Genomic DNA, 57,671 nt, shown 5'->3' with positions numbered 1-57,671 from the left:
GCGAGGTGAACCAGATCGGCGGCCTGATGGAAGAGCAGAAGCTCGCCGGCCGGCTGCGTGCGATGGACATCCAGGAGGTCGGCGGCACGCGCAAGACGGTGGAGGCGGGCATCGCCTTCGTGCGCGAGGCGCTCGCCGATGCCAACAAGGTCAGGCGCGAATCCGTGCCGGCCAGCGAACTCACCGTGGCCCTGCAATGCGGCGGCTCGGACGGCTATTCCGGTGTATCAGCCAATCCCGCGCTCGGTGCTGCCAGCGACCTCGTCGTCCGTCACGGCGGCACCGTGATCCTGTCGGAAACGCCGGAGACCTATGGCGCCGAGCATCTCTTGACGCGCCGCGCGGTCAGCCGTGAGGTCGGCGAGAAGCTGGTCGACCTCATGCGCTGGTGGGACGAATACACCGCGCGCGAAGGCGCTGAGATGAACGCCAATCCAAGCCCCGGCAACAAGGCCGGTGGCCTCACCACCATCCTGGAAAAATCGCTCGGCGCAATGGCGAAGGCCGGCACCACCAATCTCGTCGAGGTGCTGCGCTACGCCGAGCCCGTCACCAAGAAGGGTTTTGTCTTTATGGACACGCCCGGCTACGACCCGGTCGCAGCGACCGGCCAGGTCGCAGGCGGCGCCAATCTCGTCTGCTTCACGACCGGGCGCGGCAGTGTGTTCGGCTGCAAGCCGGCGCCGTCGATCAAGCTCGCCACCAACACGCCCATGTACAAGCGCATGGAAGAGGACATGGACGTCAATTGCGGCACCATCCTCGAAGGCGAGGAGAGCGTCGAGCAGTGCGGCCAGCGCATCTTCGATCTCATCCTCAAGACGGCGTCGGGACAGCCGACCAAGAGCGAGAGTTTTGACTTCGGCGGCGCCGAGTTCGCCCCCTGGGTGCTGGGCGCGACGATGTAGGGGGCGAATGGCGAATAGGGAGTGGCGAATACACGCACGCTTCCTCCATTCACTATTCGCTACTCACCACTCGCCCGTGCCGTAGGCACGCACTGCCCGTTGTTAGTGCTTGATCGCGCTCACATCAGGTGTTCTGCTCAAAAAAGCTGCTGGAGCACCGCACCCCGTGTCGATCTACGTCGCACTACACCACGTCACGCACTACAAATACGACCGCCCGATCGATCTCGGCCCGCAGACCATCCGGTTGCGGCCGGCGCCGCATACTCGCACGCCGATCCTGAGCTATTCGCTCAAGGTCACGCCATCCAATCATTTCGTGAACTGGCAACAGGACCCCCAGGGCAATTGGCTCGCGCGCTACGTCTTCCCGGAGAAGACGACCGAGCTGAAGCTCGAGGTCGATTTCACGGCGCAGATGACCGTGGTCAATCCGTTCGACTTCTTCGTCGAGCCTTATGCCGACAGTTTTCCGTTCGACTATCCGAAGGACCTGAAGACGGAGCTTGCGCCCTATCTCGAGACCATCAAGCCTGATCGCTTGTTTGCGCAATATCTCGATGCGATCCCACAGGAAGCGCCGAACACCGTCAACTTCCTGGTCGATCTCAATCGCGAGCTCCAGAAGAAGATCCGGTACATCATCCGCATGGAGCCGGGCGTGCAGTCTCCGGAGGAGACGCTCACGTCCGGCGCCGGCTCGTGCCGCGATTCCGCCTGGCTCTTGATCCAGACCTTCCGCCATCTCGGGCTCGCCGCCCGTTTCGTCTCCGGCTATCTCGTCCAGATCCGTCCCGACATCGATCCGATCGAGGGGCCGCCGGAGGTTGAGAACGATTTCACCGATCTGCACGCCTGGGCCGAGGTCTACCTTCCGGGCGCGGGCTGGATCGGGTTCGACGCGACCTCCGGTATGCTCGCCGGCGAGGGGCACATCCCGGTTGCCGCAACACCGCATTATCGCTCTGCCGCGCCGATCTCCGGTGGCGCCGGCTTTGCCGAGGTCGAGTTCGCATTCGACATGAGCGTGAAGCGCATTCGCGAGGCGCCGCGCATCACAAAACCGTTCTCTGACGAAGCCTGGGCGCGGCTCAACGATCTCGGCGAGCAGGTGGACGGCGATCTTGCCGCCCACGACGTGCGGCTCACCATGGGCGGCGAGCCGACCTTCGTCTCGGTCGACGATCTCGAGGCGGCGGAATGGAATATCGACGCCGTCGGTCCGACCAAGCGTGCCGTTGCCGACGATCTGATCCGCCGCCTGCGCGTGCGGTTCGCGCCCGGCGGCCTGCTGCACTTCGGCCAGGGCAAATGGTATCCTGGCGAGACCCTGCCGCGCTGGGCGTTTGGCCTGTATTGGCGCAAGGACGGCGTGCCGATCTGGAAGAATGCGGATCTCATCGCCAGGATCGAGAATCCGCGGCGCGCTAACGTCAAGGACGCCGAGGCCTTCATGGAGGGAACGGTCGCACGGCTCGGCCTCGATCCCGGCTACATCATGCCGGCCTATGAAGACCCCGCCTATTGGTCGCAGAAGGAGGGGGAGCTTCCCATCAACGTCGATCCCTCGGATTCCAAGCTGTCCGATCCGGAAGCGCGCGCCCGCATGGCGCGGGTGTTCGACGAGGGGCTGAATACGCCAAAGGGCTTCGTGCTGCCGGTGCAGCGCTGGAACGCCGAAGCGCCGCGCTGGCGCAGCGAGCGCTGGAAGCTGCGTCGCAAGCATCTGTTCTTGATGCCCGGCGATTCCCCGCTCGGCCTGCGATTGCCGCTCAGTGCGCTCGAATATGTTCCGCCCGATCGCTATCCCTATGTCGTCGAGCAGGATCCGATGGAGCCGCGCACCAAGCTGCCGGTGTTCGAGCGCATGCCACGCCTGCAATCGCCGCCGCCGCGGCCGGCGCCGGAAAGTCCCGACGCAGCGGAGCCGGTACGCACCGCGATGTCGATCGAAGTCCGCGACGGCGTGCTCTGCGCCTTCTTGCCGCCGGTCGAGCGCATCGAGGATTATCTGGAGCTGGTCGCGGCCCTCGAAGCCGCGGCCGAGGAGATGCAGCTCCAGGTTCATGTCGAGGGTTATCCGCCGCCGTTCGATCCGCGCATCGACGTCATCAAGGTGACGCCTGACCCTGGCGTGATCGAGGTCAACGTCCAGCCGGCAAAGAATTGGCGTCAGGCTGTCGACATCACCGTCGGGCTCTATGAGGATGCCGCCAAGATCCGTCTCGGCGCCAACCGTTTCCTGGTCGACGGCCGCCATACCGGCACCGGCGGCGGCAATCACGTCGTGGTCGGTGGCTCGTCACCGCAGGACTCACCGTTCCTGCGGCGGCCCGATCTCTTGAAGAGCCTCGTGCTGTACTGGCAGCGGCATCCGTCGCTGTCCTATTTCTTCTCCGGCCTGTTCATCGGCCCGACCAGCCAGGCGCCGCGTATCGACGAGGCGCGCCACGACAGCATCTACGAGCTCGAGGTCGCGCTGTCGCATGTGCCGCCGCCGGGGACCCAGACGCCGCTGTGGCTGGTGGATCGCCTGTTCCGGCATCTGCTGGTCGACATCACCGGCAACACCCACCGTGCCGAGATCTGCATCGACAAGCTCTATTCGCCGGAAGGCTCGACCGGCCGCCTCGGCCTGGTCGAATTCCGCGCGCTCGAGATGCCGCCTGATCCGCGCATGTCGCTGGCTCAGCAGCTCCTGATCCGCGCGCTGATCGCAAGGTTCTGGCGCGAGCCGCTGGCAGGTAAGTTCGTGCGCTGGGGCACCGCGTTGCATGATCGCTACATGCTGCCGCATTTCATCTGGGAGGATTTTCAGGACGTGCTCACCGAGCTGAAGCAGTTCCGTTATTCCTTCGAGCCGGAATGGTATCTGGCCCAGCTCGAATTCCGCTTCCCCGCCTTCGGCCGGGTCCATCATGGCGGCGTGACGCTGGAGCTGCGGCAGGCGCTGGAGCCCTGGCACGTGCTCGGCGAGGAGGGTTCGGCCGGCGGCACGGTGCGCTATGTGGACTCATCGGTCGAGCGGCTTCAGGTCAAGGCCGAGGGCTTCGTCGAGGGTCGCCACATCGTCACCTGCAACGGCCGCCGCCTGCCGATGACCTCGACCGGGCGCTCCGGCGAAGCGGTGGCCGGCGTCCGCTTCAAGGCCTGGCAGCCGGCCTCCGGCCTGCACCCGACCATTCCGGTCCATGCGCCGCTGACCTTCGACCTGATCGACACCTGGAACGGCCGCTCGCTGGGCGGCTGTGTCTACCACGTCGCCCATCCCGGCGGACGCAACTACGATACCAAGCCCGTCAACACCTATGAAGCCGAGGCGCGGCGGCTGGCGCGCTTCCAGGACCATGGCCATACCCCTGGGCCAATACAGCCGCCGCCCGAGGAACGCACAAATGAGTTTCCGCTGACCCTCGACTTGCGGACCCCGCTCCTGCAATGAGTATGATGGTGGGGCAGGGAGAGGCGCATGGCCGAGGGCGCAGCCGAGCAGGACGACCAGGCGGGCAGGGCGCAAGGACTGCGTGAAGGCCAGCGCCGCCTTGCGCAATGGGTCCGCGATTATAGCCGCCTGCCTGGCATCCCCGACGAGTTCCTGGGACCCGACGGCGCCCCGCGGGCGGTCTGGAGCCGCTTCTTCGATGCCTTCGGCGCGCTCGCGCCCGACGAGGTCGAGCGTCGCTTTGGCATGGCCGACCGCCATCTCCGCGAGGCCGGCGTCACCTATCGCGCCCCAGGCGACAGCGCCGACCGGCCGTGGTCGATCAGCCATCTGCCGCTCCTGATCGACGAGGCCGACTGGAAGCAGCTCTCCGCCGGCATTACCCAGCGCGCCGAATTGCTCGAGCTCGTGCTGCGCGACATCTATGGCGAGGGCCGCCTCATCGCCGAGGGCGCACTGCCCGCGGCTGCGATCGCCGGCAGTCCCGAATATCTCCGTCCCGTCTGCGGCGTGCCGCCGCCCGGCGGGCGCTATCTCTCGATCTATGCCGCCGATGTCGGCCGCGGTCCTGACGGCCGCTGGTGGGTACTTGGCGACCGCACGCAGGCGCCGTCGGGGGCGGGCTATGCGCTGGAGAACCGCCTGGTGCTCTCGCGCGCCTTCTCCGATCTCTACAAGTCGATGAATGTGCCGCGCGTCGCGCCGTTCTTCGAGGCGTTCCGCGATAGCCTGCGCGCGCGTGCCGACCGCGACGAGCCGCGGATTGGCGTGCTCACGCCGGGCAGCTTCAGCGAGACCTATTTCGAACATGCGACGCTGGCGCGCTATCTCGGCTTCCTCCTGGTTGAGGGCGATGATCTCGCGGTCAGCGACAACCGCGTTCACATCCGCACCGTCGCCGGCCTGAAGCGGCTCGACGTACTCTTGCGCCGCGTCGATTCCAACTCGCTCGACCCGCTCGAGCTCGATGCGTCCTCGCATCTCGGCGTACCCGGCCTGATCGACGTGCTGCGCAAGGACGGCGTCGTCATCGCCAACATGCCCGGCTCGGGCGTGCCGGAAGCACGGGCGCTGCTCGGCTTCCTGCCGGCGCTGAGCCGCCGCCTGCTTGGCGAGGAGCTGAAAATGCCGCACATCGCGACCTGGTGGTGCGGCCAGCGCGCGGCGCGCGACGAGGTGCTGGCGCGGCTCGACCAGGTCGCGATCGAGGGCGCCTACCGGCGCGGCGTTCCCGGCTTCGACAGCACGGGGCCGGTGCTCGCGAGCGAGTTGGATGCGAGCGAGCGCCAGCGCCTGGTCGACGCCATCATCGCGCGCGGCATGGACTATGTCGGTCAGGAGGTGGTGCGGCTCTCGACCATGCCGGTGTGGGAGCAGGGCCAGCTCACGCCGCGGCCGTTCGTGCTGCGCGTGTTCGCAGCCGCCACGCCCGATGGCTGGGCCATCATGCCCGGCGGCTTCTGCCGGATCGCCGAGCAGGCCGATGCGCGCGCGGTGTCGATGGGCGACGGTGCCCGCGCCGCCGACGTCTGGGTCGTCTCGGACAAGCAGGTCTCGACCGCGACGCTGCTGCCGGCGACCGACAAGGTGCGCATCCGCCGCATCGCCGGCGTGCTGCCGAGCCGCGCCGCCGACAATCTGTTCTGGCTCGGGCGCTATCTGGAACGCGCCGAGGCGACGCTGCGCCTGGTGCGCGCGTTGGGATCGCCGAGCGGGCCCAACAAGGGCAGCTCGGCTACGATGCAGTCGATTGAACGGATCCAGCGCCTGCTGGTGGCATGGGGCGCGGTCACGCAAACCTCGCGCGCGGCGCCTGGACCTATCGTCGCCGAAGCGCTGCAGAGCCCGGATCGTTTCGGCTCGGCGCTGTCGCTGGTCCGCGCGGCGCAGCGCACGGCGACCTCGTTGCGCGAGCGCCTTTCGCCTGATGCCTGGCAGGTCATCACCGAGATGGCCGAGCGCCTCGCCCACGAGGTCGAGGACGATGACAGCGTCTTGAGCGCGGCCGAGCTCACCTTGCAGGAGCTCGCGAGCTTTGCAGGCCTCGCGCAGGAGAACATGAACCGCGCCGCCGGCTGGCGCTTTCTCGATATCGGCCGCCGCGTCGAGCGCGCCGTCAACACCACGCGCTTCACGCGTCAATTCGCCTATGACGAGGCCGGCGACGAGGATCTCGACATCCTGCTGACGCTGGTGGATTGCCAGATCACCTACCGCTCGCGCTATCTGCTGGCGCCGGTCCTGGCGCCGGTACGCGACCTCGCCGTGCTCGATCCCTACAATCCGCGTTCGGTGGCGTTCCAAGTGACGACGCTCAACGAGCACATCGCCGCGCTGCCGAGCCTGAAGGAGCACGGCCTGATCGAGAAGCCGCAGCGGCTTGCGGTGGCGATGCAGGCGATGCTCGCGACCGCGGAGGCCGAGAAGCTCGAGGTCAAGACGCTGTTCGCGCTGGAGCAGGATCTGCTCCGCCTCGCGGAGGCGATCGGGCAGCACTATTTCCCGCATGGCCCCAATGCCAGCCGGCCGGAAAAGCTGACGGGGCTGGCGTGATCTACGACATCCGTCACGTCACGACTTACGGATATGAGAGTCCGGTCAGCTTCGCCCGCTGCACGCTGCGGCTGGAGCCGAACAGCGGCAATGGCCAGGAACTGATCTCACACCACGTCGAGATCCGTCCGCGTCCGGCCGAGCGCAACGTCCGCCGCGATTTCTTCGGCACGCTCACCGAGAGCGTGGTGATCGAGGCTGCGCACGGCAACTTGCGGATCGATTCTCGATCACGTGTGTCGGTCTCGCGACAGCCGCCGGCGCGTGATGCAGAAAGCCCGGCCTGGGAAAGCATTCGCGACATTGCCTTCGAGGCGACGAGCCTCGGGCCGTCCTCGCCGGTCGGCTATGTCTTTGCGAGCCCGCTGGTGCCGGTGCTGCAGCCGGTCAGCGCCTACGCGGCGATGAGCTTTGCGCCCGGCGCCGGCGTCCTCAAAGGTGCAGCCAATCTCATGCACCGCATCCGCAGCGATTTTCGCTACGACCCGAAGGCGACGGTGATCTCGACGCCGCTCGGCGAGGTCTTCGACAAGCGTCACGGCGTCTGCCAGGATTTTGCTCATGTGATGATCGCAGGGTTGCGCGGGCTCGGCCTGCCTGCGGCCTATGTCAGCGGTTATCTGCGTACCGTTCCGCCGGCGGGCCAGCCGCGTCTGCAAGGTGCCGACGCCACCCACGCCTGGGTGTCGCTGTGGTGCGGGGCGGAGCTCGGCTGGGTCGATTTCGATCCCACCAACGATCTCCTGGTCGCAAATGACCATATCGTGCTCGCGGTCGGGCGCGATTTTTCAGACGTGTCGCCGGTCGACGGCATCATCGTCGGCTCGCCGAAGCAGAAACTCGGCGTCGCCGTGGACGTGCTGCTGGTGGAATGACCGCAATCTTGCGGTCTGGACGAAAGCCACCCTAAGCGGTATCGCGCCGTAACTGCAACCGCGCTCTATGACGCAGCGCAACTGCAACATATTTTCGTGTTTTCGTCCTGGGATTTGGTCAGTCGGCCCAAGATGGGCTATGCTCGCTCGTGCGTCGAGGACAAGAATGAGGCGTCGGGAGTTGGCATGGAACACCAGCGACAGACGGGGCTGCATCCATGATGACGTTACCGAGACTGGCGGCCGAGACCCTGGAAAAGTTGCTCGGTAGGTTCATGCGCCGCCGGTACGATGAGACTTCTGCAAGCATCGTCGAGAGCGCCACCCGCACCGCGATGGAATGCATCGGCAACAGCGATGCGCTATATCACAATATCGAGCACACGATGCTGGTGACGCTGGCTGCCCAGGCGATCCTCAGCGGCCGAAGTCTTCACATCCATCTGCAAGCTGAAGATTACGTCCATGTCCTGATCGCCTGCCTCGCGCACGACATCGGCTATGTGCGAGGCCTGTTCGAGGAGGATGACGGCGACGGATTCGTGATCGATGCGGCCGACACCAAGATCGCCCTGCCGCGCGGTGCATCTGACGCCAGTTTGATGATGTATCACGTCGATCGCTCGAAACTTTATGTGACGCGGCGGCTGCGACATATTCCTGGAGTCGACCCGGACCGCATCGCGCGCGCCATCGAGGGCACGCGGTTTCCGGCCCGCGAGGGCCAGGACTATGACGAGGAAGCCTCGATCCTGCGCGCCGCCGATTTCATCGGCCAGCTCGGCGATCCCAACTATCTGCGCAAGGCCAACGCGCTCTATTACGAGTTCGAGGAGGTCGGAATCAACCGCCAACTCGGCTACGACTCGCCCGCCGACATCGTCAACCGCTACCCACAGTTCTACTGGAACAGCGTCGCACCGCATATCCAGACCGAGATCGGCTATCTCAACAAGACCGAGATCGGCCGGCAGTGGATCGCCAATCTTTACAGCAACGTGTTCCGCGCCGAACGCGACATCTCGCTGTCCGGTCCGCAGAAATGAGATCGAGCTCGAAGCTCGGATGAGCGCAGCGATATCCGGGTTCAGCATGGCCTCATCCCGGATGTCGCTTCGCTGGTCCGGACTATGATAGCGAACAGCTTGGCGAACAAGTCATGCAACACAAAACGGTCGCCACCGACATCCTCGACATCGCCTATCTCGAGTACGGCGCGCCCGACGGCTGGCCTTGCATCATGGGCCACGGCTTTCCCTACGATGTGAACGCCTACGCCGAGACCGCACCGATGATTGCACGGGCCGGCGCGTGGGTGCTGGTGCCCTGGCTGCGCGGCTACGGGCCGACGCGGTTTCGTGCTGCCGGGACGCTGCGCTCCGGCGAGCAGGCGGCGCTTGGCGCGGATCTCCTGGCCTTCATGGACGCACTCGGAATCAAGCGCGCGGTCGTCGGCGGCTATGACTGGGGCGGACGCGCCGCCTGCGTGGTTTCGGCGCTCTATCCGGAGCGCGTGATCGCCCTCGTCTCCGGCAATTCTTACAACATCCAGAACATCGCCTGCGCGATGGAGCCGGCCTCGCCGGCCGAAGAGGCCGCGCTCTGGTATCAATATCTCTTCCACAACGAGCGCGGCCGCCGCGCGCTGGAGCGCAACCGGCGCGGCTTTGCGCGTCAGCTCTGGTCGATGTGGTCGCCGAAATGGACGTTCGACGAGGCGACGTTCGAGAAAAGCGCAGTATCCTTCGACAATCCTGATTTCGTCGATGTCGTGATCCATTCCTACCGCCACCGCTATGGGCTGGTTGACGGCGACCCCGCCTATGCCGCGATCGAGGCCAAGCTCGCCGCGCAACCGCCGATCCGCGTCCCGACCATCGCAATCGACGGCGACAGCGACGGCGTCAATCCCGGCACCGCCCATCACGCGCGCAAGTTCGAGGGGTTGTTCGAGCGGCGCGTTTTCACGAATGCGGGTCATAATTTGCCGCAGGAGCGGCCGGTCGAATGGGCGAGGGCCGTGCTCGACGTCCGGAAAGCGGCCTCATAGAGCCCGTTTCTAGTCTCGCGGCTGGCTTGTCTGTCGTGCTTCCGATTTTTCCTGATTCTGGGAACCTTTTCCGATTGCAGCCGTCCAAGCTGTGGGGCCGCCTCTGTGTTGCGGCTCGTCGCAGGGAGGATCTAGATGAAGTCACAAGTGCGCAAGCTGGAACGTGTCGCGGTTGCGCAGAGGCCAACCGAACGGCCCGATCGGGCGGAGGTCGAGCAAGCGGTCCGGACCATGATCCGCTGGGCGGGCGATGATCCCGCGCGCGACGGTCTGCGCGACACACCGGATCGGGTTGCGCGAGCCTTCGAGGAATATTTTTCCGGCTATGCGCTGGATCCAACCGAAATTCTGCAAAAGACCTTCGAGGAAATCGAAGGCTATGACGAGATGATCGTCCTGCGCGGCGTCCGCTTCGAAAGCCATTGCGAGCACCACATGGCGCCGATCGTCGGCCGCGCCTGGGTCGCCTATATCCCGCAAGGGCGCGTGGTCGGCATCTCAAAGCTGGCGCGCGTGGTGGACATCTATGCGAAACGCCTCCAGATCCAGGAGAAGATGACCGCGCAGATCGCCAATACCATCAACGACGTGCTGAAGCCCGAAGGCGTCGGCGTCATCATCAAGGCGACGCATCACTGCATGACCACGCGCGGCGCGCACAAGCCCGGGACCGATCTCGTCACCAGCCGCATGCTGGGCGTGTTCCGCGACAATGCGCTGACACGTCAGGAGCTGCTGGGGCTGGCCAATTCGGACGATTGATCCGCGCTTGCTCAAGGAGATGACGCCATGACCGAGCACAAGCCGAGCGGATCCGACCTGGCCAAGGGCGTATCACTGACCGCGTTCGAGGACGGCAAATTGCTCGGTCACGTGGGCGAGGAAGACGTCCTGCTGGTGCAGGCCGGCAGCGAGATTTTCGCGATCGAGCCGGCCTGCAGCCACTACCACGGCCCGCTCGCCGAGGGCTTGGTGGTCGGCGACACCATCCGCTGTCCCTGGCATCACGCCTGCTTCTCCCTGCGCACAGGCGAAGCCACCCGCCCGCCGGCGCTGAACGCGCTGGCGGTGTGGGAGGTCACGCGCGATCGGGACAACATCGTCGTCCAGCGCAAGCGCGACGCACCGAAGCCGTCGGCAGCGCATCGCAGCGCGTCGACGCCGGAGAAATTCGTGATCGTCGGCGGCGGCGCGGCGGGCTTCGCCGCGGCCGACACGCTCCGGCGCGAGGGCTTTGCCGGTGCCATCACCATGCTCAGCAATGACGGCGCGATGCCGGTCGACCGGCCCAACCTCTCAAAGGATTACCTCGCCGGCAACGCGCCGGAGGATTGGCTGCCGCTGCGGGGCGAGGACTATTATCAGGACGCGGGCATCGATCTCAGGCTCAACACGAACGTCTCCGCCATTGATCCGCAGGCGCGCAACGTCACGCTGGGCAATGGCGACAGACTGCCGTTCGAGAAGCTGCTGCTGGCGACCGGGGCCGAGCCGGTCAAGTTGCAGATCCCGGGCGCGGACCAGCCGCAGGTCCACACCTTGCGCTCGGTTGCCGATAGCCGCGCCATCATCAAGGCCGCAGGGATCGCCAAGCGCGCCCTGGTGATCGGCGCCAGTTTTATCGGGCTCGAAGTCGCAGCCTCCTTGCGGGCGCGGAAGATCGAGGTGCATGTGGTCGCGCCCGAGGAACGGCCGATGCAGCGCGTGCTCGGCTCGGAGATGGGCGACTTCGTTCGCGCACTGCACGAAGAAAGCGGTGTGATCTTCCACCTCGAGGACACCGTGGAGAAGCTCGAGGGCGCACGCGCCACGCTGAAGAGCGGCGGGGTGATCGAGGCCGATCTCGTCGTGGTCGGCATCGGCGTCAAGCCGCGTCTGGCGCTCGCCGAGCAGGCGGGTCTTGCCGCCGATCGCGGCGTGAGCGTGAACGAATATCTGGAGACCAGCGCATCCGGCATCTTCGCCGTCGGCGACATCGCGCGCTGGCCCGATCCGCACTCGGGCCAGAACATCCGCGTCGAGCATTGGGTCGTTGCCGAACGCCAAGGCCAGACCGCAGCGCGCAACATGCTCGGCAAGCGCGAGCGCTTCGACGCGGTGCCGTTCTTCTGGTCCCAACATTACGATGTGCCGATCAACTATGTCGGGCACGCCGAGAGCTTTGACGATATAGTGATCGACGGCAGCATCCCGGGCAAGGACTGCCTGCTGAAGTACCGCAAGGGTGCCCGCGTGCTCGCGGTTGCTTCGATTTACCGCGATCTCGACAATCTCAAGGCCGAACTCGGGATGGAGCGGTCGCGCACCTGAAGCCAAGCATCGGGTTTGACCCCAACGCCATTCACGTTACAGGCGCTGGAGGCGCTCCATCAGCAACTCGACGCAAGACCGTCTGGCGCAACTCCGCTGATCTGATGTGCTGACAAGAAGCAGCACGCAGCGCGTTCGCTTCGCGCGGACGATGATCACGGGGGAGAAACCATGAAATCCGCTTTGGTCCTGGCCGCAGCGCTGGCTTACGCCTGTCTGTTCACGCCCGTCGCCGCGCAAAAATCCTACGGTCCCGGCGTCACGGACACGGAGATCAAGATCGGCAATACCATGCCCTATAGCGGCCCGGCCTCGCCGCTCAGCATCACCGGCAGGGTGATCGCGGCCTATTTCGATGAGGTCAACGAGAAGGGCGGGGTCAATGGCCGCAAGCTCAATCTGATTTCCCTGGACGACGCCTTCTCCCCGCCCAAGACCATGGAAGCGGCGCGGCGGCTGGTCGAAGGCGATGGCGTCGCCTTCATCTTCGCCACCATGGGCACCGCGCCGAGCTCGGCAATCGCAAAGTACCTGAACAGCAACAAGGTGCCGCAACTGTTTCTGATCAGTTCGGCCTCGAAATGGAACGATCCCGCCAACATGCCCTGGTCGATGGCGCTGCCATGGGCGCCGAACTACACCAGCGAAGCGGCGATCGACGTCGCCTATGCCCGTGCCAAGAATCCGAATGCGCGCTTTGCGGTGCTCTATCAGAACGACGATGCTGGGAAGGAATATCTGCGCGGTGTCAAGGAAGCGCTCGGTGCCGACGCCGACAAGGCGATCGCGATGGCCTCGAGCTTCGAGGTTGCCGACCCCACAGTCGATTCCCAGGTGCTGACGCTCGCCAATACCAAGGCCGACGTCTTCATGATCTATTCGGTGACGCCGCGCGCCTGCGCGCAGGCGATCCGCAAGGCGCACGAGGTTGGCTGGCAGCCGACGCGCTTCCTCGCCTCCGGCTGCGCCAACAAGGCGACCGTGATGGTGCCGGCCGGCCTCGATGCTGGCAAAGGCGTGCTGTCGCTCGGTGCGCTCAAGCCGTTCGTCGCCGAGCCCAAGAACGATCCGGCGATGACGGCCTATATCGATTTAATGAAGAAGCGCCTGCCCAATGCCGACATCAACAACGTCGCCGGCCTCTACGGCTACACCGTGGCCGAGGCGCTGGTGGTCCTGCTCAAGCAGTGCAAGGACAATCTGACGCGCGAGAACATCATGGCGCAGGCGTCGAACCTGAAGAACGTGCCGTTGTCGCTGCTGATGCCCGGCATCACCCTCAACACCACCCCACAGGATTTCCGCCCGATCAAGGACGGCTACATGCTCCAGTTCGACGGCAACGACTGGATCGTGGCAAGCGAGCTGCTGCGCGGTACCTGACGCGCCGGCCGAGCGAACCGGAGGGATACGATGGATTTTCAACACTCCGCCCGTTCGCTCGAGCTCCAGGACCGCGTCCGCCAATTCATGCGGACGCATGTCGAGCCCGTCGAGGAGCACTATTACGAGCAGGTCAAGCCGGAGGCCGCGCGCTACAAGACGCCGCAGGTGCTTCAGGACCTGAAGAAGCTGGCGCGGGAGCAGGGGTTCTGGAACCTGTTTCTCTCTGGCGAGCACGGACCCGGCCTCAGCAACCTCGACTACGCGCCCGTGAAGGAGATCATGGGCCGCATCCTCTGGGCGCCCGAGGTCTTCAACTGCTCGGCCCCTGATGTCGGCAACATGGAGGTGCTGGCGAACTACGGCACGCCCGCGCAGCAGGAGCGCTGGCTGAAGCCGCTGCTGGAAGGGCGCATCCGCTCCGGCTTCTCGATGACCGAGCCGCAGGTCGCCTCCAGCGATGCCACCAATATCCAGTGCGAGATCCGCCGCGACGGCGACAATTACGTCATCAATGGCCGCAAATGGTTCACGTCAGGCGCCATGAACGAGGATTGCGAGATCCTGATGGTGATGGGCAAGACCGCGCCCGACCATCCCGACCGCCACCGCCAGCAATCCATGATCCTGGTGCCGAAGGCGACGCCTGGCGTGCGCATCGTCCGCGACATGCTGACCTACGGCTACGACGACGCGCCGGTCGGCCATCCCGAGATCGTCTACGACAACGTCCGTGTGCCCGCCGAGAACATCCTGCTCGGCGAGGGCCGCGGTTTCGAGATCGCGCAGGGGCGGCTCGGGCCCGGCCGCATCCACCATTGCATGCGGCTGATCGGCTGCGCTCAGCGCGCGCTGGAATTGATGTGCCGGCGAGCGACCTCCCGTCTCGCCTTCGGCAAGCCGCTGGCGGAGCAGGGCTCGGTGCGCGAGGACATCGCGCACTCCTTCTGCGAGATTGCGCAGGCGCGGCTGCTCACGCTGCAAGCCGCCGACAAGATGGACCGCGACGGCAACAAGGCCGCGCGCGACCTGATCGCCGCCGCCAAGATCGTGGTGCCCAGCATGGCCGCCCGCGTCATCGATCGCGCCATCCAGATCCACGGCGCCGCCGGCGTCTCTCAGGACACGTTCCTTGCGCGTGCTTACGTCTACGCCCGCTTCATCCGCATCGGCGACGGGCCGGACCAGGTGCATCTGGCGGCGGTGGGGAAGGAGCTGATCAGGCGTGGCGGGGTGATGGCGGGCTAGGGCTATTGCTCCCTCCTGCTCTCCGGCAGCGAAGCACCGAAGCCGCAGCTGTCCGTGGCCCTGGCTTTCCACTATATGCGGGCTGGCGACGTCCTCATGTGCTGGCGCGACGCGGTCGTGCATGTAGGGCAGGTCCGCCGGGGGGAGCCAAATTGAACCGATTGAATCTTCACGATCCTCTTTTCGCCACCTATGTCATTGCCGCCAGCCTGATCATCTTGAAGGCCGTGGCGATGTCATGGCTGACGGTGATCCGCATGCTGCAAGCCAAGGGTGGCTATCGGTCGCCAGAAGATCTCAAGAAGACCCCATTGAATCCTGCGCCCGATCCATCGCAGCTTCTCCCCAACGAACGTGTCGAGCGGATCCGCCGGATCCAGATGAACGATCTCGAGAGCCTGCCGTACTTCCTGGTCGCGGGCCTTCTCTATATCCTCACACAGCCGTCGCTGCGGCTCACACAGTGGCTGCTCTACGGCTACGTTGCCTCACGCCTGCTGCATTTTCTGGCGTATCTCACCGGACAGATCCACGAAATCCGCGCGACGCTGTGGACGGTCGGCTCGCTCATCCTCGTCTTCATGACCGTTCGCACGCTTCTCGTTGCACTCGGCGCTTGATCCTCAATCGGCCACACCGGCGACCCGCTGGGCCGAAAGGTAGCGTTCGAGAGCGTCTTCTTGCTTGAAAAAGCGCATGGCGCGCAGGTCGCGGATCGTTGTTTTTTGTATCGCATCGCGACGCCGCGTGATCTCGCGGGCTTCTTCCAGGCGGCCCGCGGCGACTAGATTCGCAGCCAACATGCGATGGCCGGTGCCATTGCTGGGATTGTGCCGAACCGACTTGCGGGCCCACGCAATGCCATCCTCATGCCGCCTGAGCGCAAAGTAAGATGCGGTCAATCCTGTCATCCACATATGCAGCATCCTGTCATCGGGACTAAGGACGAGAGAGCGATGCAGGCATATCACCGCGTTCTCGTAATCACCTGCCATGCTGTCGATCATTCCGAGCACGCCCCATGCAAAGGCCGAACTGGGATTGAGCCTCACGGCCTCGCTGGCGTGAATGCGGCCCTGATCGTTGTCGCCGACCGGCCCAAAGAGGGTGAAGCCATATACTGCATGCGCAAAAGCATCCGCACCATCCTGCTCGACGGCGCGACGCGCCAGACCGAGTGCCTCGACCGCGGCATCGGTCGGCGTGTCGGCGCCGAGCGGTGAAGCCATGACGAGTGCCCAAGCAAGCGCCGCGAGCGTCGGCGTGCGGGTCTGATCGAGCCCAAGAGACTGTCGAAGCAGGTCGATCGACTTGGTGACGTCATTGCGGGTGCCGCTCCACAGGTGATGAAGCGCACGCAGATAGAGATCATATGCCGAAAGATTGGTCGGCGGCTTTCGGCGCGCCCGCTCGATCTCGGCGCTGCGAACGGCGGGATCGACGACTGCGGCAACACTGGTGCTGACGTCATCCTGCAGATCGAAGATGTCGATGAGGGGGCGGTCATAACGATCGGACCAGACTTGTGCCTCACTGGCCGTATGGGTCAGTTCGGCCGATATGCGAACACGGTTGCCGGCCTTGCGTATATGGCCGCTCAAGACGTATTGGACACCGAATTGTTGCGCAATCTGCTGGCTGGTCATTCCCTTGTCCCGGAGGGCAAAGCTCGATCCGCGCGCAATCACCACCAACTCGCGAAAGCGCGATAAAGCGGTGATGAGGTCTGCGGTGACGCCATCGGCGAAGTACTCCTGTTCGGGGTCACCGCTCATGTTCCGGAACGGAAGCACCGCCACGGAGGGCTTCTCGTTGCCGATCACGTGCGCTGGTGGAGGTGGACGTTCTGCCGCTATGTCAGCCGCAGCCGAAACGATCTCCTGCTCTTGGACCTTGCGCAGTTCCGCAGCGAGGGCGCTGGTGGCCAGATCGGGCCGGGTGCCAAGCTCCTGCTTCAGCAAGGCAACCACGTCCTGGTAGTATTTGAGTGCTTCCGCGTTCCGTCCGGCTGCGGAGAACGCGCGCATGATCAAGCGATGCGCATCTTCGCGCATGCAATTGAGCACGTTGGCACGCTGGCCGGCACGGAGGGCCTCGCCCGTACGCCCCGCAGACAGCTCGTACTCGCCGAGCAAAACCATTGCGCCAAGAGCCAACTCCGACAACCGCTCACGTTCGCCAGCCAACCACTCGCTCCAGCCCTCCTCGTTGACGCCAATGTCATCAAGGAGACGCCCGCGGTACAGATCTGTCGCCGCCGTCAACGCGTCATGGCTGCCTTTTCGGACAAGCTCCTCAAATTGAGGCACGTCGCAAGCGATCGCAGTGGCGTTCAACGAAACAAATTCGCCGTCACTCCTGAGAGCATCCTGGCCCAGGATTTGACGCAGCTTGAAGAGCGCCTGTCGCAGGTTTTGCTTCGCCTGCGTGTCGAAGTGAGATCCCCACAGCAAGGTCGACAGTTTTTCGCGTTGCTGGGGCTCAGGTGCCATGCAAGCCAGATAGGCGAGCAATCCCGCGAGCTTCCTGTTGGGCAGGCTGACGACGCCGCCCGGTCCTGCCAGTTCGAAACGGCCGAGGAGCGAGAGGGCAAAACCCGGGCGCCGCCTAGATGCAGATTCAGTCATTCCGCCTCTAATTTGAGCAGACACGCCCGTAGATATACATCCTACACGAATTGCGAGTTTCACGAACACTAATAACGCGTCGATGACGCTTGAATAACGCCAGCGAAGACGACTGCGGGTTCAGATCATGTTGCGACGAGATGCCGTTTGGCTGATCGACGCAGAGCAATGTCATCGGGCAGGCCGTCATGTGCGCGCGTCACCTCCTAGCAGTGGTCGCTATTCTCTTCGTGGTCCTTGCGGGGATCGACGTCGCGCTGACGGCCTTTGCCGCGCCGAGAGCCAGGGTCGCTTCGGACTCGGCACCTCCGGTTGCACCGCTCTTATTCGGAGGCGACTGATGGACTCCGATTTCACATGGCCGTCAAACAGGAGGTCGCATTGAGCATCTCGACGATCAAATATTCGACGGGGCCGAAGCTGCTCACAACAAGGCCCAGACGTTGTCGAGAAATCCTATCTCTTGATGGGAGGAAACGGCGATGACGCACGCTTCATTTGCCGAGGCCACAAACGCGCCCCCGGGCAAGGCCCCGAGTGCGCATCCCCGACGCCATTCCCCCTGCAAAGCATTTTCATCTGCGCAGCTTGGCGCCCCTCCCGTTGTTCGTCACCTGGTACCAGCGCGCCTGCTTCAGGGCGGAGCTGCTCGCCGACCTCAGGGACAGGCCCGAATACCTCAGTGACATCGGGATTTGCCGCCACGAGGCGACGTCCGAAACCACCCGATTTTTCTGGGAGCCAGTCCTGCTTAGGCGCAGCAGAGGCGACTGAGTGGAGTCCAATTTCATATGGCCGCCAAACGGGAGGTCGCATTGACCGATATCGCGCCAATCGACGTTCCCGCGCCACCTCGGACCTCTGTTGCATCAACGATCATCGCTGCACTTCACGAATCTCGCCGCCTAGAGGCAATTAACGTCATTCATCGCTACCGGCATCTTGGTTGCGATCGAGTCGAGATCAACCTTTGCGACCCGACGCCATCGCCGGACACGAGAACGCGCGCTCGTCAGATGCTGAACAATCGAATGGACAAGAAAGTGAGGGGATTCAGCGAAACACATCTGATGATCCTCATTCTTCTGGGATTCGGCGTCGTTCACGTGATTGGCGGCGTCCTGATGGCGCGCGCGGCTCCCGAGCAAGGCAATCCTCCCTTGGTCGTCGCAGCCTGGGGCGACTGAGGGTGGCCGGCGACGGAAGCTGGTTCATTGGATGAGAAAGATCGAGAGGCCGACGTGACAGCAATCATAAACGCGATTTCCCGGACGGTCTTCTCGGCCACCAGCAGCGACGTGGCGAAACACGCTCTGCTGCTGGTCGCAGCGTGCGTCTTCGTGTTCGTGCTCTCGCTCACCTATGGCTTGGATTTGAGCCCCGGATTGTTTTGATCATTGCGGTGGCAAGAACCGCGAACGCTGCCCGGTCTGCAATTCCAATCGCGGCGGTGCTCAAAAGCGCGCGCCGGTCTCTGTCGATGGTGATCGCGGAATTGTATGACATCGCCATGGGACTGCCTCCTGGCTTCAGGCAATCGGAGCCTGCGGGGCAGGACAATCCCTGGTCTGCCTCAGCAACATGGCTTGGAAGTTGGTCAATAGCTCGTTAGGCCTTGTTAGATGCTGTGAGCCGTTGCGATCGCTGCCCGCCGCGGAAGAAAGACAAGCTCAGCATTACTGTCCAGGTCCGCTCACGAGGGCAGGGCGGAAGTGCCTTCACTGTTACCCTCTTTTAGGGCGTGTGGGCTAAAGACGCAGATGCCCGATCGATGCGGATGTCCGCCTAGGCTGCCACGGGCTGCTCTGAAGGAGAAGCTACGCCGTGGGTTTGTTAGATGACAAATTCAGCGCAAGACGACGTTGGATTGTCGTGGCTGCGATCCTCCTGGCGGCCCTGGTCATTCAAATCCCCCTCGTCCTCAACGCGGATCTGGGCTGGCTTCTGACCGCAAACGAAAAGATCCTGGATGGCCGGAAGCTCGGGATCGACCTCTTTGAGTCCAACCCGCCTCTGTCGGTCTACATGTACATGCCGGCGGTGATGCTCGCGCGCGTGACCGGTGTTGCACCCGAATTCGTCGTGACCGTCCTGGTGATTGCCGAGATTGCCGCTGCGCTTCTGATGATGGACCGAGCAGCCGCAGCCGCAAGGCTGGGGGCTCGGGAGAGAAATATTTCAGCCTGGTCGTTTGCGCTTCTGCTCGCAATTCTTCCGGGTGCCATCTTTGGACAACGTGAACACATCGCGGTGATCGCCTTGACACCGTTTGTCGCCGTCACCGCACTGCGCTGGCGCGGGCTCGATCCTGGGTGGGTGGCGATCGTCGCCGGAGCGGGGGCGGGGCTCGCCATGAGTATCAAGCCATTCTTTGCTCTGGTGGCAGGCCTCCCGATCATCCTGGGCGCGCTCCGCCAGCGTTCTTTCAGGTCCTTGTTCACCTCGGAAGCGTGCACGGCTGCTGCTGTCGTCATCGGCTACGCGGCGGTAGTGATAGCCGTCTTCCCCGCCTATGTCTCCATCTATGCCCCGATGGTCGCCGAAGCCTATCTGCCGATCAGAAGGGAATTTGGTCGCCTGCTCGCCATTCCAATCGCGGTGATAGGCGCTTCCATCGGCTTCCTGCACCTGCTTGGCCGTCAAACTCTCAAAATGCAGAGCGAGGCAATCCCTTGGCTGGCCGCCGCGGTCGGCGGCGCCGCGGGTTTCCTTCTTCAGGGCAAGGGCTGGCCATATACGGCTTTCGCGCTTTGTCTGTTTGCGATTGCGGCGCCGTTGCTACAGGCCTGCGCGAGGGCAGTGCGAGCGCCCATTGTGACCGGCGGCCTCGCAACCGTTGTGGCCATCGGGCTCTATCTGTCCTCACCGGCCCCAGGGTTTCCGCCGCTGAAGGAGCGTGTCGAGGCCCTCGTGAAGCAGCCGCGGCTGCTCACGATCACCGACCACATCCGGCTGGGACATCCACTCGTCCGTCAGATCGGCGGCACCTGGGTGGGCAGCTCGTGTGCGCAGCTTTTGGCGGCCGGCGCAATACTGCGCGAGAACAACTCGCAACCGACTCCGGAGGAGCGGGCAAGATTGGACAGCATCATCAATTTCGAACGACGGCATTTGCTGGCGGACCTGCGAAACGGTCGGCCAAATGTCATTCTCGTGGATACTTATCTGCTGAGCACGTTCGAGTTCGATTGGTTGGCCTGGGCCAATTCAGACGCTGAACTCAAGCTGGAGCTAAGTCGCTATCGCGAAATCGAGGACGTCGGCCGCGTTCGCATCTTTGTCGATCAATCAAGCTTGGAAAGATAAGCCGCTGTCTCGTTCGATGTGCACCGGCCGAACGGCAGATGAGACTTGCGGGGCAGCCAGAGCTGCAGCCAGGGCTGCTGGAGGGCGCGCCATTGCGATGATGACATCATGCCCCTGTTTTGCCCGACGTGTCAAACGGCTTCGTGAAATCCGCAGTCGTTGGCGCCGACCGTCAAGTCATTGATATAGCTGCCCCCGCCTACTGTGCATGGGGTTGTTTTTCGACTTTTTTCGAGGATGGGCCTTGCCGTTCGCTCACCCCGCCCTGGCGGTGCGGCCGTCCGCCGCGCCCGAACGCAGGTTCTGGAAGAATTTCTCCACCTCGCGCGACAGCGTGTCCGCCGTCTCCGTCAGGCTGCTCGCCGCCGTCAGCACGGAGGCTGCCGCCGTGTCGGTCTCGCCGATCGCGTCGCGCAGCGAGGTGATGTTGGCGACCAGGGTCTCGTTGCCCTGCGCGGCCGATTGCGCGTTGGAGGAAATCTCGCGCGTGGCGGCGTCCTGCTGGCCGATGGCGCCGGCGATCGCCGAGGTGACCTCGTTGATCTCGCGCACCGCGCCGCCGATCTCGCGGACGGCCTCGACCGCATTGCGCGTGGAGGCCTGGATCATCGAGACGTTCTCGCCGATCTCGGCGGTGGCCTTGGCGGTCTGGCCCGCGAGCGCCTTCACCTCATGGGCGACGACGGCAAAGCCGCGGCCGGCATCGCCGGCGCGCGCCGCCTCGATGGTGGCGTTGAGCGCGAGCAGGTTGGTCTGCTCGGCGATCGCCTGGATCAGGTTGAGAACGCCGTCGATACGTTGGGTGGCCGCGGCAAGGCTCTCGATCTCGGAGATCGACTTCTCGGTGCGCTGGCCGGTCTGCTCGACCGCGCCGGCGGATTGCCGCACCTGGCGGCCGATCTCTTCCACCGAGGCCGACAGTTCCTCGGCGGCGCTCGCCACCGCCGTGACGTTCTGCGAGGCCTGCTCGGTGGCGTTCGCCGCCGTGCCGGCGCGACTATTCGCATCCGCAGTAACGCGCGTGATGGTCTGCGCCGTCTCGCGCATGGTGGAGGCGTTGTCGCTGAGGCCGCGCATGATGGCGCCAATCGCCTCGCGAAACGCCTCGGCGGATTTTTCGATATGGCGGGCGCGCTCCTCGCGCGCGGCGGAGTCGTGCGAGACCTGCGAGGCGAGATTGCGGTTGCGGTCCATTGCCTCCTGGAAGACCTCGATCGCGCGTGCCAGCGCGCCGATCTCGTCGGCTCGGTTGCTATAGGGCACCACGACGTTCTCGGTCCCGTCGGCGACCTGCTTGATGGTCGCCGTGATGGCCGAGAGAGGCCGTGCGATCGAGCGGGCGATGATGACGATGCCGATCACGACCAGGGCCAGCGCCACGCCGCCGAGGCAGGTCAGGACGAAAGACAGCGTGCGATTGGTCTCGGTCTGCTGGGCGATTTGCCTGCCGCGTTCGGCATACACCTTGGAGAGCGCTTCGAGGTCCTTGTTCAGCGCCGAGCGCACGCTGCGATTGGCGTCGTTGTCGCCCCATTCGCGGCCCGCGGCCGCATTGATCTCAATGCCGCGGCGCACCAGCTCCTTGCGGAACTCGACGAACTGTTCGATGCGCTTCTTGAAGGTGGAAAACTGCTCGGCATCGTCGGCCTTGACGATGGTCTCCCAGCGCTTCACGACATCGAGGATCTGCGCGTTGAACTTGAGCAGGCCCTCGCCGTATTTCCTCACCACGGCGGGCTCGGTCGACATGTAGACGCCGCGCGATTCCATCACGACCGCATAGACCAGCGAGTTGACCCGCTCGACGTTCAGCGCGGCCGCGTTCGCCGTCTCGATCGCGCTGGTCAGGTCGGCGCTGCGGCGGCTGTTGTAGTCGGACAGCAACGCGATCGCTGCCGTGAGCAGCGCAAACAGCGCGAAGATCGCGTAGAGCTTGGTGGCAAGCGTGAAACGGCCGGCGAGGCCAGCGGCATTCCCAGATCGGTCTGATGGCATGGTGTTCAAGAGGCCCGTGATGGCCTGGAGCGGCCGGTGGCGCGGTCGTTTGAATTTGATGCAAAACTATGCAGAACGAAGATGGATGCGGCGTTAACGCCGCAGGCCCGGAAGAGCGCGCCGCCCGGGCGGAAATACGAAATGTTTCAGCCGGTTGGGAAAACTCGATCGATCTCCGGCAGGTCGCCCCCGGGAATCCGGCCGGACGCTCCAAACATCGGCGTGCACGCCGGCCGTCAAAAGCGTATTCCTGCCGTCGGGATCGCCTTCGAGATTAATTTGCACTCGGCCACTGGCCGACGACCCCTGGAGAGGGCCTTGGTCTACCGCCACACCATCGACGCGACGACCTACACGTTCCCGGACTTGCGCGACCTTCTCGCCAAGGCGACGCCGCCGCGCTCCGGCGACCGGCTGGCCGGGATCGCCGCCGCCAGCGCCGAGCAGATGATCGCGGCACGGATGGCGCTCGCCGATGTCCCCCTCGGACAGTTCCTCCAGGAAGCGGTCATCCCCTATGAGGCTGACGAGGTCACCCGTCTCGTCGTCGACAGCCACGACGCAAAGGCCTTTGCGCCGGTGGCCTCGCTGACGGTCGGCGCTTTCCGCGACTGGCTGCTATCGGACGCCGCCACGCCCGAGGCATTGAAAATGCTCGCGCCCGGCCTCACGCCGGAAATGGCGGCCGCCGTCTCGAAACTGATGCGCAACCAGGATCTGATCCTGGCGGCGCGGAAGTGCGAGGTCACCACCGCCTTCCGCAACACCATCGGCCTGAAGGGGCGGATGAGCACGCGGCTGCAGCCCAACCATCCGTTCGACGATGCCAGGGGCATCACCGCCTCGATTCTCGACGGCATCCTGCTCGGGGCCGGCGATGCCTGCATCGGCATCAACCCGGCGAGCGACGATCCGGCCGTCGTCGCCCAATTGCTGCGGCTGCTGGACGAGATCATCGCGCGGCTCAAGATCCCAACCCAGGGCTGCGTGCTCACCCATGTCACGACGACGCTGTCGCTGATCGGGCAGGGCGTGCCGGTCGATCTCGTCTTCCAGTCGGTCGCCGGCACCGAAGCCGCCAACCGCAGCTTTGGCGTCGACCTCGCGCTTCTGAGGGAGGCCCAGGAGGCCGGGTTGTCGCAGCGGCGCGGCACCGTCGGGCAGAACGTGATGTATTTCGAGACCGGGCAGGGCTCGGCGTTATCGGCGGGCGCCCATCACGGCGTCGACCAGCAGACCTGCGAGGCGCGCGCCTATGCGGTCGCCCGCGCCTTTGCGCCGCTTCTGGTCAACAGCGTGGTCGGCTTCATCGGACCGGAATATCTCTATGACGGCAAGGAAATCATCCGGGCCGGGCTAGAGGATCATTTCTGCGGCAAGCTGCTCGGCCTGCCGCTTGGGGTCGACATCTGCTACACCAACCACGCCGAGGCGGACCAGGACGACATGGACAATCTGCTGACGCTGCTCGCCGCCGCCGGCGTCACCTTCATCATGGGCGTGCCCGGTGCCGACGACGTCATGCTGAACTACCAGTCGACCTCTTTTCACGACGCGCTCTATGTCCGTGACGTCTTCTCCCTGCGCCGCGCGCCGGAATTCGACGACTGGCTGGTGTTATCAGGCATTGCCGGCGCCGACTTTCGCCTTGCCGGAGATGCAGGCCTGCTGCCCGATTTTGCCTCGCGGCTGATTGCGTAACGCCACGGAAAACGCCAGCTCCCCCCGGAAACTATTGGCGCCTCTCGCGAATTGAATGCCGGCCACAATATTGAGAAATTCCGGCGACAGCATTACGCTAGGTGACTGGCTGGCAATTTCCGCACCATTCGGTCGAGCGTGGCGGGGGAGCTTTGATGCGAGCTGAAAGTAACGGAACGTCCCGGCGGATTCTCTGTGTGTTTCCGCGCTACACCTCGTCGTTCGGCACGTTCGAGTATTCCTATCCCCTGACCGACGGCGTTCGCGCCTTCATGCCGCCGCAGGGCCTGCTGCTGATTTCCGCCTATCTTCCGAAAGAGTGGCAGGTCAAATTCGTCGACGAGAACCTTCGCCGCACGTCGAAGGAGGAGTTCGAATGGGCGGAGGCGGTCTTCGTCAGCGGCATGCACATCCAGCGCCAGCAGATGAACGACATCTGCCGCCGCGCCCATGAATTCGATCTGCCGGTCGCGCTCGGCGGTCCCTCGGTCAGCGCCTGCCCGGACTATTATCCGTCGTTCGACTATCTCCACGTCGGCGAGCTCGGCGATGCCACCAACCAATTGATCGAGATCCTGTCGCGTGACACCTCGCGTCCCGAGCAGCAGGTCGTGCTCACGACCAAGGACCGCGTGCCGATGACGGAGTTTCCGATCCCGGCCTACGAGCTGGCCGACGTCAAGAAATACTTCCTCGGCAGCATTCAGTATTCCAGCGGCTGCCCCTATCAGTGCGAGTTCTGCGACATCCCCGGCCTCTACGGGCGCAATCCCCGGATCAAGACGCCGGAGCAGATCATCGCCGAGCTCGACCGTCTTCGCGAATGCGGCATGACCGACACCGTCTATTTCGTCGACGACAATTTCATCGGCAACCGCAAGGCGGCGATGGACCTGCTGCCGCATCTGATCGAATGGCAGAAGCGGACCGGCTACGTGGTGCGGCTCGCCTGCGAGGCGACGCTCAACATCGCCAAGCGGCCCGAGATCCTCGAGAAGATGCGCGAGGCCTATTTCATCACCATCTTCTGCGGCATCGAGACGCCGGATCCGGATGCATTGCATGCGATGCACAAGGACCACAACATGATGGTCCCGATCCTGGAGGGCGTGCGCACCATCAACTCCTACGGCATGGAGGTCGTGTCCGGCATCATCATGGGGCTCGACACCGACAAGCCGAACACGTCGGAGGCGCTGCTCGCTTTCGTCGACGAGTCCCGGATTCCGCTGCTCACCATCAATTTGCTCCAGGCGCTGCCGAAGACGCCGCTGTGGGACCGGCTGGAGCGTGAGGGACGCCTGGTCCACGATGAGGGCCGCGATTCCAACGTCGACTTCCTGCTGCCCTACGACGAGGTTGTCGCGTCCTGGAAACATTGCATGGAGGTCGCTTACGCGCCCGAGAAGGTCTATGCGCGCTATCAGCATCAGTGCGATTACACCTATGCCAACCGCCTCAAAGTGCCGGTGGCACCGGAGATGAAGACCTGGCCCAACATCAAGCGCGGCCTGATCATGCTACGCAACATCTTCTGGCAGATCGGGGTGCTCGGCGACTACAGGCGCGTGTTCTGGAAGTTCGCCTTGGGGCGAATCCGGCGCGGCGATCTCGAAGGCCTGATCGGCTCCGCCACGATTGCGCATCATCTCATCACCTTCGCGCGCGCGGCCTCCAGCGGCAAGCAGAACGCCTCGAACTACTCGATCCGGCTGCGCGAGGCCGCCGTTCCCGCCGAATGATGCGACATGTCTGATCCGGCTCCGCCGCTCCGTCCGACGCTCGATCTGCGGACGTTCACGCCCGCACGCGTTGCGCTGGGCCGCAGCGGCGCAAGCCTGCCGACGCGCGCCCTGCTCGATTTCACGCTGGACCATGCCCGCGCCCGCGATGCCGTGCATGCCGTTTTCGAGGTGCCGCGTCTGGTCACCGATCTCCGCGCGCTAGGCCTGGTCGTGACCGAGGTGAGGAGCCGGGCGATCGACCGCAGGGACTATCTGCGGCGGCCGGACCTTGGACGGCAGCTTGATGCCGGCTCAGCCGAGCTTCTGGTGCCAAGGGCCTCGGCGCCGTACCAACTCGCGCTCGTGATCGGCGAGGGCCTGTCGGCGGCAGCGGTCCACGGCCATGCGGTGGCGCTGCTGCGGCGCCTGCTGCCGCTGCTCGCGGCCGACGATGGTGTCGCGATCGGCCATGTCGTTGTCGCCTCAGGCGCGCGCGTCGCGCTCGGCGACGAGATCGGCGCGATTCTCGGCGCGCACATGGTCGCAATGCTGATCGGCGAGCGGCCGGGCCTGTCGGCGCCCGACAGCCTCGGCGCCTATCTGACCTTCGCGCCCAAACCCGGCCGTACCGACGCTGAGCGCAATTGCGTGTCGAGCATCCACCGCGCTGGGTTGAGCTATGAAGACGCTGCTTTCAAGATCGCCTGGCTGGTCCGTGAGGGGCTCGCCCGGAAGACCACCGGCGTGGCGCTGAAGGACGAGAGCGCGGACCGCGGGCCGCGTCGAATTGGCACGGCTTTGCTGGAATGAGTAGCATTCCGGCAAAATCGCCGCATCTTGATCGATTCGGCCACATTTCGCCGGCTTGCGAGAAGGGTGATTGACCTGCTAAACCCCTCGCGGCGATTTTCCGCGCATTTTCAAAGGGCAAGCCTCCCATTGGTATGGCGTTTTCAAGCCGTTCGCGGGGCGTAATAAGCTCTCAAGACCGAACCGATTTAGGAACTGGATAAGGCATGCTCGAAAAGCACAGCGAGAATGAGGTTCATGTCGACAAGGTCGAGCAGGGACCTACGTCCTCGATCGCCTTCGGGCTGGAACGGCTCGGGCTGATCGCCGTCCGGACCCCGATCGTGTCGTGTATCGTCCTGCTCGCGCTGATCGTCGGCGCCGTGTTCGGCATTCACCGGATCAAGATCGACGATTCGCTGTCGCAGCTCTTCCGCTCCGACACCCGCGAATTCCACCAATACGAAGAGGTGACCAAGAAGTTCCCGGCTGAGGAGTTCGACGTTCTCGTCGTGGTTGAGGGCAAGAATCTGCTGGCGAGGAACAACCTGGAGAAGCTGCGGGACTTCATCACGGACCTGCAGTTGGTCGAAGGCACTCGCGGGCTGGTCTCGCTGTTCTCTGCGCGCCAGGCACCGGCGCCGGGCAAGCTGCCGGCGGCGCTGTTCCCGCCCGAGCTGCCCGAGGGCGCGGCCTATGACAAGTTCATCGAGACCGTCAAGAACAACGAGATCATCCGCGGCAAGCTGTTGTCGGAGGACGGCACGCTGGCCCTAATCGTGCTGTCGCTCGATCCGGAGGTGGTCGGCTCCAACAAGCTGACCAAGACCGTCGGCGACATCCGCACGCTGATGAAGGAGGACCTTAGCGACACCGGGCTCAACGTGCAGCTCTCCGGCGTGCCGGTGATGCAGCTCGAGATCCGTAACGCGGTCGAGCGCGACGGCCTCACCTACAACATCCTCGGCATCCTCGCCGGCTGTATCATCGCCATCATCTTCTTCCGCAAGATCTCGTTCATGGTCGCGGCGGCATTCCCGCCCATGATCGCGATCCTGCTGGCGCTCGGTGCGCTCGGCTGGGCCAATTTCAACCTCAACATGTTCCTGAACGTGATGACGCCGCTCATCATGGTCATCAGCTTCTCGGATTCGATGCAGCTCACCTTCGCCGCACGCGACCGGCTGATCGCGGGCCAGGACAAGTTCACGGCATTCAAGAACGCCGTGCTGGTGGTGGGGCCGGCATGCGTGCTGACGCACGGCACCGCCGGGATTTCCTTCATCGCGCTCCAATTCTCCGACTCCGACCTGATCCGCAAGTTTGGCGAAGCGGGCCTTGCTGCCACCATCATCGCGCTGGTGGCGGTGCTGTCGCTGGTGCCGGTGTTCGGCGTGCTGTTCGTGCGCAACGAGAAGGTTTTTGCGGTCAAGTTCCAGGGTGCCGATGCCGGCGTCCAGGCGCTGCGCAATTTCTGCTATTGGATCGCGGTGCGCATGGTCGGCCGTCCCGGCCTGTTCAGCCTGATCGCGGTGCTGTTCGTCGGCGGTCTCGGCGTCATCTACGCCAATCTGGAGCCGCGCTATCGGCTCGCCGATCAGGTGCCGGACAAGCGCCAGGCGGTCGCCGCCAGCGACCGGCTCGACGCCAAGCTGACCGGCGCCAATCCGGTCAACGTTCTGATCGCGTTTCCCAAGGGCGAATCGCTCTATTCGCCCGAGACGCTCCAGACCATCGGCGACGTGCATGCGATCGTGGAGAAGGCGGCCGGTGTCGGCAACGTCTGGTCGCTCGAGACCCTGCGCCGCTGGCTGGCGGAAAAGGCCGGCAGCGCCGACGTCGCGACGCTGCAGGAATATGTCAACGTCATCCCCGAGCACCTGGTGCGGCGCTTCATCGACGCCGAGCAGGACGCGGTCGTGGTCGCCGGCCGTGTGCCGGACAAGGATTCCAGCCAGCTGCTGCCGATCGTCGACAAGCTCGATTCCGAGCTCGACGCCGTCCGCAAGAAGCATCCCGGCTACGAGATTGCAGTGACGGGCCTCGCTGCGATTGCGGCGCGCAACTCAGCCAGCATGATCGAGAAGCTGAACCGCGGCCTCACCATCGAATTCGCGCTGGTCGCGATCTTCATCGGCCTCGCCTTCCGCTCCTGGGTCGTGATGTTGGCCTGCATCCTGCCGGGCATCTTCCCGGTGGTGATGTCGGGCACGGTGCTGTGGGCGATGGGCGAGGGCCTGCAATTCGCCAGCGTGGTCGCGCTCACCGTCTCGTTCGGCCTCGGCCTCAGCGCCACCATCCACTTCCTCAACCGCCTGAGGCTCGAGAGCAAGCCGGGCGTCGGCTCGGCGCTCGCGGTGGAGCGCGCCACCGTCTTGGTCGGACCGGCGCTGATCCTGACCACGGTGGTGCTGGCCTGCGGCCTCGTCGTCACCGTGTTCTCCGACCTGCCGTCGCTGCGGCTGTTCGGCTGGCTCAGCGCCTTCTCGATGGTGATGGCGCTCGTCGCCGACCTCTTCATCCTGCGGCCGACGGCGATGTGGCTGATCAACCTGCACGCGAAGCTGCAGGGCGATAAGCCGGCGATTTGAGCGGGACGGGCCGGGCCGTCTCGGATTCGATGTCACGCAGCCATATGCATGTCCATGTCAACAAAAAGCCCCCGGCTCGCGAGAGCCGGGGGCTTTGTTGCTCGTGAGCCGAAAGGACGTCAGCCCTTCGTCATCGTGATATTGACGCCGCGGATCTCGCCCTTGGAAGAGATCTGCACCGTCTGTTTGGTGCCGTTGGTGCGCAGCGACAGATTGGCGGCAAAACCGTTGGCCTCGACGAACACGTCGATCTGACCGCCGCCGGCGGTGCCCTGGAGGTTGCCGAAGATGTTGCGGCTGGCTTCGCTCCAATTGCCGGAGATGCGGTCGCCCTGGCTCGTCACGTCGCTCGTGAGGTCGAACTTGTAGCTGTCGGACGCGCAGTGCAGCGCCTGCTTGAGGTTGAGGCCGCTGCCGGCGACCTTGTAATCGGCCTTGCAGCGGATGCGTTCGGTGGAGCCGTCGGACAGCGACACCGTGCCGGTGCCGGTCCACGCGCCGTCGAAACCGGCAAATGGGCCGGACGATTGAGCATGGCTTGCCGACACCGAGAAGAGCAGCGCAGCCCCGACGCCGACCGCCTTGATTGCCTGTCCAGATCGCCCAAAGAATGTCATCTCAAATATCCCGTTTTGGAACGACGTCCATTCAAGACAAGGACGTCTCGCCACATCGAAAGTTTAGTGTTCCGAGCCTGTGCCAGGTTCAACGCGTGACCACCGAAGATGGTGCTTCGTGCCACGCGCAACAACGCGATTCCCCGTGTTTCGGTGTGTTTCCGACCGAAACAGCAAGGGAGAGAGATGCAGCTCTGCAACAGATCCCAGCCAAAACGCGATGTTCCAGAATTATCTCGTAGTATCAGCCTCTTACATCTGCCAATGAAGGCGCAGGGAAGACCTGATTTGGTGGGAGTGGCGCCAATTTGGCCGCATTTGCCAGTGCTTGTGCCTTCTCTGAGGCCGCTACTCCCGCGGCAACTTGCCATCAGAACAATCCGCTCCGGACATCCGCCCCGTGCAGCCCGTGATCGGTGCGATTCTGCCGTCAGAATGAAGGAATACAATGCGTAAGCTTCTCGTCGCTCTCACCCTGCTGTCGGCCTCTCTTTCGACGGCGGCGTTCGCCCAGCAAGGGCGTGGCACGGACGCTGAGCAGAAGGCCTGCACACGCGACGTGCAGAAGTTCTGCCGTCCGGTCATCGACCAGGGCGATTTCACCGTCCTGGCCTGCCTCAAGGAGAACCGGGCCAAGATCTCGCAGGCCTGCGACCAGGTCCTGAAGAACCACAACCAGTAAGTTCGGCCGCTGGCCGACAAGGGCGGCCCGGGCCGCCTTTTTCGGCGCGATCCGCACGGGGCAGCCATCGAGAGACAGGATTGGTTTTGCGGCCATATTCCCCTATATGGGGGCCGCCGGCATGAGCCCGCGCGAGCGAAAAAGCCCTTCCTGTCCAACCGATTGTAAACCAGCCCTCGATGACCTCTGCGAGCGAATTGCGATCCGGCAAGGGTGACCGCGACGAGAATTTTCCCGTCGCGTCCTGGATCATTCATCCGCGTCATCGCGCGCTGATTCTGGCGTATTACAATTTCGTCCGCACCGCCGACGACATCGCCGACCATTCGACGCTGCCGCCCGACGAAAAGCTCGCTTATCTCGACCTGCTCGAGGCGGAACTGCTCGGCGAGGGCGACACCCAGGCCGAAGCGGTCACCCTGCGCCGTGCACTGGCCGAGCGCGGCATGGCGCCGCGCCATGCGCTCGACGTGCTCATCGCCTTCCGCATGGACGTCACCAAGCTGCGCTACGAGAATTGGGACGAGGTCATCCAGTATTGCCGCTATTCGGCGATGCCGGTCGGCCGCTTCATGCTCGACGTTCATGGCGAGAGCACCTCGACCTGGGCTGCCTCGGATGCGCTCTGCGCGGCGCTCCAGATCAACAACCACCTCCAGGATTGCGGCAAGGATTTTCGCGAGCTCAACCGCGTCTATCTGCCGCGCGATGCGCTGGCTGCGAGCGGCGCCTCGGTCGAGCAGCTCGGGCTGACGCAGTCGCCGCCGGCGATGCTGGCCTGCCTTCAGGCGCTCGCCGTGCGAAACGAAGCGCTGCTGAACGAGAGCAAGTCGCTCAGCGCGCAGGTGAGGGACTTCCGCCTCGGCGTCGACATTGCGGTGATCCAGGCCTATGCCGACCGCATCGTGCGCCTGCTCAAGGTGCGCGATCCGCTGCGCCAGCGCGTGCATCTGAACAAGCTCGAGCTGCTCGCCTTCAGCCTCGCCGGGATGATCGGCGAAGTCGGCCGTCGCGCAATCGGACGCAGGGCCATTTCCAGACCGGGGACTGCACATGACGCTTGAGGCGACCTCGCCCGGCGCCAATTATGGCTCGACCGCATCCGGCAGCTCGTTCTACGCCGCGATGCGCATCCTGCCGCATGATCAGCGCGAAGCGATGTTCCAGATCTACAGCTTCTGCCGCCAGGTCGACGACATCGCCGATTCCGACGGCCCGCGCGCGGAGCGGCTTGCCGCGCTTCAGCAGTGGCGCAACGACATCGATGCGCTCTATCAGGGCAATCCGCCGCCGCGCCTGAAGGACTACGTCGCCTCGGTGAAGACCTTCGGGCTGAAACGCGAGGACTTCCTTGCCATTGTCGACGGCATGGAGATGGACGTGCCGCAGGACATCCGCGCGCCCGATATGGCGACCCTCGATCTCTACTGCGATCGTGTCGCCAGCGCCGTGGGGCGCCTGTCGGTGCGGGTGTTCGGCCTGCCGGAAGAAGACGGCATCCTGCTTGCCCATCATCTCGGCCGCGCGCTTCAGCTCACCAACATCCTGCGCGACATCGATGAGGACGCCGGCCTCGGCCGGCTCTATCTGCCGCGCGAGGCGCTTCTGCATGCCGGCATCACCTCCATCGATCCCAACCGCGTCATCGCCGAGCGCGCGCTGCCGAAAGTCTGTCTGCCGCTGGCGCAGCGCGCGAAATCGCATTTCGAGAAGTCGGACGAGATCATGAACCGCAACAAGCGCCGCGCGGTGCGCGCGCCGCGGATCATGTCGAAATACTATCATTCCATTCTGGACCTCCTGATGGCGCGCGGCTTCGACGCGCCGCGCGCGCCGGTGCGTGTGTCGAAGATCACACGCATCCTGATCCTGCTCCGTTACGCTTTCATCTGATGCAAAAGACAGCTCATATCATCGGCGCCGGGATTTCCGGCCTCTCCGCCGCCGTGCGGCTCGCCAATGCCGGCTTCAAGGTCGCCGTGCACGAGGCAACGCACCAGGCCGGCGGCCGCTGCCGATCCTATTTCGACGGCGCCACCAATCTCACCATCGATAATGGCAATCATCTGCTGCTGTCGGGCAACAGCCATGCGCGTGCCTATGCGCGCGCGATTGGCACCGAGGCCGGCCTTGTCGGCCCCGAGCGCGCGCAGTTTCCCTTTGTCGACATCAAGACCGGGCAACGCTGGCAGATCGATCTCGGCGATGGCCGGCTGCCGACCTGGGTTCTCGACGAGAGCCGCCGGGTGCCCGATACCGGGCTGAGCGATTATCTCAAGCTGGCGCCGCTGGTCTGGGCGTCGGAGGAGACACTGGTCGGCAAGTCCATTCCTTGCGAGGGCATCCTCTATCAGCGTCTGGTGCAGCCGTTGCTGCTGGCGGCGCTCAATGTCGATCCGCCCGAGGGCTCGGCCGGGCTCGCCGGCGCGATCGTGCGCGAGACGCTGCTCGCGGGTGGGCAGGCCTGCCGTCCCCTGATCGCGCGCGACGGCCTCAGCGCCGTCCTGATCGAGCCTGCTGTGAAATTCCTGGCTGAGCGCGGCCACACGGTTCAGCTCGGCCATGAGCTGCGTTCGTTTGACACCAATGACGGCAAGGTCGGCGCGCTGAATTTCGGCGGCGAGGACGTGATCGAGCTCAATGAGGGGGACGCCATCGTGATGGCGGTGCCGCCCCGCGCCGCCGCCAGCCTGCTGCCCGGCCTGAAGACGCCGACCGAATTCCGCGCCATCGTGAACGCGCATTTCCGCTTCGAGCCGCCGCCGGGCTCTGCACCGATCCTCGGCGTGATCGGCGGCGTTGTGGAGTGGCTGTTCGCGTTCCCGAACCGACTGTCCGTCACCATCAGCAATGGCGACCGCCTGGTCGACATGCCGCGCGAGGAACTCGCGCAGGCGATCTGGAACGACGTCCGCAAGGCCGGCGGCGTGTCCGGTGAGTTGCCTCCGTGGCAGATCGTGCGTGAGCGCCGCGCCACGTTTGCCGCGACGCCAGCGCAGAATGCCCTGCGTCCGGCGCCGATCACTGCGCTGAAAAACCTGTTCCTTGCCGGGGATTGGACTGCTACGGGATTGCCTGCAACCATCGAGGGATCGGTCCGGTCGGGCGATCGCGCCGCCGATCTGATTCTCGCCGCACAGCGGCCCTGACGGGCAAATGTCCCGGTCAATTTCAATCGACAATCGGAGCAATCGAGCGACATGGATTCCGTGAACGCGACCAGCCGCGAAGCCTTGGATCCAAGCATCTTGGAATCGAGCATTGCATCGGCGACGCAAGGCGTCCTCGGCTTCCAGCAATCGGACGGCCATTGGGTGTTCGAGCTCGAGGCCGACTGCACGATTCCGGCCGAGTATATCTTGCTGCGCCATTATCTCGCCGAGCCCGTTGACACGGTGCTCGAGGCCAAGATCGGCAACTATCTGCGTCGCGTCCAGGGTGCCCATGGCGGCTGGCCGCTGGTGCATGACGGTGAGTTCGACATGAGCGCCAGCGTGAAGGCGTATTTCGCACTGAAGATGATCGGCGATTCCATCGATGCCCCGCACATGGTGCGTGCGCGCGAGGCCATCCATGCGCGCGGCGGTGCGATTCACAGCAACGTCTTCACGCGCTTCCTGCTCGCGACATTCGGCGTCGTGACCTGGCGCGCGGTGCCGGTGCTGCCGATCGAGATCGTGCTGCTGCCGTTCTGGTCGCCGTTCCACCTCAACAAGATCTCCTATTGGGCGCGCACAACGATGGTGCCGCTGATGGTGATCGCCGCGCTGAAGCCGCGTGCGAAGAATCCGAAGGGCGTCGGCATCGACGAGCTGTTCCTGCAGGATCCGCGTTCGATCGGCATGACCGCGAAGGCGCCGCACCAGAGCATGGCCTGGTTCCTGCTCTTCCGCTCGCTCGACGCGATTCTGCGCCTGATCGAGCCGATGTTTCCCAAGAGCCTGCGCAAGCGCGCGATTGATGCGGCGCTCGCCTTCATCGAGGAGCGGCTCAACGGCGAGGATGGCATGGGCGCGATCTATCCGCCCATGGCTAATATCGTGATGATGTATGACGCGCTCGGCAAGGACGAGAATTATCCGCCACGCGCGACGACGCGGCGGGGCATCGACAAGCTGCTCGTTATCAAAGACGACGAAGCCTATTGCCAGCCCTGCGTCTCGCCGGTGTGGGACACGACGTTGACGGCCCATGCGCTGCTGGAAGCTGGCAACGCGCAAGCCGTGCCGGCCGCCAAGCGTGGCCTCGATTGGTTGATCCCGAAGCAGGAGCTCGAAGTGAAGGGCGATTGGGCGGTGAAGCGGCCCGACGTGCGTCCGGGCGGCTGGGCCTTCCAGTACAACAATGCCCATTATCCCGATCTCGACGACACCGCCGTCGTGGTGATGTCGATGGACCGGATGCGCCGGGAGCACGGCGCGACCGGCTATGACGCCGCGATCGCCCGCGGCCGGGAGTGGATCGAGGGCATGCAAAGCGACGACGGCGGCTGGGCTGCCTTCGACGTCAACAATCTCGAATATTACCTGAACAATATCCCGTTCTCCGACCACGGCGCGCTGCTCGACCCGCCAACCGAGGACGTCACCGCGCGCTGCATCTCGATGCTGGCCCAGCTCGGCGAGACCGCGAAGACCAGCAAGCAAGTGGCCGACGGGGTCGCGTACTTGCGGAAGACCCAGCATCCGGAAGGCTCCTGGTACGGCCGCTGGGGCATGAACTTCATCTACGGAACCTGGTCCGTGCTCTGTGCCCTCAATATGGCCGGCGTCGACCACAAGGACCCCATGATTCGCAAAGCCGTGGCCTGGCTGGCCTCGATCCAGAACGAGGACGGCGGCTGGGGCGAGGATGCCGTCAGCTATCGCCTGGACTACAAGGGCTGGGAGGCTGCGCCCTCGACCGCCTCGCAGACGGCATGGGCCTTGCTTGCCCTCATGGCGGCAGGCGAGGTTGATCACCCGGCCGTCGCCCGCGGGGTGGAGTACCTGATTGCAACACAAAACAAAAAAGGACTGTGGGACGAGCAGCGGTACACCGCCACAGGCTTCCCCCGCGTGTTCTATCTACGATATCATGGTTACCCAAAGTTCTTCCCGCTGTGGGCACTGGCGCGGTACCGGAACTTGCGGAACACCAACAGCAGGGTGGTAGGGGTCGGAATGTGACTTTGGGGACGGGGGACTATTTTACCGCGGGTAATACGATCGACCCGCGGCCGATACTGATCGTGACCGGTTTGGTTCAGGAGGCCCGCATTGCAGCCGGGCCCGGAATGGCGGTCATCTGTTCATCCAGCAGCCCGACCCAGTTGCGGGCCCTGCTGACGGTGGTGGATCCCGAAACGATTCGCGGTGTGATCTCGTTTGGTGTGGCTGGCGGGCTCGACCCGACACTGCGCTCCGGTGACGTCGTGCTGGCCACCGAAGTGCTGTCCGGCGACACCCGTTGGGCCGCCGGGCTGTCGCTCGGCGACGACCTCATCGATCGCCTGACCTCGGGACGCCGCCGTGTCGTGCGCGGTAGCCTCGCCGGTGCCGAGGAAGTGGTCACCGGGCGGTCCTGCAAGGCGGCGCTGCATTCGGAGACGGGAGCAGCGGCCGTCGACATGGAGAGCCACATCGCGGCCGCCTACGCCGCCGAGGCCGGGCTGCCCTTTGCCGCGGTCCGCGTCATCAGCGACCCCGCCCATCGCGCGCTGCCGGCGCTCGCCCGCGCCGCCATCAAGCCGAACGGCCAGATCGACCTTCCGGCCGTGCTGCGCGGCATCGTGCGCAATCCGGCGACGCTGCATGCGCTGGTCTCGACCGGCCTCGACTTCAACCGCGCGCTGCGATCTTTGCGCGGCTGCCGCGACTTTCTGATCGGCACCGAGGTTGCCGGCAGCGAGACCCTGGTCTCAGAGGCGGCCTGAGCGGCTTCTTCGAGCTGACGAAAGAAAGGCCCGGTCGCATCGGCGACCGGGCCTTTCTCTTAATCTTACCTGCTTGGGCCTGCCTCAAGCCGCCGTCGAAGCCTTCGTCGCCTTCTCCTGCGCTGCGAGAGCTTCGTCGCGGCGGATCTCCGAGAGCTTCTTCTGGACCTGCTCGGAGAAGATGTACTGAGCCGGGCGCTGCTTGGACATGTCGATCTCCGGCGCCATCGGGCCAGTGGTCTTGATGCCGCGCAGCGACACCCACATCGCCTTCAGCGGGTTGTTGAGGGCTGCGGTTGCGGCGGTCGGCTCGTAGCCGCAATGGGCCATACAGTCGGCGCACTTCTCGTATTTGCCGGTGCCGTAGCTATCCCAGTCGGTGGTCTCCATCAGCTCCTTGAAGGTCTTCGCATAGCCTTCGCCGAGCAGGTAGCAGGGCTTCTGCCAGCCGAAGATGTTGCGCGCGGGCATGCCCCACGGCGTGCACTCGTATTCCTGGTTGCCGGCGAGGAAGTCCAGGAACAGGCCGGAATGCATGAAATTCCACTTCTTGCCCTTGCCCATGGCGAAGACGTCGCGGAACAGCTTCTTGGTCTTGGTGCGGTTGAGGAAGTGCTCCTGGTCCGGCGCGCGCTCATAGGCGTAGCCCGGGGACATCGAGACGCCGACGCCGAGCTCGACGGTGAAGTCGAGGAATTTCGCGATCTCCTCGGCCGGGTGGCCGTCGAAGATGGTGGCGTTGACGTTGACGGTGAAGCCGCGCGCCTTGGCCGCCTTGATCGCGGAGACGGCGCGGTCGAACACGCCCTTCTGCGACACCGCCTTGTCGTGGTGATCGCGCAGGCCGTCGAGATGCACGGAGAAGAACAAATACGGAGAGGGCTCGAACAGATCGAGCTTCTTCTCAAGCAGCAGTGCGTTGGTGCAGAGCGAGACGAACTTCTTGCGCGCGACGAGGCCGCGCACGATCTCGCCGATCTCCTTGTGGATCAGCGGCTCGCCGCCGGGAATCGCGACCATTGGCGCGCCGCATTCGTCGGCGGCATCCCAGCACTCCTGGGCCGTCATGCGGCGATTGAGGATCGCATCGGGATAATCGATCTTGCCGCAGCCGACGCAGGCGAGGTTGCAGCGAAATAGCGGCTCCAGCATGAGCACGAGCGGATAGCGTTTGCGGCCAAGCAGTTTCTGCTTGAGCAAATAGCCGCCGATACGCATTTCCTTGAAGAACGGGATGGCCATTACAAGTTTCTTTCTGGGCTTTGAATTCGGGTGGGTCAGCTCGCAGCCAGTTGGGCCGGAAGCCTGAATTCGATGTTTTCCTCGCGGCCCGGCAACACCGACACCTTCACGGGTCCGATCCGCCGCATCGCTTCGATCACGTCATCCACGAGTACCTCGGGCGCCGATGCGCCGGCCGTGACGCCAACCGTCCTGGCATTCTTCAACCATTCCGGATTGAGCTCGCTGCCGTCGGCAATCAGATAACTCGCGACGCCGGCTTCGGTGCCGATTTCGCGGAGCCGGTTCGAGTTCGAGCTGTTGGCAGCGCCCACCACCAAGATCACGTCGACCAGCTTGCTCAAATCCCTTACCGCAGATTGGCGATTCTGTGTCGCATAGCAGATATCCCGGATATCCGGACCTTGAATATCTGTAAAGCGGGCCTGAAGGGCCGCGATGATGTCCTTGGTGTCGTCGACCGACAGGGTGGTCTGGGTGATGTAGGCCACTGGCGTATCCGCCGGCAGCGCCAGCGCCTTAACCTCTTCAACGCTTTGAACCAGCAGCACGGGAGCGGGAACCTGGCCCATCGTGCCCTCGACCTCGGGGTGGCCGGCATGGCCGATCAGGATCAGCGTGCGTCCTTTGCTGATGTAGCGCTTCCCCTGATTGTGAACTTTCGTGACCAGGGGGCAGGTGGCGTTCAGCACCGGAAGGTCGCGCGCCGCGGCCTCTTCCTCGACGCTGCGGGCGACGCCATGGGCGCTGAAAACGGTCACCGCTTTCGGCGGCACCTCGGACAATTCCTCGACGAAGATCGCGCCCTTGTTCTTCAGGCTCTCGACCACGTATTTGTTGTGCACGATCTCATGGCGCACGTAGACGGGCGGGCCGTACTTTTCCAGGGCCCGCTCCACGATCTCGATCGCACGCACCACGCCCGCGCAGAAGCCGCGCGGCTGCGCCAGATAAACTTCCATTGGACGTCCATCACGCAAGTTGCACCAATCCACTTCAAAGTTCCCGACAGCACCCGATACTGACCAACGAGCTGCAATATCCGCACCATCGGTCTTGCGCACGCGGTAGCCGCCCACTCCCCGTTTGGGGCTCCGGCGCATGGAGGCGCAATACTTTGTGTCAAAAAATCGGCAGCAAGGGAAGGCTGAATGAACGTTGGGTTCCCGACAAAATGCATTATGTGGTATTATGGTAGGGTAATCCATTGTGAGCGATATGGCGGCGTGGTGCTCACTCTTTCGTCACTTTCCCGCCTCAACTCCCCGGTTATACCGACCGCCCCACATGATTTTTGCCACGCTCCTCCGCCGTTTACCTCGAACCTTCGCGCGGCGAGAGCCACTCAAACAGCAATAGGTTTCGCCCGGGAACTCCGATAAACAGCGGGCGTTTCCGGCAAGCTGTTAACCGCAGAAAGAAAAGAAGTGCTGCAAAGCGTCGTCGTTGCCATTGTCAGGGCCTGCACCCGGTTTGCCTCCCTCGTCGTCGTTCTCGGGCTCCTGCTGTCGGTGGGAGCGGGCTATTACGCTGCGCGCCACTTCGCCATCAACACCGACATCAATTCGCTGATTGCCCAGAATCTCGACTGGCGCCAGCGCGACCAGCAGTTCGACCGCGCCTTCGACCGCGACGCGACTATCACGGCGGTCGTCGAGGCCAAGACGCCCGAAATGGCGAGCGCGGCGGCGGACGCGCTCTTTGCCAAGCTGAAAGACGACAAGACCAACTTCCAGTCGATGCAGCAGCTCGGCAGCGGCGAGTTCTTCGAGAAGAACGGCCTGTTGTTCCTGCCGACCGAGGAGGTCGGCAAGATTACCGGTCAGTTCGAATCCGCAGCGCCCCTGATCGAGATCATGGCGGGCGATCCCTCGATCCGCGGCCTGACCGGTGCGCTCGAGACCGGACTTGCCGGGGTCAAGCGCGGCCAGGTCAAGCTCGACAGCACGGAACGGCCCTTCAACCTGATCGCGCAGACGGTCGAGACGGTGCTCAACAAGGGCAATGCCAGCTTCTCCTGGCGCGAGCTCGTCAGCGACGAGCCACTGAAGGATTCGGACAAGCGCGCCTTCATCGAGTTCAAGCCGATCCTCGACTACAACGCGCTGGAGCCGGGCAAGGGCGCCACCGATGCAATCCGCAAGGCCGCAGCGGATCTGGATTTCCCCACCAAATACCAGGCGCGGGTGCGGCTGACCGGCCCGGTCCCGATCGCCAACGAGGAATACGCGACCGTCCAGGAAGGCGCCGTCGTCAACGGCATCGGCACCGTCCTCGTCGTGCTGCTCATTCTGTGGCTGGCGCTGCATTCGGCGAAGATCATCTTCGCGGTGTTCGTCAACCTCTTCGTGGGCCTCGCAATCACGACCGCGGCCGGCCTGATGATGGTCGGCTCCCTCAATCTGCTGTCGATCGCGTTTGCGGTGCTGTTCGTCGGTCTCGGCGTCGATTTCGGCATCCAGTACAGCGTCCGTTATCGATCCGAGCGCTACAAGCACGACAATCTCTCGGGCGCGCTGGTGCTGGCGGCCAAGCGCTCGGCGGTGCCGCTGTCGCTCGCGGCGATGGCAACGGCCGCGGGCTTCCTCTGCTTCATGCCGACCGATTACAAGGGCATCTCCGAGCTCGGCCAGATCGCCGGCGTCGGCATGCTGGTGGCGTTCATCTCTTCGATCACCGTGCTGCCGGCGCTGTTGAAGCTGTTGAACCCGCCTGGCGAGCCGGAGCCCGTCGGTTACGCCTTCCTGGCCCCGCTCGATCGCTTCCTCGAAAAGCACCGCGTCCTGATCGTCGGCGGCACGCTGCTGCTGGCGCTCGGCGGCCTGCCGCTGCTCTACTTCATGAAGTTCGACTTCAATCCGATGAATCTGCGCAACCCGCACGCCGAATCCATCGCGACCTTCCTCGACTTGCGCAAGGATCCCAACACCGGCGCCAATGCCATCAACGTGATGACGACGTCGGAGGAGCAGGCAAAGCAGGTCGAAGCCAAGCTGGAGAAGGTGCCCGAGGTGCTGCGGGTGATGTCACTCGACAGCTTCGTGCCGCAGGATCAGCCGCCGAAGCTGAAGCTGCTCGCGCAGGGCGCCAAAGTGCTGAATCCCGCGCTCAATCCCGACCAGATCGATGCGGCGCCCTCCGATCAGGAGAACGTCGAATCCCTGAAATCCTCGGTCGACAATCTGCGCCGGACCGCGGGGGATGCGAAGGGCCCGGGTGCGGTGGCCTCGCGCCGGCTGGCCGACGCGCTCGAGAAGCTCGCCAATTCCGATGAGGCCACGCGCAACAAGGCGCAGGACGTGTTCGTCACGCCGATGAAGATCGTGTTCGACCAGCTCAGGAACGCGATGCAGGCCGAGCCGGTCACCCTGAAATCCCTGCCGCCGGATCTCGTCAGCGCCTGGAAGAGCAAGGACGGCATCATCCGCGTCGAGGCATTGCCCAAGGGCGATCCCAATGACAACGACACCCTGCGCAGATTTGCCGCCGCAGTGCTCGCGGCCGAGCCGACCGCGATCGGCGGGCCGGTCTCGATCCTGAAATCCGGCGACACCGTGGTGAAGGCGTTCATCCATGCCGGCATCTATGCGCTGCTGGTGATCGGCTTGCTCTTGTGGGTCACGTTACGCCGGTTCGTCGACGTGCTGATGACGCTGGTGCCGCTCCTGGTTGCCGGGGCGGTGACGCTCGAGATCTGCGTGCTGATCGGCCTGCCACTCAACTTCGCCAACATCGTCGCATTCCCGCTGCTGCTCGGCGTCGGCGTCGCCTTCAAGATCTATTACGTCGTAGCGTGGCGCTCGGGCAGGACGAACCTTCTCCAGACCAGCCTGACACGCGCGATCTTCTTCAGCGCGCTGACGACGGCGACCGCGTTCGGCAGCCTGTGGCTGTCGAGCCATCCCGGCACATCCAGCATGGGCAAGCTGCTCGCACTCTCCCTGGTGACGACGCTTGCCGCCGTGCTGCTGTTCCAGCCGGCCCTAATGGGCAAACCCCGCAATCTCAGGGAGTAGGCAGATGTCGCCGATCGGGTCGGCGGCGCCCTTCTGACCGGCCTTGGCTGCGCCGGCGGCTTTCGGAGCAGCGGGGGCAGGTGCTGTGGCGCCCGTCGTTCCCTGGGCCTTCGGTGCCGCGCCACCGGACTTCGGCGCGCCCCTGGCCATGGCGTTGGCGGGGCTCAAGGGGATCGGCGGACCAACCCGGGTCCAGGTCTCGCCCCCGCAGAGGAAGCCCATCACGCAGCCCTTGATTTCGAGCTGGTCGGTACCGGCCGGCGTGATGGTTGCGCTGTAGAGCTGGCCGTCCTTCGCGTTGTAGACCTGTCCCTCCCACTGATCGACGCCGGGCTTCTTCTTCATGTCGATCAGGGTCGCCATGCCCAGCGTCGGCCTGTTCTTTTTTGATACATCCGGGTTGTTCTCGTCGCGGCCGCCAGGCTGCTTTTCCCAGGACACGGCACCCCACATGCTGCCGTTGCATTGGGCGACACGAATGTTGGCGACGCCGTCGGCGACCCGCCAGTCGCCGGTCGGGTCTGCGGCCAGCGCGGGGGTCGGACAGGTGTAACCGGCAGCCAGTATTATTCCGGTGTAAAGGGCTAAACGCATGATAGTTCCTTGGCAGTGCAACATCGCTTAAAGCTGTGCTTGCGAAGATGGTCCGAAAAAGGGCAAAAGGCCGCACAGAGCGTTTTCGATAGCGGTCCGTTTTCAGTTGACGAGACGGCCCTCAACCGAAGTATGTAGCGGATGCACAGTCCAAATCCAGACATGTCTGAGCTCTTCGCGGACCGTCAGGCCCAGCGCAGCGCCCTGCATAATCGGTATCTGAACGAGCAGTTCGTTCGGGTTCTGAAGACCATCGGATACGATGTCGGGTTCCAGAAAGGGCAGGGGCAGTACCTCTATGATCGCGACGGCGCGCGCTATCTCGACCTCTTGTCCGGGTTCGGCGTGTTTGCGATCGGGCGCAATCATCCCGTGATGCGTGAGGCGCTCAAGAGCGTGCTCGATGCGGACCTGCCCAATCTCGTCCAGTTCGATGTCTCGGTGCTCGCCGGCGTGCTTGCCGAGCGGCTTTTGAAGTACGTCCCTTATCTCGACAAGGCGTTCTTCGCCAATTCCGGCGCAGAATGCGTCGAAGCAGCGATCAAGTTCGCGCGCGGCGCGACCGGCCGCCCCGGCATCGTCTATTGCGCCCACGGCTATCACGGCCTGACCTATGGCGCGCTGTCGCTCACGGGCGATTCGAACTTCCGCACCGGATTCGAGCCGCTGCTGCCGGGCTGCACCCCGATCCCGTTCAACGATCTGGCCGCGCTCGAAAAGGCGCTGGCCTCGCGCGAGGTCGCAGCCTTCGTCGTCGAGCCGATCCAGGGCAAGGGCGTCAACATGCCCACCGATGAGTTCCTGCCCGGCGCGGCCGCGCTCTGCAAGAAATACGGCACGTTGTTCGTCGCCGACGAGATCCAGACCGGCATGGGCCGCACCGGCCGCTTCCTTGCGGTCGAGCACTGGAACGTCGAGCCCGACATGGTGCTACTGTCGAAATCGCTGTCGGGCGGCCACGTCCCAGTCGGCGCGGTGCTGACGCGCAAGAGCATCTTCGACAAGATCTTCAACCAGATGGATCGTGCGGTGGTGCACGGCTCCACCTTCTCCAAGAACGACCTCGCCATGGCTGCGGGCATCGCCACGCTTGACGTCATGGAGTCCGACAAGCTGATCGAGTCCGCCGCCAAGCGCGGCGCCGAGCTGCGCCTCGCGCTGACGCGCATGGTGCCCGGCTACGAGCTGATGAAGGAAGTCCGCGGCAAGGGGCTGATGATCGGCGTCGAGTTCGGCCCGCCGAAGTCGCTGCGCCTTCGCGCTTCCTGGAACGTACTGGAGACCGCCAACAAGGGCCTGTTCTGCCAGCTCATCACGGTGCCGCTGTTCAAGGATCACAAGATTCTGACCCAGGTCGCCGGCCACGGCAGCCACACCATCAAGCTGCTGCCGCCGCTCACCATCACCGAGGAAGACTGCACCTGGATCGAGCGCGCCTTCGACGACGTCATCGCCGGCAGCCACAAGGTCCCCGGCGCGATCTGGTCGCTCGGCAAGACCTTGGTCGACAATGCGGTGCGACGATCGGCGTAGTTTCGCCGATCCGTCTCAACGTGGCGAGACCCTCTATCCCTCGACATTCGCCTTCATCGCCGCCTCGAACCTGTCGACGAACTCGGCGAGCTCGTCGGCGCCGAGATCGCTGACGGCCCAGAAGTTCAGGCCGCGATTGCCCCAACGGCGGCAGTTGAAGCCCTGCATGGTTTCGGTCTTTGGCGCGCGATATTCCGCGTTCGATGTCTGCGACACGAACAGGTTGATGACGTGCTGCCGGCGCCGGTAGACCACGGCACCGATGGCGCGCGCATCGATATAGTCGAGGCGGCCGCCGACGAGCGTGAAACCCTGCGCGGTGAGGTCGATCACGGGCGGGGCGACGTCGAGCTTGCCGTTGAACCATGGCTTGACGGTGTGCTGGTCGGTGGAAATCACGTCGGTAAGGTGACCGGCTTGGAGCGAGCGCAGATGCGCGGAGACGACCTCCGACAGGATGCGCTGCTGGTCGTCCTGGCGCAGCACCACCGCGACGACGCCCGAAGCAGCAAGCGCGGAGACGGCTGAGCCCATTGCAAAGCCGCGCAGCACGGAGCGGCGGCTTGGTTGTTGGCGCTGCGGCTCGGGCAACGAGGCCTCGATCCGGCTGCGCAGGCTTGCGGGCGCGGTGTAGCGCAAATTGGCGTCGGCGAGCGCGCGCTGCATGTCGCGCTGCGCGGCGAACTCCGCAGCGCAACCCGGGCAGCTTGCGATGTGGGCTTCGACCTCGCGCGCATGGCCCGCGTCGAGCTCATTGTCGAGCAGCGCGTGAAGCAGGTTCCTTGCTTCGTCGCAAGTCATCTTGAGTGCTCCTCTTCTACATTCCAGGCCGCGCGCAGCATGGCGCGGGCGCGGGCGAGGCGGGACATCACGGTACCGATGGGCGCGCCGACGACCTCGGCGATTTCACGGTAGGAAAGATTGTTGATCTCCCGCAGCACGAAGGTCTCCTTGAACGGTTCGGCGAGCGCGTCGATCAGCTTGCGGATCGCGCCGGCATCGCGGCTGCGCAGCACTTCGGTTTCCGGGCTTGCCTCGCTCTCCTGCCAGATCGGTGTCTGCTCGGCGGCGCCGGGCGTCTCCTCGATCGCGCTGTGCGAATGCGCGCGCCGCGTATATTCTGCGTTGCAGACGTTGCGCAGGATCGCGAACAGCCACGGCTTCATCGCCGGTCCATGATAGCTGTCAAAGTGCTTCAGCGCGCGCAGATAGCACTCCTGCACCGCGTCCTCGGCGTCGGCGACATCGCGCAAGAGATAGCGCGCGAGCGTGTAGACGTCGTCGAGATAGGGCAGCGCCGCTTCGCGGAAGCGCTGCGCCTTCTGCAAATCGTCGCTGCCGGGCATCGCGCCTCGCTTTGCCTTTTGCTTTGCTACTTCTTTTGCCGTGATCGAATAGGTCTGAGCCCGGCCGGCGTGGGACAACCGGCCGGGCAAGACGTGGGTGCCTCGGTTGGAGATGTTACTCAACCTTGATCATCCCCGTCATGTGCGGATGCAACGAGCAAAAATATTTGTAGTCGCCCGCATTGGTGAAGGTGAACGAGAACTTGTCCTCGGTGTCCAGGGTCTTGGATCTGAACTTGCCGGCCGACACCACGGTGTGCGGGATGTCGTCCCTGTTGGTCCAGGTCACGGTGGTGCCGACCTTGATCGTGAGCTCGGCCGGCTGGAAAACGAAATTGTCGATATGCACCTCCGTCTCGTCGGCGCGGGCAGCTGTTGTGGGCAACAGGATGGCCGCGGCCAAAGCGAGACCGAAGTCGACACCGAAGTCGCGCCGATTGAGTGTCTTCATGATCAGCTTTTCTCTCAGCCCTGGAGCGGCGTGTCGATGATGGCGAGGCGCTGCTCGTTCTGCTTGAAGTTGATGCTGGCAACGCCAAGCATGGAGCGGAGCCTGGCGTTATCGACCTTCATCGGTCCTGGTGAGGGAGCGGCCCCCGGCGCAGGCTGCGGGAAGGCGGTCGAGCGCGCAGTGTGGAAAGTGACGTTGCCCTCGACCTTCTGCATCACCTGATGGATGTGGCCGTTGAGCACCGTGACCGAGCCGAAGCCCTTGACGTATTCCAGCGCTCGGCCGCCGTCTTCGGTGCCCCAGCCCCATTCGGGATAGACGGTCCAGAGCGGGATGTGCGCGAACAGCACGACCGGAGTCGATTTTGACTTGCCGCGCAGATCGTCCTCGAGCCAGGCGAGCTGCTCGGCGCCGAGATTGCCGAGGCCGCCGGCCTTGAGGTCGACGACGTTGACGAGGCCGATGAAGTGCACGCCGCCGGCGTCGAACGAGTACCAGCCGTGCCCCTTGGTGCCATGGCCGTAGCGCTCGCGATAGAGCTTCACCTCCTCGTCGATGAAGTCGTGCTCGCCCGGCACGTAATGCACGTCGAGCTTGGTTTGCGAGATGATGCGCTCGGCATTGTCGAATTCGGCGGCCTTCGACAGATGCGTGATGTCGCCGGTGTGGATCATGAAGGACGGCTTGACCGGCATCGCGTTGATCTTGCTCACGGCTTCCTCCAGCGTGCCGAGCGCGTTGGGATTGGCCGGCTTGTCGAATCCGACATGGCTGTCGCTGATCTGGAGGAAGGTCATGCCGGGCGCGGCCGCGGTAGCAGCTTGCGCAGTATCGATGATGCCGAGCGAGCGCGGCACGCCGCCGGTGATGGTCCAGAGCACCCCGGTGCCGGCCCAGGTCATGCATTCCAGCACCCTGCGGCGGCTGACGCCGTCGTCCCCGTGATCGTGTCCGCTCATCGCGCATCTCCTCTCGCCCGGAATTGGGCTTCGGGAAGGTGATCGGGGGAGGCAGGGTCTTATTCCCGAATGCGATGACGATTTCGTGAGGGGGAGATTCTCGTGTCCCGGACGCAATGCAGCACCTTTTGGTGATGCGTTGCAGAGCCGGGACCCTGAAAGCCGCGCGGTACGCTGTGAGATGGGCCCCGGCTCGGCGGCGCATCTGCGCCGCGTCCGGGCACGAGACTTACTTTGAAAAATCTCTCACGGCTTGCACCACGGCCGCCGGCACTTCCTGCGCCACGCAATGCCCGGCATCATCGAAGACCAACGTGCTGACGCGCGGAAGCAGCGATACGGCGCGCGCCGCCATTTCCTTATAGATGAGCCCCGACTTCGCGGCCGTCGTGACGCGCACCGGGCAGTCGATCTCGGTGAGCGAGGTAAACGGATTGCCGCGGGCATCGCCAAGATAAACCTGCTCCATCGCTTCGTAGATCGGACGCAGGATTGCCGACTCGATCTCCGGCGTGCAGCAGAGCTTTACCCGGCCGTCGTCGAGCGGCACGAAGCCGTGGCGCACGTAAGCCCAAAGCGACGTCTCGGTCCAATCCGCAAATGCCGGCGCCGCGCGGTAGCGCGCGAAGACGGCCTCAGCGTTCTCGAATTCGGCCCGTCGCCGCAGCGTGCCGTGCACGCGGGAAAGGGATTCGTCGCTCAATGCGCCGGAGCGCGCCGCGCGCGGGTCCATCACGGTCGGCTCCATCACGAACAGGCGCGTGAAGCATCCGGGATGAAGTTTTGCCGCGAGCAGTAGGTCGGTCGCACCAGCACTGTGGCCGATGCCATAGACGTCGCGCAGCTCGAGTGTCTCGATCACCCGGCACACGTCATCGGCGTAATCCAGGAAGTGATAGGCGCCGGGCTTGTGGCTGGCGCCGTGGCCGCGCCGGTCGAGCGCATAGACGGTGTAGGTCGATGCAAGCTCGCGCGCGACCTCGTCCCAGACGTCAGCGACGAAGCCAGTGCCATGCAGGAGCAGGGCAGGTGGTTTCCCGCTCTCGCCCCATTGCAACATGGCGATCTGCGCGTCGGCTGGGCCGATTGAAAAGCGGTACGGATTGATCATGGTGGCCGGATGCTACTTCGCATCCTCCAAAATCATCGCCGCACCTTTCTCCGCGATCATCGCGGTCGGCGTGTTGGTGTTGCCCGAGGTGATGGTCGGCATGATCGAGGCATCGACGATGCGGAGACCGCCGAGGCCGTAGAAGCGCAGGCGTTCGTCGACCACCGCCATCGGATCGTTCGCCGCGCCCATCTTCGCGGTGCCGACGGGATGGAAGATGGTGGTGCCGATGTCGCCGGCAGCCTTCGCAAGCGAGGCATCGTCGTCGCCGACGGAGGGGCCGGGCAGATATTCGATCGGGCGGTATTTTGCCAGCGCCTTCTGCTGCATCAGGCGTCGCGTGGTGCGGATGGCGTCGGCGCCGACCTGGCGATCGTCGTCGGTCGACAGGTAGTTCGGCGCAATGATCGGCTTCTCGTCAGGCGTTGCCGAGCGCACCCGCACGGTGCCGCGAGAGGTCGGTTGGAGATTGCACGCGCTCACCGTGATCGCGGGGAAGCGGTGCAGGGGATCGCCGAACTTGTCGAGCGACAGCGGCTGCACGTGAAACTGGATGTTGGCGCGTGCGCGCGTCGCATCGGAGCGCGTGAAGATGCCGAGCTGCGATGGCGCCATGGTCAGCGGCCCGCGGCGGCGGAACGCGTAGTCGAGCCCCATCAGGCCGCGGCGAAACAGGTTGTAATAGGTCTCGTTCAGCGTGCGCACCCCTTCGACCTTGTAGATCGCGCGCTGCTGGAGGTGATCCTGCAAGTTGCGCCCGACGCCGGGCCGGTCCACGACGATGTCGATGCCGAGCGGCGAAAGCCAGTCGGCGGGGCCGATGCCGGAGCGATGCAGCACCTGCACCGAGCCGATCGAGCCGGCCGAGAGGATCACCTCGCGCTTGGCGCGCGCCTCGATGATCTCGCCGTTCTGGATGAAGCGCACGCCGACGGCGCGACCCTGCTCGATGATCAGGCGGTCGACCAGCACATGCTTTTCCAGCCGCAGATTGGGACGGTTCAGCGCGGGCTTGAGGAAGCCGCGCGCCGACGACCAGCGCCGGCCGCGCTTCTGGTTGACGTGGAAATAGCTGGTGCCTTCGTTGTCCCCGGTGTTGAAGTCCGGGATGCGCTTGATGCCCATCTCCTCGGCGGCGTCCCCAACGGCGTCGAGAATGTCCCACGACAGCCGCGGCGCCTCGATGCGCCAGCCGCCTCCTGTGCCATGATGCTCGCTCGGCCCAAGGAAATGATCCTCCAGCCGTTTGAACAGCGGCAGCACGTCGTCATAGCCCCAGCCGGTCAGCCCGAGCTGGCGCCAATGGTCGTAGTCGGCAGCCTGCCCGCGCATGGAGATCATGGCGTTTATCGCCGAGCAGCCGCCGATCACCTTGCCGCGGGGATAGGCGAGCGCGCGGCCGTTCAAGCCCGGCTCGGCTTCCGTCTTGAACATCCAGTCCGAGCGCGGATTGCCGATCGCGAAGAGATAGCCGACCGGGATGTGGAACCAGATCCAGTTGTCGTCGCCGCCGGCTTCGAGGATGAGGACGCGGTTGTTGCGATCGGCCGACAGCCGGTTCGCGACAATACATCCCGCCGTGCCGGCTCCGACGATAATGTAGTCAAACTCACCTTCGAGCCGTCTTGGCATTCTGCGTCCATCCCAACAGGCGTCATGCCAGGGCTTGTCCCGGCCATCCACGCGCTTTCTGTCGTAATAGTCGGACGTAGATGGCCAAGACAAGCTGGCTAAAAGCCCGGCCATGACGAAAGGACAGGTTACCTTCGATCCACGGGAGTTAGGTGGACCGGCGCTTGCATGGTAGGACAATCCTGTGTTCCCAAAAAAGCTTGAGATGCTCCATGCCTATCGTGAACCGCGTCGCCGACCTCCAACCCGATATTCAGGCCTGGCGCCGGGACATCCATCAGCATCCGGAGCTGCTGTACGAGGTTCACCGCACCGCAGCATTCATCGCTGACCGCCTGCGCGAGTTCGGCTGCGATGAGGTCGTGACTGGCCTCGGCCTTACCGGCGTGGTCGGCGTCATCAAAGGCAGCAAGCCGGCCGGCGACGGGCTCAAGGTGATCGGCCTGCGCGCCGACATGGATGCGCTCCCGGTCGAGGAGCAGACCAACCTGCCTTACGCCTCGAAGAACCCGGGCAAGATGCACGCCTGCGGCCATGACGGCCACACCGCGATGCTGCTGGGCGCGGCGCGCTACCTGGCCGAGACCCGCAACTTCGCCGGCGATGCCGTGGTGATCTTCCAGCCGGCCGAGGAGGGCGGCGCCGGCGGCGAGGCCATGGTCAAGGATGGCCTAATGGAGCGTTTCGGCATCGAGCAGGTCTATGGCATGCACAACGGCCCGGGCATCCCGATCGGCTCGTTTGCGATCCGGCCGGGACCGATCATGGCGGCGACCGACGAGGTCGACATCCTGATCGAGGGCGTCGGCGGCCATGCCGCGCGTCCGCACAAATGCGTGGACTCCGTGCTGGTCGGTGCACAGGTGATCACTGCCCTGCAATCGATCGTCGCGCGCAGCGTCGATCCCTTGGAATCGGCCGTGATCTCGATCTGCGAGTTCCACGCCGGCAATGCCCGCAACGTCATTCCGCAAACGGCGACGCTGAGGGGCACTATCCGCACGCTGTCGCCGGAGGTGCGCCAGCTGGTCGAGAAGCGCGTCCGCGAAGTTGTGGCCGGCGTGGCGCAGATCACCGGCGCCAAGATCGATCTGCGCTACAAACGCAATTATCCGGTGGTGAACAACCACGCCGCGGAGACCGAGGTGGCAACGCGCATCGCCAAGCAGGTCGCAGGCGATGCCAACGTGCACGAGATGCCGCCGCTGATGGGCGGCGAGGATTTTGCCTATATGCTGGAAGCGCGGCCTGGAGCGTTCATCTTCTGCGGCAACGGCGACAGCGCCGGCCTGCATCACCCCGCCTACAATTTCGACGACGAGGCGATCGTCTTCGGTACGTCCTACTGGGTGAAGCTGGTGGAGGAGCAGCTGGCGGCGTCTTAAGGCTTCTGAGTCGTCATTCCGGGATGGTCCGCAGGACCAGACCCGGAATCTCGAGATTCCGGGTTCGGCTCTTCGAGCCGTCCCGGAATGACAATCTTGAATGCAAATGGCCGGGCTAAGCCCGGCCATCCGCATTTATGGAGTGTCGTTCTTCTCAGAAGATCCGCGAGAAGATCACGTAGAGCGTGGCCGACAACATGATCGCGCAGGGCAGCGTCAGCACCCAGGCCATCAACAGGTTGCGGATGGTCGACCATTGCAGGCCCGAGCCGTTGGCCGCCATGGTGCCGGCGACGCCGGACGACAGCACGTGAGTGGTCGAGACGGGCAGGCCGAACACGTCGGCGGCGCCGATCGTGGCGGCGGCCACGAGCTCGGCCGAGGCTCCCTGCGCATAGGTGAGATGGCTTTTGCCGATCTTCTCGCCGACGGTGATGACGATGCGCTTCCAGCCGATCATGGTGCCGAGGCCGAGCGCGATGGCGACGGCGATCTTCACCCAGGTCGGGATGAACTTCGTCGCAGCGTCGAGCGAGCCCTTGTAGGTGTTGAGCACCGCGATCTCGTCCTTGTTGAGATCGTTCGCCTTGTCCTTCATCAGGAAGCGGATCGCTTCGGAGGTCAGGTACATGTCGTTGCGGGTGTTGCCGACGGCTTCGGCGGGTACCTTGCTCAGCGTGCCGTATCGAGCGACCTGATCGCCGACGTCCTTCACCAGCACGGCGAGCGAGGGATAGGTACCATCGTTGAGCTCGTGCAGGGCGATGTATTGCGTCACCGCCGGGCGGGGATCGCCGATGATGCTGTGGCCGGCGCCTTTCGCCGAGATCACCTTGGAGGCAGCTTCGGAGGCCTTCTGGAACTGGGCGACCTGAGATTCCGGCAGCGCCCGGTTGAGGGCGTAAGCCGTCGGCACGGTGCCGATCAGGATCAGCATGATCAGGCCCATGCCCTTCTGGCCGTCATTGGAGCCGTGGGCGAAGCTGACGCCGGTACAGGTCAGGATCAGTAGGCCCCGGATCCAGAGTGGCGGCGCCTTGTTGCCCTCAGGTGCCGCGTACAGAGACGGATTGCGCACGATGAACTTGAGCAGCAGCAGCAGCACGGCGGCGCAAATGAAGCCGAACAGCGGCGAGAGCAGCAGCGCGTAACCGATCTCGGTCGCCTTGCTCCAGTCCACGCCCGAGGTGCCGTCGCGGCCGCGCATGACGGCGTTGGCGACGCCGACGCCGATGATCGAGCCGATCAGCGTGTGCGAGGACGAGGCGGGCAGTCCGAAGAACCAGGTGCCGAGATTCCACAGGATCGCGGCGATCAGAAGCGCGAACACCATGGCGAAACCGGCGCTGGAGCCGACCTGGAGGATCAGCTCGACCGGCAGCAGCGAGACGATGCCGAATGCGACCGCGCCGGAGGACAAGAGCACGCCGAGGAAGTTGAAGAAGCCCGACCACATCACCGCGACTTCGGCCGGCAGCGAATGGGTGTAGATCACGGTGGCCACCGCATTGGCGGTGTCGTGGAAGCCGTTGACGAACTCGAAGCCGAGCGCGATGAGGAGCGCGACGAATAGGAGGATGTAGGGCAGGTAGGTCGTCACCCGCGTGCCAGTCGCGTTGATGTCGACATAGATGCTGTAGGCGACGAACAGCGCGCCCGCGGCGAGGATGCCGAAGAACAGGATCAGCGTCAGCGGATTGAAGCCCTTGTCGAGATTTGGCCGCGACGCCGGCTGGACGGGCGCGCGATCTGTTACCGCGCGGTCGAATGCTACATCGGTCATCTCTGGACGCCCCTTAACCTTCAGGTAAGGGTATTGTCCGCGATGGATTTGAAGGCTGAATGACAACCAAGGCGTGAAAGCCGCCTTCCTGCCAGTATTTAAGCAGCCCGTGCAGCCTTCTTCTGCAAGCCGGCCGCGATCTTCAAATCTTCGACAAAGCGCTGATATTCCAGCACCTTGGCCTCGGGATCGGGCAGCCGCAGCAGATAAGACGGGTGCACCGTCACCAAAGCCTTGCGCCCGTCGGGAAGGTCGATCAACCGGCCTCGGTTTTTGCCGATGGGCGTGATCTTGCCGAACACGCTTTGCGCGGCGGTGGCGCCCATCGCGACGACGAGATCGGGCTGAACGGCCGCCAGCTCCCGCTCATACCATTGCCGGCACGCCCGGATCTCCGGCGTATTCGGCTTCTGGTGCAGGCGGATCTTGCCGCGCGGCACGAATTTGAAGTGCTTGACGGCATTGGTGACATAGACCTTCTTGCGATCGACGCCGGCTTCCTCCAGCGCGCGATCGAGCATCTGGCCGGCCGGGCCGACAAAGGGATGGCCGGCGAGGTCTTCCTTGTCGCCGGGCTGCTCGCCGACCAGCATGATGTTGGCGGACTTCGGGCCTTCGCCGAACACGGTTTGGGTCGCGTCCTTGTAGAGATGGCAGGCGCGGCAATGCGCGGCCTCCTCGCGAAGCGCGTCGAGATCGTCGGTTGTGGTCTTGCGTTTCATCGGAGCCTCCGGCCGCTTCTGAGGCTTGTGCGGATCGGTTGCGGCATTGGCGATCATGGCGCCGGTCATGCGCTCGGCATCCTCGATCAAGGGCTTAATGATCGAAGCCTCGGGCAGGTTCCTCCAGTATTTCTTCGGCATCTCGGCCTGCATCGCCTTCACCTTGAGGCGGGCCGGATTGAAGATGCTGGCATAGTAGCGCCGCCAGGTTTCCTCCAGCCGGTCTTCGCCGGGCGCCTCGCTCTTGCTGACGCCCGGCGTGAACGAGAGTGCGTGGCCATCCCAATGCGCGCAGAGGTCGGGCGTCAGGATCGACCAGGGCATGTCGGCAAAGCGCTTGGCGAAAAATGGCGCGGCGAGCTCGACGATGTGATGTTCCGGCTCGAACCAGGCGACGTAATGAGCCTGGCGTTCCCTGCCGATTTCGCGGAAGCGCACGAAGGCATGCATCTTGTGCTCGTCGCGGTAGACTGCCTTCGCCATGGCCGTGACTTGCGCGACATCGGGATCGGTTGCGACCTCGATGAGATCGTGATTGTCCTTCAGCCGAAACAGCAGGCGATAGAGGATCGCAAAGCGTTCGCGGTCGCGGTGCAGGATTGCTGCTTTGGCCAGTTCGACGAATTTGCCTGATACGTTGAAGGTGCCGTCGTTCACTTCGAGGATCGGAGATGGCGAAGACGGGGCGAACAGCTCGGCTTCGCCGCCTTGCACAGTCCAGGTGACATCGCTGGGCGGCACGTGGTGAAGCACGAGACTCCGCGCGGCTTTGCGCCAGCCGTCGAAATCGGTTTCGTTGTCGAGGATGATGAACTGCATCAGAAGCCAAACCCCAGTTGCGTTGCCTTTGGTTTGAACCGTTCGATCAGCCGCGCCTCATCGAGGCGGTGTGGCGGCGGCCGGTGATCGCTGAGGACGATGAACGGCAGCGCCTTGTGCCGGGGCACATGCAGCCGCGCGAGATCGGCGAGGCGGATCGTTGTCGTGCGCCGTGTCGCGATGATGCGTTCGACTGCTTTGGTGCCGAAGCCCGGCACGCGCAGCAATTCCTCGCGGCTGGCGCGGTTGACGTCGAGCGGAAAGCGGTCGCGGTGGCGCAGCGCCCAGGCGAGCTTTGGATCGATCTCGAGCGGCAGCATCGCGCTGTCGTCGACGATCTCGCCGACGTCGAAGCCGTAGAACCGCATCAGCCAGTCGGCCTGGTAGAGCCGGTGCTCGCGCAGCAGCGGCGGCTGCACCAGCGGCAAAGCGCGGCTGGCGTCGGGGATCGGGCTGAACGCGGAATAATAGACGCGTCGCAGGCGGTAGGCGCCGTAGAGATTGGCGCTGCTGTGGAGAATGGTGTGATCGGAGGCCGTGTCGGCGCCGACGATCATCTGCGTGCTTTGCCCAGCCGGCGCAAAGCGCTGCGGCTTGGCCTTCGTTTTCGCGCTGCGGCCTTCCTCGGCTTCGTCGAGCTTGAGCCGCAGCCGGCCCATGGTGCGACGGATTGCGCGCACGTCCTTCTCCGGCGCGAATTGCTTAAGGCTCGTCTCTTGCGGCATCTCGATGTTGATGGAGAGACGGTCGGCATATTGGCCGGCTGCTGCGATCAGCGCATCGTCGGCTTCGGGAATGGTCTTGAGGTGGATGTAGCCGCGGAAGTGATGCTCCTCGCGCAGTTTTCGCGCGACGCTGACCACTTGCTCCATTGTGTAATCGGGGCTGCGGATGATGCCGGAGGAGAGAAACAGGCCCTCGATGTAATTGCGCCGGTAGAAGTCGAGCGTCAGCTTGACGACCTCGTCGATGGTGAAGCGGGCGCGTGCTACGTTCGAGGAGGCGCGGTTGACGCAATAGAGGCAATCGTAATTGCAGGCATTGGTCAGCAGCACCTTGAGCAGGGAGATGCAGCGTCCATCCGGCGCGTAAGAATGGCAGATGCCCATGCCCGGCGCGGTCGAGCCCATGCCCTTGCCGTCGCTGGAATCCCGCTTCTCGGTGCCGCTGGAGGCGCAGGATGCGTCGTACTTGGCAGCATCCGCCAGGATTTCCAGCTTGCGTTGTACGTCCATGTTTGAATCCCTTTGATTCCACTCATGAATCCCAAAGCGCGCCAATTCGATTGACTCCCAGGGCGGCGTTAGCTTTATATTAGAACATATCATGAACAAATGAGCCAGCCGCTGGTTCTCTTTTTGAGAGCCACCGGCAATCACCCCTGAAGGAGCGGCGAGCATGAGCGGCGCACGCAGAAGCGCGCTTGCGACCTTGCGCAGCCAGATCGAGCGCATCGAGACGGCGGAGGTCGTGCATCAGCGCGATCGCATCACGCTCGGCCACAGCGAGGCGGACAGCGCGCTGAAGGGCGGGCTCGCACGTGCGGCGATCCATGAGGTGTTTTGTGAGGGCCGGCAGGGGACGTCCGCAACGGGCTTTGTCATGGGGCTTGCGGGCCGCGTCTCGGCGCACCGGCTGTTGCTATGGGTGCGGCAGGATTTTTCGGAAATCGAAACCGGCGCGCTGTCGATGAGCGGGCTCGCCGAGTTCGGTCTCGATCCGCGCCGCGTGGTGATGGTGCGCGCCGCTGATGTCGAGAGCGCACTGCGCACCTCAGCCGACGCGCTCGCCTGCGATGCGCTGGGGGCTGTGGTGCTCGAGCTCTGGGGCGAGACCAGGCAGTTCGATCTCGTGGCGAGCCGCAAGCTGACGCTGGCCGCGCAAGCTTCCGGCGTCACCGGGCTCTTGCTGCGCATGGCGGCGCAGCCGCTGCCCTCGACCGCGGAAACACGATGGATGCTGCGCGCAGCGCATTCACCGCCGGGCCCGGTGTCGAGTGCCTGGGGCGCGCCGCGCTTCGATGCCGAGCTCTTGCGCAATCGTCATGGCCCATGTGGCCGGTGGATCATGGAATGGAAATGTGATGAGTGCCAGTTCAGTGAGCCGTCGACGTATTCTCAGCCTGTGGCTGCCGCGCCTGCCCATCGACCGGATTCAGCGGTTCTTTGGGAACGTCGGACTGCATAAGAGCAATGATCCAAGCATCGTCGTCATCAAGGACAACAATGCGCTGGTGATCCATGCGCTCGACGAGGCCGCCGAGCGCCTCGGCCTGTATATCGGCCAGCCCTTGGCCAATGCGCGGGCGATGTGTCCGGACCTGAAAGTGTTCGACGCCGATATCGTCGCCGATGCGAAGACGCTCAGCGATGTCGCGGACTGGTGCGACCGCTTCACACCGCTGGTGGCGCTCGATCCGCCGCACGGCCTGTTCCTGGACATCACCGGCTGCGCGCATCTGTTCGGTGGTGAGGCCGCGTTGTTGCGGACGTTGGTTCGCGCATTGGCCCGGCAGGGGTTTGCCATCAGCGCGGCGATCGCCGGCACCTCGATCTGCGCACGCACGCTGACGCGGCAGGCCACGGGCACCATCGTGGCCGATGGCGAGGAGGCGGCGGCGATCAGCCGATTTCCGATTTCCGCGCTCGGTGCAGGTGAAGTCATCACCACAGGCTTGCGTCGCGCCGGTTTGAAGACTATCGGCGACGTCGCCTCGCGCTCGCCGAGCGAGATCACGGCGCGGTTCGGCGCCCGGTTCTCCACGCTGCTGGCGCATGCGCTGGGGCAGGGCGATGCGCCGATCAACCCGCGAAAACCGCTGCCCGACTACATCGTGGAAAAACGTTTCGCCGAGCCGATCGCGACCGACACCATGATCGCGATGACGCTGTCGCGGCTTGCCGACACGTTGATCGCATCCATGGAGAAGCAGGGCAAGGGCGCGCGACGCCTGGAAGCCGCGTTCTTCCGCACCGATGGCGTGGTGCGCGCAATCACGGTCGAGACCGGGCGTCCGGTGACGCGCAGCGCGGTGATCGACCGGTTGTTTCGCGAGCGTCTCGATGCGCTCGCCGACCCGCTCGATCCCGGCTTCGGCTTTGACATGGTGCGGCTGTCGGCGAGCCGTACAGAAATCGTGGTGCAGGAGCAGCGCGATCTCGATGCCCATGTCCACGACAATGACGAGCTTGCTGCACTGATCGACCGCATTGCCGCGCGTATCGGCGGCAAGCGCGTCGTCGTGCACCTGCCGCAGGACACCCATATCCCTGAATGCGCGGTTGTCGCCGCGCCGGCGCAGCATCATCTCGCCGCCGCCATGCAGGCGGAATGGCCTGCGCGGGCCGAGAACGAGCCGCCGCT

The 57,671-nt window shown here is 64.3% G+C and carries 44 protein-coding genes (2 of these 44 running past the window's edge); 29 read left to right on the top strand and 15 right to left on the bottom strand.

What is annotated here, in order from left to right; all coding sequences use genetic code 11:
- The 11 genes from IVA98_RS15935 to IVA98_RS15885 all read left to right on the top strand — a co-directional run.
- A protein-coding gene (locus IVA98_RS15935; RefSeq protein ID WP_247301349.1) for a D-arabinonate dehydratase crosses the window boundary here: on the top strand, positions 1 to 908 show its 3' portion. Its footprint begins 616 nt before the window's first position; 908 of the gene's 1,524 nt are visible here — the last part of the coding sequence; its start codon lies off the left edge, out of view; its stop codon occupies positions 906 to 908.
- 166 nt (positions 909 to 1,074) lie between these two features.
- A complete protein-coding gene (locus IVA98_RS15930) occupies positions 1,075 to 4,350 on the top strand; it encodes a transglutaminase family protein (protein ID WP_247355174.1) in 3,276 nt (1,091 codons plus the stop codon).
- Positions 4,351 to 4,377: 27 nt separating this feature from the next.
- Positions 4,378 to 6,903 carry a circularly permuted type 2 ATP-grasp protein gene (locus tag IVA98_RS15925; protein ID WP_247301347.1) on the top strand — a complete coding sequence of 842 codons (2,526 nt, stop codon included), beginning with the start codon at positions 4,378 to 4,380 and terminating at the stop codon, positions 6,901 to 6,903.
- Positions 6,900 to 7,778 (top strand): transglutaminase family protein, encoded by an 879-nt coding sequence (locus IVA98_RS15920; protein ID WP_247336470.1) that lies wholly within the window; start codon positions 6,900 to 6,902, stop codon positions 7,776 to 7,778. Before IVA98_RS15925 ends, IVA98_RS15920 begins: the two co-directional genes overlap by 4 nt.
- Before the next feature lie 218 nt (positions 7,779 to 7,996).
- Positions 7,997 to 8,824, top strand: a complete 828-nt coding sequence (locus IVA98_RS15915; protein WP_247301345.1) for a metal-dependent phosphohydrolase — start codon at positions 7,997 to 7,999, stop codon at positions 8,822 to 8,824.
- 113 nt (positions 8,825 to 8,937) lie between these two features.
- The gene (locus tag IVA98_RS15910) at positions 8,938 to 9,828 is read left to right on the top strand and encodes an alpha/beta fold hydrolase (protein WP_247301344.1); all 891 of its coding nucleotides are present in this window, start codon (positions 8,938 to 8,940) and stop codon (positions 9,826 to 9,828) included.
- A gap of 135 nt (positions 9,829 to 9,963) precedes the next feature.
- Positions 9,964 to 10,590 (top strand): GTP cyclohydrolase I FolE, encoded by a 627-nt coding sequence (folE, locus tag IVA98_RS15905; RefSeq protein WP_247278915.1) that lies wholly within the window; start codon positions 9,964 to 9,966, stop codon positions 10,588 to 10,590.
- A 27-nt stretch (positions 10,591 to 10,617) separates the two neighbouring features.
- Positions 10,618 to 12,138 (top strand): FAD-dependent oxidoreductase, encoded by a 1,521-nt coding sequence (locus IVA98_RS15900; protein ID WP_247301343.1) that lies wholly within the window; start codon positions 10,618 to 10,620, stop codon positions 12,136 to 12,138.
- Between the two features lie 171 nt (positions 12,139 to 12,309).
- Positions 12,310 to 13,521, top strand: coding sequence for an ABC transporter substrate-binding protein (locus IVA98_RS15895; protein WP_247355173.1), 1,212 nt, complete (start codon positions 12,310 to 12,312; stop codon positions 13,519 to 13,521).
- Positions 13,522 to 13,551: 30 nt separating this feature from the next.
- The gene (locus tag IVA98_RS15890; RefSeq protein WP_247301341.1) at positions 13,552 to 14,769 is read left to right on the top strand and encodes an acyl-CoA dehydrogenase family protein; all 1,218 of its coding nucleotides are present in this window, start codon (positions 13,552 to 13,554) and stop codon (positions 14,767 to 14,769) included.
- A gap of 152 nt (positions 14,770 to 14,921) precedes the next feature.
- Positions 14,922 to 15,389: an MAPEG family protein gene (locus tag IVA98_RS15885; protein ID WP_247355172.1), complete on the top strand. Its 468-nt coding sequence runs from the start codon at positions 14,922 to 14,924 to the stop codon at positions 15,387 to 15,389.
- Between the two features lie 3 nt (positions 15,390 to 15,392).
- Here IVA98_RS15885 and IVA98_RS15880 read toward each other — a convergent pair whose 3' ends face one another.
- Positions 15,393 to 17,396, bottom strand: a complete 2,004-nt coding sequence (locus IVA98_RS15880) for a BTAD domain-containing putative transcriptional regulator (RefSeq protein ID WP_247355171.1) — start codon at positions 17,394 to 17,396, stop codon at positions 15,393 to 15,395.
- An 815-nt stretch (positions 17,397 to 18,211) separates the two neighbouring features.
- On the opposite strand from IVA98_RS15880, the gene IVA98_RS15875 reads away from it, so the two are divergent.
- The 3 genes from IVA98_RS15875 (at position 18,212) to IVA98_RS15865 (ending at position 20,702) form a co-directional block, all read left to right on the top strand.
- Positions 18,212 to 18,583 (top strand): hypothetical protein, encoded by a 372-nt coding sequence (locus IVA98_RS15875; RefSeq protein WP_247301338.1) that lies wholly within the window; start codon positions 18,212 to 18,214, stop codon positions 18,581 to 18,583.
- A gap of 27 nt (positions 18,584 to 18,610) precedes the next feature.
- On the top strand, positions 18,611 to 18,790 hold the full coding sequence (locus tag IVA98_RS15870) for a hypothetical protein (RefSeq protein WP_247301337.1): 180 nt from the start codon (positions 18,611 to 18,613) through the stop codon (positions 18,788 to 18,790).
- Between the two features lie 430 nt (positions 18,791 to 19,220).
- On the top strand, positions 19,221 to 20,702 hold the full coding sequence (locus IVA98_RS15865; protein ID WP_247301336.1) for a hypothetical protein: 1,482 nt from the start codon (positions 19,221 to 19,223) through the stop codon (positions 20,700 to 20,702).
- 255 nt (positions 20,703 to 20,957) lie between these two features.
- Here the strand turns inward: IVA98_RS15865 and IVA98_RS15860 are convergent, their stop codons facing one another.
- Positions 20,958 to 22,697, bottom strand: a complete 1,740-nt coding sequence (locus tag IVA98_RS15860; RefSeq protein ID WP_247301335.1) for a methyl-accepting chemotaxis protein — start codon at positions 22,695 to 22,697, stop codon at positions 20,958 to 20,960.
- A 318-nt stretch (positions 22,698 to 23,015) separates the two neighbouring features.
- Here IVA98_RS15860 and IVA98_RS15855 point away from each other — a divergent pair, with 318 nt between their 5' ends.
- The 4 genes from IVA98_RS15855 to IVA98_RS15840 all read left to right on the top strand — a co-directional run bounded on the left by IVA98_RS15855 (position 23,016) and on the right by IVA98_RS15840 (position 29,502).
- Positions 23,016 to 24,398: an ethanolamine ammonia-lyase subunit EutB gene (locus IVA98_RS15855; protein ID WP_247301334.1), complete on the top strand. Its 1,383-nt coding sequence runs from the start codon at positions 23,016 to 23,018 to the stop codon at positions 24,396 to 24,398.
- A gap of 155 nt (positions 24,399 to 24,553) precedes the next feature.
- The gene (locus IVA98_RS15850) at positions 24,554 to 26,140 is read left to right on the top strand and encodes a B12-binding domain-containing radical SAM protein (RefSeq protein WP_247301333.1); all 1,587 of its coding nucleotides are present in this window, start codon (positions 24,554 to 24,556) and stop codon (positions 26,138 to 26,140) included.
- A gap of 6 nt (positions 26,141 to 26,146) precedes the next feature.
- On the top strand, positions 26,147 to 26,932 hold the full coding sequence (gene eutC, locus IVA98_RS15845; RefSeq protein WP_247301332.1) for an ethanolamine ammonia-lyase subunit EutC: 786 nt from the start codon (positions 26,147 to 26,149) through the stop codon (positions 26,930 to 26,932).
- Positions 26,933 to 27,138: 206 nt separating this feature from the next.
- Positions 27,139 to 29,502 (top strand): efflux RND transporter permease subunit, encoded by a 2,364-nt coding sequence (locus IVA98_RS15840; protein WP_247301331.1) that lies wholly within the window; start codon positions 27,139 to 27,141, stop codon positions 29,500 to 29,502.
- A gap of 119 nt (positions 29,503 to 29,621) precedes the next feature.
- On the opposite strand, the gene IVA98_RS15835 is transcribed toward IVA98_RS15840, so the two are convergent.
- On the bottom strand, positions 29,622 to 30,119 hold the full coding sequence (locus tag IVA98_RS15835) for a hypothetical protein (protein ID WP_247333438.1): 498 nt from the start codon (positions 30,117 to 30,119) through the stop codon (positions 29,622 to 29,624).
- Positions 30,120 to 30,567: 448 nt separating this feature from the next.
- Between IVA98_RS15835 and IVA98_RS15830 the strand changes: the two genes are divergently transcribed.
- From IVA98_RS15830 to IVA98_RS15805, 6 genes are all read left to right on the top strand, one after another.
- Positions 30,568 to 30,801, top strand: a complete 234-nt coding sequence (locus tag IVA98_RS15830) for a hypothetical protein (RefSeq protein WP_166817451.1) — start codon at positions 30,568 to 30,570, stop codon at positions 30,799 to 30,801.
- A 179-nt stretch (positions 30,802 to 30,980) separates the two neighbouring features.
- Positions 30,981 to 31,865, top strand: coding sequence for a squalene synthase HpnC (gene hpnC, locus IVA98_RS15825; RefSeq protein ID WP_247301329.1), 885 nt, complete (start codon positions 30,981 to 30,983; stop codon positions 31,863 to 31,865).
- Complete coding sequence (hpnD, locus tag IVA98_RS15820; RefSeq protein ID WP_247301328.1) at positions 31,855 to 32,694, top strand: presqualene diphosphate synthase HpnD; 840 nt, start codon at positions 31,855 to 31,857, stop codon at positions 32,692 to 32,694. Before hpnC ends, hpnD begins: the two co-directional genes overlap by 11 nt.
- Positions 32,694 to 33,950 carry a hydroxysqualene dehydroxylase HpnE gene (gene hpnE, locus IVA98_RS15815; RefSeq protein WP_247301327.1) on the top strand — a complete coding sequence of 419 codons (1,257 nt, stop codon included), beginning with the start codon at positions 32,694 to 32,696 and terminating at the stop codon, positions 33,948 to 33,950. The genes hpnD and hpnE overlap by 1 nt, the downstream gene beginning before the upstream one ends.
- A 51-nt stretch (positions 33,951 to 34,001) precedes the next feature.
- Complete coding sequence (gene shc, locus IVA98_RS15810; protein ID WP_247301326.1) at positions 34,002 to 35,969, top strand: squalene--hopene cyclase; 1,968 nt, start codon at positions 34,002 to 34,004, stop codon at positions 35,967 to 35,969.
- Entirely contained in the window at positions 35,966 to 36,715 is a 750-nt protein-coding gene (locus tag IVA98_RS15805) for a phosphorylase (protein WP_247301325.1), read from the top strand. Before shc ends, IVA98_RS15805 begins: the two co-directional genes overlap by 4 nt.
- Positions 36,716 to 36,799: 84 nt before the next feature.
- Here the strand turns inward: IVA98_RS15805 and hpnH are convergent, their stop codons facing one another.
- Both hpnH and ispH read right to left on the bottom strand, forming a co-directional pair.
- Positions 36,800 to 37,957, bottom strand: coding sequence for an adenosyl-hopene transferase HpnH (hpnH, locus tag IVA98_RS15800; protein ID WP_247301324.1), 1,158 nt, complete (start codon positions 37,955 to 37,957; stop codon positions 36,800 to 36,802).
- Positions 37,958 to 37,992: 35 nt separating this feature from the next.
- Positions 37,993 to 38,919 carry a 4-hydroxy-3-methylbut-2-enyl diphosphate reductase gene (gene ispH / locus IVA98_RS15795; RefSeq protein ID WP_247301416.1) on the bottom strand — a complete coding sequence of 309 codons (927 nt, stop codon included), beginning with the start codon at positions 38,917 to 38,919 and terminating at the stop codon, positions 37,993 to 37,995.
- A 465-nt stretch (positions 38,920 to 39,384) separates the two neighbouring features.
- On the opposite strand from ispH, the gene hpnN reads away from it, so the two are divergent.
- Positions 39,385 to 41,973, top strand: a complete 2,589-nt coding sequence (gene hpnN, locus IVA98_RS15790; protein ID WP_247301323.1) for a hopanoid transporter HpnN — start codon at positions 39,385 to 39,387, stop codon at positions 41,971 to 41,973.
- On the opposite strand, the gene IVA98_RS15785 is transcribed toward hpnN, so the two are convergent.
- Positions 41,941 to 42,567: a DUF2147 domain-containing protein gene (locus tag IVA98_RS15785; protein ID WP_247301322.1), complete on the bottom strand. Its 627-nt coding sequence runs from the start codon at positions 42,565 to 42,567 to the stop codon at positions 41,941 to 41,943. The genes hpnN and IVA98_RS15785 overlap by 33 nt on opposite strands.
- Before the next feature lie 141 nt (positions 42,568 to 42,708).
- Between IVA98_RS15785 and hpnO the strand changes: the two genes are divergently transcribed.
- Entirely contained in the window at positions 42,709 to 44,100 is a 1,392-nt protein-coding gene (gene hpnO / locus IVA98_RS15780) for an aminobacteriohopanetriol synthase HpnO (RefSeq protein WP_247333440.1), read from the top strand.
- Positions 44,101 to 44,133: 33 nt separating this feature from the next.
- Here hpnO and IVA98_RS15775 read toward each other — a convergent pair whose 3' ends face one another.
- From IVA98_RS15775 to IVA98_RS15750, 6 genes are all read right to left on the bottom strand, one after another.
- Positions 44,134 to 44,901: an anti-sigma factor family protein gene (locus IVA98_RS15775; RefSeq protein WP_247301320.1), complete on the bottom strand. Its 768-nt coding sequence runs from the start codon at positions 44,899 to 44,901 to the stop codon at positions 44,134 to 44,136.
- On the bottom strand, positions 44,898 to 45,446 hold the full coding sequence (locus IVA98_RS15770) for a sigma-70 family RNA polymerase sigma factor (RefSeq protein ID WP_247301319.1): 549 nt from the start codon (positions 45,444 to 45,446) through the stop codon (positions 44,898 to 44,900). The genes IVA98_RS15775 and IVA98_RS15770 overlap by 4 nt, the downstream gene beginning before the upstream one ends.
- A 115-nt stretch (positions 45,447 to 45,561) precedes the next feature.
- Positions 45,562 to 45,897: a cupredoxin domain-containing protein gene (locus tag IVA98_RS15765; RefSeq protein ID WP_247355170.1), complete on the bottom strand. Its 336-nt coding sequence runs from the start codon at positions 45,895 to 45,897 to the stop codon at positions 45,562 to 45,564.
- 14 nt (positions 45,898 to 45,911) lie between these two features.
- Positions 45,912 to 46,856 (bottom strand): metallophosphoesterase family protein, encoded by a 945-nt coding sequence (locus IVA98_RS15760; RefSeq protein ID WP_247301317.1) that lies wholly within the window; start codon positions 46,854 to 46,856, stop codon positions 45,912 to 45,914.
- 229 nt (positions 46,857 to 47,085) lie between these two features.
- Positions 47,086 to 47,967, bottom strand: coding sequence for an alpha/beta fold hydrolase (locus tag IVA98_RS15755; protein WP_247301316.1), 882 nt, complete (start codon positions 47,965 to 47,967; stop codon positions 47,086 to 47,088).
- A 12-nt stretch (positions 47,968 to 47,979) separates the two neighbouring features.
- Positions 47,980 to 49,599 (bottom strand): GMC family oxidoreductase, encoded by a 1,620-nt coding sequence (locus IVA98_RS15750; protein ID WP_247301315.1) that lies wholly within the window; start codon positions 49,597 to 49,599, stop codon positions 47,980 to 47,982.
- Between the two features lie 212 nt (positions 49,600 to 49,811).
- On the opposite strand from IVA98_RS15750, the gene IVA98_RS15745 reads away from it, so the two are divergent.
- Positions 49,812 to 50,984: a M20 aminoacylase family protein gene (locus IVA98_RS15745; protein ID WP_247355169.1), complete on the top strand. Its 1,173-nt coding sequence runs from the start codon at positions 49,812 to 49,814 to the stop codon at positions 50,982 to 50,984.
- Positions 50,985 to 51,138: 154 nt separating this feature from the next.
- On the opposite strand, the gene IVA98_RS15740 is transcribed toward IVA98_RS15745, so the two are convergent.
- The 3 genes from IVA98_RS15740 to IVA98_RS15730 form a co-directional block, all read right to left on the bottom strand.
- Positions 51,139 to 52,767 carry an inorganic phosphate transporter gene (locus IVA98_RS15740; protein ID WP_247301313.1) on the bottom strand — a complete coding sequence of 543 codons (1,629 nt, stop codon included), beginning with the start codon at positions 52,765 to 52,767 and terminating at the stop codon, positions 51,139 to 51,141.
- Positions 52,768 to 52,865: 98 nt separating this feature from the next.
- Positions 52,866 to 54,308: a UdgX family uracil-DNA binding protein gene (locus IVA98_RS15735; protein WP_247301312.1), complete on the bottom strand. Its 1,443-nt coding sequence runs from the start codon at positions 54,306 to 54,308 to the stop codon at positions 52,866 to 52,868.
- Entirely contained in the window at positions 54,308 to 55,543 is a 1,236-nt protein-coding gene (locus tag IVA98_RS15730; protein WP_247301311.1) for a putative DNA modification/repair radical SAM protein, read from the bottom strand. The genes IVA98_RS15735 and IVA98_RS15730 overlap by 1 nt, the downstream gene beginning before the upstream one ends.
- A 163-nt stretch (positions 55,544 to 55,706) precedes the next feature.
- Here IVA98_RS15730 and IVA98_RS15725 point away from each other — a divergent pair, with 163 nt between their 5' ends.
- The gene (locus IVA98_RS15725; RefSeq protein WP_247355168.1) at positions 55,707 to 56,495 is read left to right on the top strand and encodes an ImuA family protein; all 789 of its coding nucleotides are present in this window, start codon (positions 55,707 to 55,709) and stop codon (positions 56,493 to 56,495) included.
- Positions 56,392 to 57,671, top strand: the 5' portion of a protein-coding gene (locus IVA98_RS15720) for a Y-family DNA polymerase (RefSeq protein ID WP_247301309.1). Its footprint extends 313 nt past the window's final position; only the first 1,280 of its 1,593 coding nucleotides appear in the window; it begins with the start codon at positions 56,392 to 56,394; the stop codon falls past the right edge of the window. Before IVA98_RS15725 ends, IVA98_RS15720 begins: the two co-directional genes overlap by 104 nt.

This window comes from Bradyrhizobium sp. 160 (assembly GCF_023073735.1).
GTDB lineage: Bacteria > Pseudomonadota > Alphaproteobacteria > Rhizobiales > Xanthobacteraceae > Bradyrhizobium.
This window is presented reverse-complemented; position numbering and strand designations above follow the sequence as displayed.

Excerpts from the sequence above, each read along its gene's own strand:
- IVA98_RS15925 (WP_247301347.1), top strand. The coding sequence starts at position 4,378 with ATGGCCGAGGGCGCAGCCGAGCAGGACGACCAGGCGGGCAGGGCGCAA.
- IVA98_RS15915 (WP_247301345.1), top strand. The coding sequence starts at position 7,997 with ATGATGACGTTACCGAGACTGGCGGCCGAGACCCTGGAAAAGTTGCTC.
- IVA98_RS15910 (WP_247301344.1), top strand. The coding sequence starts at position 8,938 with ATGCAACACAAAACGGTCGCCACCGACATCCTCGACATCGCCTATCTC.
- folE (WP_247278915.1), top strand. The coding sequence starts at position 9,964 with ATGAAGTCACAAGTGCGCAAGCTGGAACGTGTCGCGGTTGCGCAGAGG.
- IVA98_RS15900 (WP_247301343.1), top strand. The coding sequence starts at position 10,618 with ATGACCGAGCACAAGCCGAGCGGATCCGACCTGGCCAAGGGCGTATCA.
- IVA98_RS15895 (WP_247355173.1), top strand. The coding sequence starts at position 12,310 with ATGAAATCCGCTTTGGTCCTGGCCGCAGCGCTGGCTTACGCCTGTCTG.
- IVA98_RS15890 (WP_247301341.1), top strand. The coding sequence starts at position 13,552 with ATGGATTTTCAACACTCCGCCCGTTCGCTCGAGCTCCAGGACCGCGTC.
- IVA98_RS15880 (WP_247355171.1), bottom strand. The coding sequence starts at position 17,396 with ATGACTGAATCTGCATCTAGGCGGCGCCCGGGTTTTGCCCTCTCGCTC.
- IVA98_RS15860 (WP_247301335.1), bottom strand. The coding sequence starts at position 22,697 with ATGCCATCAGACCGATCTGGGAATGCCGCTGGCCTCGCCGGCCGTTTC.
- IVA98_RS15850 (WP_247301333.1), top strand. The coding sequence starts at position 24,554 with ATGCGAGCTGAAAGTAACGGAACGTCCCGGCGGATTCTCTGTGTGTTT.
- eutC (WP_247301332.1), top strand. The coding sequence starts at position 26,147 with ATGTCTGATCCGGCTCCGCCGCTCCGTCCGACGCTCGATCTGCGGACG.
- IVA98_RS15840 (WP_247301331.1), top strand. The coding sequence starts at position 27,139 with ATGCTCGAAAAGCACAGCGAGAATGAGGTTCATGTCGACAAGGTCGAG.
- IVA98_RS15835 (WP_247333438.1), bottom strand. The coding sequence starts at position 30,119 with ATGACATTCTTTGGGCGATCTGGACAGGCAATCAAGGCGGTCGGCGTC.
- IVA98_RS15830 (WP_166817451.1), top strand. The coding sequence starts at position 30,568 with ATGCGTAAGCTTCTCGTCGCTCTCACCCTGCTGTCGGCCTCTCTTTCG.
- hpnC (WP_247301329.1), top strand. The coding sequence starts at position 30,981 with ATGACCTCTGCGAGCGAATTGCGATCCGGCAAGGGTGACCGCGACGAG.
- hpnD (WP_247301328.1), top strand. The coding sequence starts at position 31,855 with ATGACGCTTGAGGCGACCTCGCCCGGCGCCAATTATGGCTCGACCGCA.
- hpnE (WP_247301327.1), top strand. The coding sequence starts at position 32,694 with ATGCAAAAGACAGCTCATATCATCGGCGCCGGGATTTCCGGCCTCTCC.
- shc (WP_247301326.1), top strand. The coding sequence starts at position 34,002 with ATGGATTCCGTGAACGCGACCAGCCGCGAAGCCTTGGATCCAAGCATC.
- hpnH (WP_247301324.1), bottom strand. The coding sequence starts at position 37,957 with ATGGCCATCCCGTTCTTCAAGGAAATGCGTATCGGCGGCTATTTGCTC.
- ispH (WP_247301416.1), bottom strand. The coding sequence starts at position 38,919 with ATGGAAGTTTATCTGGCGCAGCCGCGCGGCTTCTGCGCGGGCGTGGTG.
- IVA98_RS15785 (WP_247301322.1), bottom strand. The coding sequence starts at position 42,567 with ATGCGTTTAGCCCTTTACACCGGAATAATACTGGCTGCCGGTTACACC.
- hpnO (WP_247333440.1), top strand. The coding sequence starts at position 42,709 with ATGCACAGTCCAAATCCAGACATGTCTGAGCTCTTCGCGGACCGTCAG.
- IVA98_RS15775 (WP_247301320.1), bottom strand. The coding sequence starts at position 44,901 with ATGACTTGCGACGAAGCAAGGAACCTGCTTCACGCGCTGCTCGACAAT.
- IVA98_RS15770 (WP_247301319.1), bottom strand. The coding sequence starts at position 45,446 with ATGCCCGGCAGCGACGATTTGCAGAAGGCGCAGCGCTTCCGCGAAGCG.
- IVA98_RS15765 (WP_247355170.1), bottom strand. The coding sequence starts at position 45,897 with ATGAAGACACTCAATCGGCGCGACTTCGGTGTCGACTTCGGTCTCGCT.
- IVA98_RS15760 (WP_247301317.1), bottom strand. The coding sequence starts at position 46,856 with ATGAGCGGACACGATCACGGGGACGACGGCGTCAGCCGCCGCAGGGTG.
- IVA98_RS15755 (WP_247301316.1), bottom strand. The coding sequence starts at position 47,967 with ATGATCAATCCGTACCGCTTTTCAATCGGCCCAGCCGACGCGCAGATC.
- IVA98_RS15750 (WP_247301315.1), bottom strand. The coding sequence starts at position 49,599 with ATGCCAAGACGGCTCGAAGGTGAGTTTGACTACATTATCGTCGGAGCC.
- IVA98_RS15745 (WP_247355169.1), top strand. The coding sequence starts at position 49,812 with ATGCCTATCGTGAACCGCGTCGCCGACCTCCAACCCGATATTCAGGCC.
- IVA98_RS15740 (WP_247301313.1), bottom strand. The coding sequence starts at position 52,767 with ATGACCGATGTAGCATTCGACCGCGCGGTAACAGATCGCGCGCCCGTC.
- IVA98_RS15735 (WP_247301312.1), bottom strand. The coding sequence starts at position 54,308 with ATGCAGTTCATCATCCTCGACAACGAAACCGATTTCGACGGCTGGCGC.
- IVA98_RS15730 (WP_247301311.1), bottom strand. The coding sequence starts at position 55,543 with ATGGACGTACAACGCAAGCTGGAAATCCTGGCGGATGCTGCCAAGTAC.
- IVA98_RS15725 (WP_247355168.1), top strand. The coding sequence starts at position 55,707 with ATGAGCGGCGCACGCAGAAGCGCGCTTGCGACCTTGCGCAGCCAGATC.